Below are 57,671 nucleotides of genomic sequence, written 5' to 3' on the forward strand. Positions count from 1 at the left end.
TTACAATAAGAATATCCGTGGCGCCGGCGCCAGATATAAACATCTTGCCGCCGTTAACAATGTATTTGTCACCCTGCTTTTTAGCGGTAGATTTGAGTGACGCGGCATCCGAACCGGCATTGGGCTCCGTTAAACAGTATGACGCCAAGCTTTTCCCACTAATAAGCGCTTCGGCCCAGATTTTTTTGAGGGAATCGCAACCCCAGCTGCAAAGCATCCAAGTGGCCATATTATGAATGGATATAAATGCCGCCGTGGAAGTACAACCAGCGGCGAGCTCCTCCAAAATAATGGTGGTGTCCAACCGCGACAAACCTAAACCACCCTGCTCTTCGGGCACGTACATGCCACAGAATCCCAACTCCCCGGCAGCAGCTATCACTTCTTTTGGAAATATTTTTTCTTCGTCCCAGCGTGCCGCATGTGGAGCCATCTCGCCTTGAGCAAATGAACGAGCCGCTTCTCGGTAGGCTAATTGATCATCAGATAGGTGTAAGCTCATTGTTATTATCCTTTTAGGCAAACTGAAGACGGGACTTAAATACTATGGCCAGAAGCCTGGCCATAGTGCCACTTAAGCTACTTTGAGGGTTACTTTAAGTGGATGGACATATTAGGGCCAGTAGCCGCCACGTCATCCTCAAACCAGCGCGCGGTAACGGTTTGAGTTTTGGTGTAGAAACGCACGGCTTGTTTACCGTAGGCATGGTGATCACCAAAGAACGAATTACGCCAACCGGTGAACGAGAAGAACGGCAGTGGTACAGGGATTGGGATATTAATGCCAACCATGCCAACTTCGATTTCGTGCTGATAAGTGCGGGCTGCACCACCGGACGAGGTAAATATAGAGGTGCCGTTACCGAACGGACAGTCATTAACCAGTTTGATGGCATCAGCCAGGGTATCAACTTCTACCAGGCACAACACTGGACCGAAGATCTCGTCCTTGTACACGTCCATATCTGGTGTAACTTTTCCAAATACGGTTGGGCCAACCCAGTTGCCGTCAGGGTAACCGGCTACGGTGCAGTCACTGCCGTCCAGCAAACACTCGGCCCCCTGCTCCTTACCTTTGGCGATAGCGCTTAAAATACGCTGCTTAGACGCTGGGCTGATCTGAGGGCCATAGGCAGACTCAGAATCCCTCCAGTGGCCAGGGCGTACCTTTTTGAAAGCTTCTACAATGTCTTGCTTCCACTCACGCGCTTCTCCCACCAATACAGCCACGGAAATGGCCATACAACGCTGGCCGGCAGCGCCAGCGGCTGCACCCAGCAAGTTGTTGATGACCTGCTGCTTTTGCGCATCGGGCATAACGACCATGTGGTTCTTGGCACCGGCCATGGCTTGCACACGCTTCATGGCGCCGGTTCCAGTGCTGTAAATGTGCTTGGCAACAGGCACCGAGCCCACAAATGAGATGGCAGCGGTATCTGGGTGTGTTAGCAGTTGATCCACCTGGTGACGACCGCCGTGCAACAATTGCACAACACCTTTGGGCGCGCCGGCTTCTTCAAATAATTGAATAAGGCGCATGGGCGTAATTGGATCTTGCTCTGAGGGCTTAAGAATAAACGTGTTACCGCAAGCAATGGCCAGTGGGAACATCCACAGAGGAATCATGGCTGGGAAGTTAAACGGCGTAATACCGACGCACACACCAACCGGATGGGTGTAGCTGTAGGTATCGATCTTGTTGGCCACATTAGCGACGGTTTCACCCATCAAATTAGAGGAAATGTTGGCTGCCTGCTCCACAACCTCAATGCCTCGCCAAACATCACCCTTAGCATCCTCGAAGGTTTTTCCCAGCTCCTGGGAAATAATGGTGGCCAGTTCATCCTGGTGTTCTTTTAACAGATCTTGGTATTTGAGCATGATACGGGCGCGCGTTGGCACCGGTACATCCTTCCAAGACTGAAAAGTCTCCCTGGCACTGGCAACAGCGGCGTTGACCTCTGCCTCGGTGGCGAAAGGCGCTTTGGTCAGCACCTTTTGGGTGGCGGGATCAGTGACTTCTAAGGTCTCTGTGGCTGTGCTCTTCACCCATTCTCCGCCAATAAACAGCGGTAGCGTTTCGGGGAATTTTCCTGCTTCGGCGTCTATAAAGGTCAACTCAGACATTGTGACTTCCTCGTAATTTCTTATACGTATTGTGTATTACGCTTAATGGAGACCATTAAAGCACAGCAACCTGTCCGTAGAAATTGACTAAATTGCCCAATACATGGATTATATTGCTACTTGTGACTAAAGTAGTACTCTCTTAGCTATGACCAGAGATTCCGACTCTTTCAGTATCGACGATAAACTCACTTCGCACTGGCCGTTGCCGGACAACGGAGCGCGTCAGATTACGCCAAAACCCCTGTTAAAACAATTATCCAGCCATATTCTGGCAAAAGATCTGCATCCTCTCGGGGTGGGTTTTTACCCCAAAGCCACTGGTCACAAAATGCTCAGAAGCGAGCATACTAACTATTTATTGATCTATTGCAGTGCCGGCAATGGACGAATTCGCATAGGCGAAAACACCGAGAGAATCACCATAGGTGACCTTATATTGCTGCCACCCAGCATATTGCACGAATACCAAGCTGATGACCAATTACCTTGGAGTATTTACTGGCTGCATTTCGATGGAGAGCTGGCAGAAGAATACGCCAGCACCATTAGAACAGAAGGCTACCGCGCCAATATCGGCCTGCAGCACGCGCTGATAGAGCACTTTGAAAGGCTGTTTAATATGAGGGAACGAGGCATTTCGGTGAGCACCTACCTTACGATCTGTGCCCAGGTGAAACTGCTGTTGCTAACGGCCTCTATTTTGTCGAAGCGCCCGGAGGTTGAACAGACCTCCCACAACAGCCTGCACGATGCCATTGACTATATGCGCAACCATGTAGACGAAGATCTTCACTTAGAGCAATTAGCGTCGCTGTGTAACCTTTCCAAGTTTCATTTTGTGCGCAAATTTAAAACCTTTACCGGTCACACGCCAATCCAATACTTCATCCAACTAAAAATTGAAAAGGCCTGCCGTCTGCTGGATAACACCCAGCTTTCAATCAAGGAAATCTCAGCACAGCTCGGATACCCAGACTCCCTGTATTTCTCCCGATTATTTAAGCGGGTTCTGGGTGTCTCGCCCAAGAATTATCGCCAATTACACTCAGCGTGATTCTTTTTCCCGGGCAGCGGCTGGTGTGTCTATAAACGGCATAGCCAGCATTTTATCGACCCGTGTTGCCTGTTGCAGTGATGAATATTCTGCCAAACCGATTTTCATATCAACGTGCCCTAACCCTGGTTGAGCTTGATAGCTGCAGAATAGGTAATCCCACCAAGAAATGAAAAAGCCAAAATTACGATTGGATTCTTTAGGGCTTTGTGAGTGATGTAGGCGATGGAAATCCGGCGTCACCACTACCCTTCTCAGCGTTTTATCCAAAGCCGATGGCAGCGCAAAATTCGCATGACTAAATAAAGCGCCGCCGTTTAGCACAATTTCAAAGACAATAACCGCCAGTGCAGGCGCACCGATTAACACCACCGCGGCCAATTTGAATGCCAAAGAAATCACAATCTCCACGGGGTGGAAGCGCAGCGCAGAGGTAACGTCTAGGTTACCGTCGGCATGATGAACGCGATGAATACGCCACAATAGGGGAATGCGGTGAAATAATCTGTGCTGCCAATAGACCAAACAATCCAGCGCCAAGAAAGTCATAACGCATTGTGCAAACAGGCTTATATTTACGTGATTGAATAACCCAAGAGACCGATCCTGAGCCCAAATTGCCGCTGCGGCAGGTAGCAGAGGTACAAGCGCCCGTATAAGCAATATTCCCACAAAAAACAACGCAGCGTTATTAGACCAGCGAAAGGCGGTACTTTGGCTTTTCGCGCGCCTTGGTTTTAAAACCTCTAGGCTTGCAAAAAAACAAAAAAGCACTGTAAAACAGGCTAACCGTATGGCAGGTTCGTGGGATACAAAAAAGTCCGACATTGTGCCCCCGACGTAAATTGAGTGTGCTTTATTCCGGAAACATTCTGGCGATAAGATTCTCGGCGGTATCGGCCACCAAAAGCTCATCCACCACACTTTGACGGACGAAGCCCTGGTCTACACCATGGGATAAAAAAGCTTGTAGGCCTTGATAATAATCTAGGGTATTAATTAAACCGCAGCGCTTTTTATGAATTCCCAGCTGTAACCACGTGAGCGCCTCGAAGAGCTCTTCAAAGGTGCCAATGCCGCCGGGCAAAGCCGCAAATGCATCGGCTAGGGCCATCATTTTGGCTTTACGCTGGTGCATGTCAGCCACTTCAATAAGTTGGGTGAGCCCAGTGTGGGTGACTTCTCGCTCGCCAATGATCGTGGGCATAACGCCGATAACCTCACCACCATTAGCCAGCACTTCATCCGCAAGAATTCCCATAATGCCGATTCCGGCACCGCCGTAAACTAGCGTAATACTGCGCTTAGCTAACACTCTGCCGAGTTCTCTAGCCGCTGCTGCATACTCTTCGAAGGCACCCGGACTAGAACCACAATATACGCATAAGGATTTTTCATTCTTCAAAAATTTCTCCCCAAAGTGAACCACTGTCAATGTTGCTTTACAGCACCACTAAATGGTTGGGTAATTCGTCTTTTTCTTGCGTTGCTGGGCAATGCCGCTCAAGGTACTCTCCACATTGCTGAATACAGCGTACAAAACCTTCTGCGGTATCGCCCTCCTTCACAGATTTAACGAAACGCTGGATGATCTCGCTCCAGCGATCGTTAGGTACGTGCTGGCTAATTCCTCTGTCTGCAATAATTTCAATGTAGTGTTCGAGTTCGGAAACAAATATCAATACGCCGACACCGTTTTCGGTGTGGTGCAAATTATTTTCCAAAAACTGTCGACGGGCCATATTCTCAGCCCGATAGGCTTTGACTCTGGGAGGAATAAGCCACCGTACAATACCAGGAATGCGAAACACCAAAGCCAGCACAATAAATACGAACCACTGCAGCACTAATATCTCGCCGCTACTCAGCCATGGTGGTAACCACTGCAACACTAATGGCGATAACAAAGCCAATACTGCCGCGATCAATGTGGGGATATAAAGATAATTGTCAGATCGAGGCGCCAGCACCGTAACCAATTCGGCATCGGTTTTACGCTCAACGTCGTGAATGGCCCTTGCCACTTTTTGCATTTCAGCGTCTGATAACAACGCCATCACCAACCTCCTGAGGCACCACCGCCACCAAAACTTCCACCGCCACCACTGAAACCGCCGCCGCCAAAGCCGCCCGAACGGTAACCGCCACCGGAGTAACCCCCGTAGCCTGGGATATGACGCCTACTGCGACCACCACGGCCACCGCCGTTACCCAGAGAGCTGAAGACAATAACCAACATTATTATCAAAATGACATAGGCCAAAGCCTTTTTCTTTTTATCGCCATCTTGGTTGGGTTTAACCGGTTGATAATCGCCCTGCAAAAGCTGGCCAATTGCGGTTACGCCTTTAATAAAGCCTTCATCAAACCGGCCTCGTTTGAATTCAGGCGTGATTAATTGGTGAATAATATTGGCCGTTAGAGCATCGGTTAGCATTCCCTCTAAACCGTAACCGACTTCAATCCGCACCCGGCGCTCCTGCTTAGCCGCAATCAACAGCACACCATTATTGGCAGCCTTAGTGCCTATACCCCAGTGTCGGCCCAGTTGGTAGCCGTAGCTTTCGATCGTTAGGCCGTTTAGTGATGGTGCCGTAACCACCACCAATTGCACCGTAGTGTCTTTCTCTAACAGCGCCAGCTGCTGATCGATACGCTGTTCCGCTTGGGCGGAGATCATGCCCGCCTGATCCACAACGCGGCCGGTTAACGGCGGAAAATCAATCTCCGCAAGCGCTTTACTACACAGCGATAGAACAAAAACAAACAGTAAGCAGCCGCGCATTGCAGCGATGCCATTCATTCAAAGTCGACCTCTGGGGCTTGGTCTGCGTTGCTACTGGTGGCCTGGTAGGTTTCTCTGATTTGCAGATCACTGTACAAGACGCCGTGCCACAGGCGGCCTGGGAAGGTGCGAATTTCAGTGTTGTAGTTGTTCACAGCTTGAATGAAATCTCTGCGGGCCACGGAAATCCTATTTTCTGTGCCTTCTAACTGTGACTGCAACGCTAAAAAGTTTTGGTTGGCTTTTAGATCTGGGTAGCGCTCTGCCACCACCATCAAGCGGTGCAAGGTTCGCGATAACTCCCCCTGGGCCTGTTCGAATTGCTGCAAAGCTTCAGGGTTATCGAGGATATCCTGACCTATTTGCATGCTCCCCACTTTGGCCCTTGCCTGGGTTACCGCTTCCAGGGTTTCTTTTTCATGGGCAGCGTAGGCTTTCACCGTTTTCACCAAGTTAGGAATTAAGTCCGCCCGCCGTTGATACTGGTTTTCGACTTGTGCCCAATCGGCCTTAACTTGCTCATCCAACGTTGGAATGTTGTTAATGCCGCATCCACTTAACAATAGACTGAAGGCAACCAGCACTATGCCCAAACGATGTAACTTCATATTGTATCCCCCAAATACAAATAACCCGAGTTAACTGACTCGGGTTTCTCCTTTTAAAATGGCCGGCTTACTGAGACGCCCTAAAGCCTAGGCTGCTTTATCCTTTTATACTCTCGTATATTGGACCGAGTTCTTCTTGCCAGTTTTTCTGTGATATTAGGCCCACATGCTTGTAACGAATAACACCTGCAGCATCAACAAAATAGGTCTCTGGCGTACCAAAAACGCCCAAATCAATACCCAACTTACCGTCTTCATCAACAATATTCATTAAATAGGGGTTGCCCAAATTCGTTAACCAACCGTCGGCCTTGCTGGTATCGTCTCGATAATAAACACCGATAATATTGACGCCAGATTCGGCTAAATCCACCAAAAATGGGTGTTCGGCCTTACACGTAGGGCACCACGTCGCCCACACATTTAACAAGTAAGGCTGGCCCACCAACTCCGTGCTGGAGATAGTGCCTCTGTTTTGCTCCAGGGCAGGCAACTCAAACTGCGGCATGGGTTTGCCAACCAACGCACTTGGCATGGCGGTTGGATCCAAAGACAACCCCCGCCAGAAAAACGCGGCTAAAACAGCAAAAACAATAACAGGAACAAATAGCATCCATCGTTTCATGGAATCACCCTCAAAAATGTAATCAACCAACGGACGATTCAGTAGTACTAACACTGCTTTCGTCTCTATCAACCGCTGCGCGCTTCACTTTAACGGCACGGTAGCGCTTGTCTGTGACCGCTAGGCCCGCGCCAAAAGCCATTAATACTGCCCCCAACCAAATCCACAGTACGAATGGCTTGTAGTAAACCCGTACAGCCCAGGCACCACCTTCCAGCGGCTCACCCAAAGCGACGTACAAATCACGCATAAAGGTGGTATCGATCGCGGCCTCGGTCATCACATTGCCACCGGACATATAACGTCTTTTTTCCGGCATCAACACCGCCACAGGCTGGCCGTCGTGCGTGACGTTAATGGTCGCCATTTGCGACAGATAATTCGGCCCCTGCACCTGCTGTACACCTTCAAAAAGGTACTCATTGCCGCCTACTTCTACGTTAACACCGGGCGCCATCCGAACATCTTTTTGGTCACTATAAATCGAGTTTAGACCCATGCCGAGAACAGCCACACCCACGCCAATATGCGCAAGAATCATACCGTAGAAACTCAAGCTGAGCTTTCTAAGGCCCACTACTGTACTACTGGCATTACGGGTCTTGTGGAAAACGTCCGCAAGTGAAGTACAGATAACCCAACTACCCAGAACAGTGGTGAACATTGCAAAAATCGAAAAACCGTCGCCGTACATTAACGGTACTAGAGTGCCGATAACAACACTGACCGCCAATGGGTTGATCAGCAATTTACGCAAGTACTTGATTTGGGACTTTTTCCAAACTGACAAGGGCCCAACGCCCATCAGCAAGCACACGAGCGCCATCAAGGGCACAAAGAAGAGGTTGAAAAACGGCGGGCCAACCGATATCCGTCCCAGGCCTAGGGCGTCGGCAAACAGTGGGTAAAGTGTGCCCAGCAATACCGTGGCAGTGAGCACAACAAAAAGAATGTTGTTACCCAACAATAGCGACTCTCTCGACAGCCAATCGAAACGGGCTATGGATTTAACCTCCGGCGCGCGAAACGCATAGAGCGTTAGTGAGCCGCCCACCACAAACAATAGGAATCCTAGGATAAAAACACCGCGCGCCGGATCGTTAGCGAAGGCGTGCACCGAGGTGATCACTCCGGAACGAACCAAAAAGGTCCCCAACAAGCTCAGCGAGAAAGCCAATATGGCCAATAGGATTGTCCAACTCTTAAACACACCACGCTTTTCCGTTACTGCCAGGGAATGTATCAAAGCAGTACCCACCAACCAGGGCATAAAGGAGGCATTTTCTACAGGGTCCCAAAACCACCAGCCGCCCCAGCCCAATTCGTAATAGGCCCACCAGCTGCCCAATGCGATACCCAGGGTAAGAAAGGCCCAGGCAACAGTGCACCAGGGCCGCGACCAGCGAGCCCAAGCGCTGTCTAGTCGACCGCCAATTAACGCCGCAATGGCAAATGAAAATGCCACGGCAAAACCTACATAGCCCATATACAACATGGGGGGGTGAAAAATAAAACCGGGATCTTGCAACAGCGGGTTTAAGTCGCGCCCTTCAGCCGGACTATCGGGTAGCAATCGGTCAAAGGGATTAGAGGTGAGCAACATAAACGCTAGGAAGCCAACGCCAATCATGCCCATCACAGACAGCACCCGCGCTAACATTTCCAGCGGTAGGTTGCGGCTAAACAGACTAATGGCAAAGGTCCAACCAGCCAGCATCAGGGCCCAAAGTAACAGCGAGCCCTCATGCCCGCCCCATACGGCACAAGCTTTGTAGTAAACAGGCAGTAAGCGGTTGGAGTTGGTAGCGACATAGCGCACCGAAAAATCGTCTTGTAGGAATGCGGCTGTAAGGCAAGCGAAGGCCAAAGTAACAAATACAAAGAAGCCGGCGGCGATAGTACGCGCGGACTGCATCATTTGAGCGTGGCCTGTGAAACTGCCAACCAGTGGCACAGTGGCCAAAGCAAAACACAGCACAAGGGCCAAGATTAGGCTGAAATGTCCTAACTCAGGAATCATATGACATTACCTCACAAACCGCTTGGTGCTGAACACCGTCGCCGGCCATGTCGGCAATCTCTGGCGGCGTGTAGTTCTCATCGTGCTTAGCCAAGACTTGGGTTGCCTCGAACTGACCTGCTTCAGACAGAGTGCCAGAGACCACCGCAGCTTCACCCTCTGCAAATAAATCCGGCAAAATTCCGCTGTAAAACACCCTAAGCTCGGCCTGGCCATCAGTTAGCTTAAAGGCGACGTCCAGGCTGTCATTGGCTCGCTCAATCGTGCCCGGTAATACACAACCACCAGCACGAATGTGTTTGCCAATGGGGGCTTCTCCGGCGGCAATTTTCGCCGGCGGGTAAAATAGGTTAATGTTTTCGCGTAGCGCGAATACGATTAAACCGATGGCTATAGACGCAAAAGCCACAATAAATAACACCAAAAACAATCGCTGCTTGCGAACGGCGTGCATAACTACGTACTCTCTTTTTGCTCTGTCTCATTGCTGGACGACGACGCGCGCGGTTGTGCCTGCGCCAGACGCTCCTGCCGAGCCAAAGACTTCAAAAACTGACTTTTTGCCATCACAGGGGATATCAGAAGGTACCCCAATGCCACGGCGGTCACCAAATAACACACCCAAACATACGGGCCATGGCCTGCCATCAAGATAAAATCAGACAAGCTGTTAAATTGGAAATTCATATTCATTCGGTGCTTACACCCTTTCCGCTGCATTAGGTTGAAACGACGTACCTTAGTTACAGCTAACTATTTATAACTAGCTATTCCAATAATTTACGCCAGAGATACTATCGACACATCTGCGTGTCGGCTATTGCCCCAGTGCATACACCACATTCAGTCCCAGTATCTATTTAGGCTACCAGATCTCTAACCCAGCGCGACTTACGCTCGCGCCGCAATATCTCAGCACGAGTGTGAAGTATGAGCGATAATGCGTAAAAGCTGTAAAACCCCAGCACCATCATTAATAACGGGTACATCATGGACGGATCAATGGTGCTTGCTTCGGTAAACTTAATGGAAGCAGGCTGATGCAACGTAAACCACCAATCCACCGATTTATAAATGATTGGGATGTTTACCGTACCCACCAAGGCCAATATGGCAGCCGCTTTATTGCCAGAATCTTCGTGCTCAAAAGCGTTCTGTAGAGCCAAAACGCCCAAGTAGAGAAAGAACAAAATCAGCATAGATGTGATTCTCGCATCCCACACCCACCAAGTACCCCAGGTTGGCTTACCCCACACTGCACCAGTGAACAGGGAAACAAAGGTGAGCACCGCGCCAATAACCGCCGCAGAGCGCATTACCATGTTGGCCACTTTCATTTTCCAGATCAATCCAATAGCGCCGGCGAACGCAAGCACGTAGTACCCCGCCAGGGAAAGAAACGCAGCTGGCACATGAATATAGATGATGCGATAGCTGTTACCTTGCTTAGAGTCGATTGGGGCCAATGCCAGCCCCCAAACACTGCCTACCACTAATAAACCCAGGGTAAGCACGGTCAGCCATGGCAACCAAGCCTGGGTCTTTTGATAAAACCACCGAGGTGAACCCCATTGATGAAACCACGTCCAAGCCATAGTAAAACCGTTTTCTCTATCGGCACCAGCGCATTGTCCGCCAGCCCATCTATTTAAATCCAATACGTTAGGCCCAAGGGCTAAGTTTAACCGTTCGCGCTCACGCGCAATGCGCCTGCCGCGGCAAATGGCGCACCAATCATTGATATAGCCATAAAAGACCCCAATACCGCCACTTGACTGGTAGACGGCATCCCTTCAGTTGCACTGGCAACGGCACTGGCACCAAAAATGAGTACCGGTGCGTACAACGGCATAATAATCAAAGACAGCAAAAGCCCGCCTCTACGCAATCCCACCGTTAGTGCTGCGCCGATAGCGCCCACCAAACTTAGAGTTGCCGTGCCAAGCAGTAATGACAACATCAACGGCACAAAACCGGCGGCCGGCAGCGACAACATAACACCCAACACAGGTGCAAACAGCATCAGCGGTAACCCAGTCACCAACCAATGGACCACAACTTTAGCCAAAACTATGAGATAGAGAGGCTGCGGAGATATTAGGTACTGCTCCAAGGTCCCATCGTCAAAATCGCCTTTGAACAGGCCGTCCAGCGATAACAGGGTTGCCAGTAGAGCCACAACCCAAATCATACCGGGAGCTAATTTTGCCAGTTCGTTGGGGTCCGGGGTAATACCCAAAGGTACCATTGTGATGACAATAAGAAAGAACACCAATGGGTTAACCAACTCACCGCGATTGCGATAGGCCAACAACAGGTCACGCTGAAAGGTGGCGGCAAAGCCACCAAATAAAGAAGTGGACTGGTTCATTGCTGACAGTCCGGGGCTTGATAGTCTTGGAGTTGCTGCTTCTCAGGTTGCTGCTCCATAGGTTGATAGTCGCGTAAATTGATATGACTTGCATCAATACTGTGTAGGTCCTGGTGTGTAGTTAGGATGACAGTACCGCCAAGCGCAGCTTGATGGCTAATAGTCTGCTCCAACGCGCCGACTCCGGCCTTGTCGATTGCGGTAAATGGCTCATCCAGTATCCAGGTTTCCGGCTGATCGCTCATATACAGCCGCGCCAGAGCCACCCGCCTTTGTTGTCCTGCAGACAACTGAAAGCAAGGGACTTCTTCAAAACCGGCTAGGCCGACGTTATACAATGCAGTACCCACACGCCTGGCACTCTCCCCGCGGCTGTGGGCGTACCATCGTAGGTTCTCGGCAGGGGAAAGCGCTTTTTTCACTCCAGGCAGGTGGCCTAGATAGAGCAATTGTGACAGGTAGTCGTGCCGCTGTTTGCTGAGCGGCCGCCCTCGCCAAAGCAATTCTCCGGCGTAATCTTGGGACAAGGTAGTAAGAGTTCGCAGCAGCGTTGTTTTGCCGGAACCATTGGGGCCTTCTATTTGCACCACATGTCCGGGCTCAAATCGGTAGCTCAGGCCGCAGAACAACACGCGTTCGTCGCGTTCGCAGGCCATATCGACCAGCTCTAATTCAGTTGCCAAACCTTACTCCGTTATCGCAGCAGAATCTTCCCACTGGCAAAAATCACGATTATTCACGAACCGCGATTATACTCAGCTACACTTAGTTGTTAAGTTAATTGCTCTGTAATGGCTAAATAGCCTCGATAAATCATGAAGTTACCCTCCCCTTTGTCAGGCTCAACCCCGGGAACAGCCTCGTCCGCTGTGCGGCCAACCACTGGCAACTCAAATCTCACCACGACTAAGACCAATCCACTGCAACAACTGCCTAAGCAGCCAACCACAGCCGCAGCCATCAACACCACGCTAACAGAGACAGTACAGCGCCTCAGCGCCGAATCGGCCGCCATTGCCAAGGTAACTTCCACCCCGCAAACCACAACAGGCGGACAACAGGCTAATCAGGCTAGGAATCTGACCGGTAGAGTAGCCCCAGCCATCACTGAAGCGGTGCTAACCGATACTGGCAGCGTAACCCGACAGATTTCGACATCCGGCCGCCCGGTACTGGCCCAAGTTATTAGCAGTGTATTTGCCCCCGAGCAAAGCGTCACGGCAACCACCACCAAATCCGAGGTGCAGGCCGCGCCCCAGCAATCAAGGCAAGCCCCAGCGGATCAACTTAGCCCAACAACGCGCAACATCGTAAAACTGCTGCCTTTAATTAACGTGGAGCCTATGGTGCCGACGCCACAGAGCAACCATTCGCCGCGGCCAGCAAATGGCACCAGCACCCCACCGGTAAACGGCTTGAGCCAACCAACCTCGTCCAGCCTACCGGCAACTGGTCGCCCTATAATGGGTTCTTTTCAACCACCACCGGGAGAACCCAAAGTCGCCGGCGATTGGTTGACGACATTACGAGTCCAGATTTCAACCACCAAAAGCAGTGACATTTTGGTAAGGCTGAATCAAACCAGCAACGCCGGCTCGCAGCTCGTACTCACCGCCACCAGCTCCTCTCCCCAATCCATAAAAGCATCGACGATCACCACCCAAGCCGAGCTGACCTTACCGCAATCGGTACCGAATCCACTGCCAAAATCCAACGTCGCGGGCGTACCGGTTTTGGTACAGGTGGTCTCGGCGCATCCCGTAAGCAGCACCGACAACACCAGTGCTGCGGCAAACCGAGCCCAGATGACGTTGGCACCATCATCAGCAGGCATGCAACACCCCAAAAGCCAGACCGGCGCCAGCTTGCCCGCGCAGCAATTACCCAAACTGAACATAACTGAACAATTATCGACTTCGCCTAACACTACGGTTGCCACTAAAGTAGCCGGCCATAGCCAAGACCCACAGCCCGCCCTATGGCGCATTGAAATGACACTGCCGGCTAAAATAAGCTCGGGTAAATACAGTTTTTCCGTTCTCAGTAATCAACCATTAGCCCCGGGCACGCCAGTTGTTATTACTGCAACCCAGGACGAATCCGCACAGCAAAGCCATGCACTACAAAAGCTAATGCCCATGGTTAATGCCGGAATTCAGCTCGCTAGGACCGAGGGCCGCCCGATGGCCAATCTGGTACAGCTGGCACAGGCAATACAACAATCGCCAAGGAGCGAGTCCATACTGGGTAAGTCAAACCTTGAAGCACTGCAAGGCTTTGCAAGTTTTGGAATCACTAAACACAGTGAAATCAAAGACTTGATCGCGAAACTCGGAGTAGTTTCTGAGCAGTCATCACAGATGAAGACTTTAGCTTCTAGCACCCTTGCCGACCTTATCAATAACACTGCTGGGCGTGCCATGTCGCCAACACAAGGCTCCACAATGGTTACTCCCTCGCCGGTGGAGACTGCAGGCCAGGAATCTGAAGAAACCCACGATACGATTAAGCAGCAACTACTGTCGCTTTTGGTCAGCCTAGTAGCCAGCAACAAAAGCGACGGCACCGCTGATATTGAGCGAGCCGCAGCTAAAGATCCCCTAATGGCCCTGCTGTCTTTTTTGAACAAGCCAGTAACGGCATCCGAGGGTGACAACAGCCCGAAAGACGTAAAAGCGGCACGGGAACAGCTGATCTTGGTACTGCGGCAGGTACTGCTTGGTTTACAAGGGAACGGTTTGCAGAATTTAGCGGATAAGCAAGCCAAGAAGGACGCCGACAGTACGCCGACAACGCTGCTTACGGTAGATCTGCCAATACACTGGAGTCAATCCATTGGCAAGGCTACATTATCGATTCAGCAGCGCGAGCAGTATGGGCAGAGCGATGACGATGATGACCAAGGGGCTGTTAAATCTTGGCAATTCGAGCTCACCATGGACTTTCCTGGTGACCGAATATTGACCACTCGGTGCAATTTAGATGAGAGCCGCGTGCGGGTGCAGTTTTGGGCGAACACTGAAAGTTTCAAGAGAATGATAGACCAGCGTTTGAGCAAGCTAAAAAAAGCCATGGAGGTGGACGGTATATGCGTAGACTACTGCGGCTGCGTGGCGGGCATGGCCCCCCAGAACACTAGCCACACAGGACTGCAAACCATGATCAACACCAAGGTTTAGCGTAATGGACAAACCACCGCTACACAATAAAGCCGCGGCACTCTACTACGATGGCCAAGGAGCACCGCGACTCAGCGCAAAAGGAACTGATGCCACCGCAGAACAGATTATTGCCATCGCCGAAGAACATTGGCGACCTATTTTCGAAAATGATTTACTCGTCAATCTGCTGTGCCAACTTGAACTTGAGCAAGAAATTCCTGAAAACTTATTTAAGACAGTGGCTCATATCATAGCGTTCGCCCACGAACTGGAGGTATGCCTGCCGCCAGAACCGTAGTTGCGGTCCATGACCGGCTAAATTGGCGCAAGCTGCATACAAACTATAATTTCATGATATGACCATTTTTTTGATCTATATTTAGAAGACTATTTTTTGGTAATAAAGACTATGTACTCAACGTTAATATCCGCGCAGGAGTTAAACGCACTACCGCCTCATAGCGTGGTTATTTTTGATTGTCGATTTGATCTGCAGCGGCCAAATGCCGGACGCGAGCAATACGACAAGGGCCATATTCCCAAGGCTTTTTACCTAGACCTAAACTTGGATTTGTCCTCTTGGCCCTCAAAGGCCGAGGGTCGACACCCGCTGCCTAACTTCACTGAATTCAAAGAAATAATGTCGCAGTCCGGCGTGCTACCTGACAAACAGGTGGTTTGTTACGACGATAGCGGCGGTTGCTACGCGGCGCGCGCTTGGTGGCTGATAAAAGCACTGGGTGTAGAGAATGTTGCGGTGCTAAATGGCGGCTACAGTCACTGGCAGGAGCTAGGTTTTGACGCAGACAGGCGCTCGCCTCCGCCACAAACCGGCAAAATAAGCGCGGTTGAGTGGATGCTACCTATTGTGGCAGCACAGGAAGTCCACGCCATGATAAACAGCAGCGAGCGAGTATTGGTGGATGCCAGAGAGTCCGCACGTTTCGCAGGAGTAGCAGAACCAATCGATCCCTACGCCGGCCACATACCCTCGGCTTGCAACGTCTATTGGAAAGAAGGACTCAACGCCGAGGGCGGATTCGCAAGTCTGCAAGCACTGCAAAAGCGCTGGCAGGATTACAATCCAGATAACACCGTGCACTACTGCGGATCAGGCGTAACTGCTTGCTTTAATGTACTCAGCCATACCATCGCTAGCGGCAAAGTCCCGGCGCTCTACGTAGGTAGCTGGAGCCAATGGTGTGGACTTTATCCCGAGCAAATTGCCCAGTGCACTGAGCAAAGCGCGTAACATGCAGTCAGATCAACTCAACTGAACGAGAGTTTGGCTGTAACACTGACCTGCGCGACATACGCGCGGGTTTGAGTAGGCCAACGCAATTGGCTCCGTGACCATGAACTACCGGACGCCTGCAAAAAGCCAAATCAAGTCTGGCAGGCTAAGGTAGCAACAGCAGGCAAACACCAGCTCGTATGCAATCTGGCAGCCATTGTTGCCTATCCATGGTACGCTCGCCTAAGAGATCATCACACCCAAGAGACCGCCACAAATCGAGCGACCCATGAGGCTGTCTCCTCATAGGGACATCACTGTGCGCGACACTAGCCGATGCTGGTTCTAACCAACAGTGGTAGGAAACCTATAGTGGTAGGAACGCTCTGAAAGATAGCCGCAGGCCAACAGCCCAGAGGTTAACCATAACCAAAAGGTAGCGGTAAGGCGCGATGATTTAAGCCTCGCCCAGCCACAATGACTTGCGGTTGGCGCGTAAGAACCTAAAGCGGTGTAACGTTCTCAGCCTGCGGGCCTTTTTGCCCTTGAGTTACTTCCATAGTGACCTGCTGGCCTTCAACTAAGGTTTTGCGACCCTCGCCATTGATTGCGCTGAAGTGAACAAACACATCTTTGCCACTTTCTTGCGCAATAAAACCGTAGCCTTTTTCGTCGTTAAACCACTTAACCGTTCCAGAAATCAAACTAGACATAACTTTCTCTTTTGTACTGACTCTACGTTGAATGTAAAGAAATAATCTTTAAAGACGGCCACTGCCTGCCATAGCGCAACCGCCTTGCCTGCCCTGTCTGATTATTCAAAGACAGGTTATTCTCACTTGTCTATCCGTAAACACGTGAAATCCGTGAACGAGCCACTCGTGGCATCGTGCTTTCAATTTCGGTTATTGATACAGCAACCCTAAGCACTCACCTACGCTATTTCGTACTCGCTACCATAAAGCAACTCGTCATCCCAACAGCTGCTTTGACTTATCGTTATGCCGCCAATGTCTGGCGAGCCTTAATCTTGCGCGTTATGTCTTTAACTCAAGCGAGACCAGCGGGCGAAACCGTGGGAAACAGTCACTTGACCAAGCTTTGGAACAGTTTTTCTAGCGAACTTCGACTCGTGCCGATTTAATCTTTTGTGCGCCGCCTCTAGGACAGTGGCCAATGCGATCTTCCAAGCTATTTTACCAAAGAGCAACTGCACCTCGTACACAATTTGGCTTCTATGACACTTTATAAATAATACTTGATACTGAATTCAACTTTTAACCCGGTAAACTTTCGAGCTCTTACGTATTATCCGCAAGTCGCCTCTGATTCACCGCACAATCAGCCACCGCACAATCAGCCACCGCACAATCAGCGTTTCATTAAAATTAACACGCTGCGAACGACGCCGGGATACTTCTGAATGGTTAGACAGGTAATAATCCAAAGTCAAAAACCAACGATGGAACGACGGTTTTTTATAACCATTCGACCAGATTTTGCGTGAGTTTTAATAACTAGCGGAAGCTTAAATAGACCTATTTATTTACTCTTTGACTCATAGTCAGCGTAACTTACTCAACCTGCAAATTCTATGAATTTTTTTATCCAGCGAGATCCGTTTCCCACGGGAGCAGCCAAATTTATTACCTCTTTGCATTTTATTTACACTTGACGCCTGTACCCGCCAATCCACAGTAACCGTTGGGATTTTTATCCAGATATTGTTGATGGTAAGGCTCTGCATAGTAAAACGTTTTAAGTGGTTCAACCTCAGTAGTAATGTCGCCTCGGCCAGCATGACTTAATTCAGCCTGATACCTTTCAGCGGCCCGTTTGCAAACAGCGCCCTGAGCATCGTTGGTGTAGTAGATAGCTGAACGATACTGTGTTCCAAGATCATTACCCTGTCTAAATCCTTGGGTAGGATCATGTTCTTCCCAAAACGTTTTCAACAACTTTTCTAAGTTTATTTTATGAGGGTCATAAACCACTTTCACGACTTCTGTATGAGCGGTTCGGCCCGAACAAACTTCATCGTAGCTCGGGTTGGGCGTAACCCCGCCGGCGTAACCTACTGCCGTGCTGTAAACACCATCCATGCGCCAAAACAAACGCTCGGCACCCCAAAAACACCCCATACCGACCGTAATAGTGTCATAGCGATCGTCTTGTACCTTTAGTGGGGTCTTCAGCACCCGATGCTCGTCCGGCACAGGCATGGTTTCATCTCGCCCAGGCAAACACTCACTTTCAGCAGGAATTGAAATAACTTTGCGACCAAACATTTGACTTACCTTGTTCAATGACGGAATTAATGAGCATAAGAATTACACTCACACCGCCTGATAAGCAAGGCTATACGTCAAAGCTAGGCAAAGTGGTTGGATTAAAAATGAAACATTTCTACTTTCAAGCGCGAACCAATAGCGTTAATCGTGCACGAAAAATACCATTTTGAGAGTTCGCCTCTAAGCGTGACAGAAAACCTAAATATGGATCAAAACCGCCCAGCCTTAGGCGGGTAAATTGCCATTGAATGTTGAATGGTTGCGTAACGCGACTCTGCACGGCCCCAAGCCCTGGGTTTGCATGCGTTGGAGTGATATATCACAGGTTGCAAAACAAGCAAACCGCACCAACTTGAAGCCAACAGCTTTACGCACGCACCAACTTTGATTTTGACACTCACCGGGACAGGGCCTAATGTCGAGAGTAATACTGTGGTTGGGGCTTGCCCCGGCAAGGGTTATACTCGCGGCAAATAGACTTTGGACAGAACCGTGGTAAGTACCTCCTCCCCGCAAGACCATTCTCATTATTTCGTCGCTATCGATTTGGGCTCCAACAGCTTTCACATGCTTATTGTGCGTGAGAACCAAGGCGTTATCGAGGTCGTTGATAGGGTAAAGGATATGGTCCAAATCGCCCGAGGCCTCACCAACGGCATTCTGTCTGAGGACGCCCAAGTCCGCGCCCTGACTTGCCTATCGTGGTTTAAAGAGCGCATTCAGGAAATTCCAGCCGATCAGATTAGGGTGGTAGGAACCAAAGCGCTCAGAGCGGCCACTAATGCACAGGATTTTCTGCGCCAAGCAGAGCAGACGCTTGGCTTGCCTATACAGATTGTATCTGGGTATGAGGAAGCCCGGCTGGTGTACATCGGCGTGGCACAGACTATCTCCCACGACCACAGAAAGCGCCTGGTAGCCGATATCGGCGGTGCCAGTACCGAGTTTGTCATTGGGCAAGATTACAAACCCAAGATCTTAGAAAGCCTCACCATGGGCTGCGTGACCTATACCGACAAGTATTTGAGCGACGACTCCGGCCAGCTGACGATTAACAGCAAAAGCATGCGCAGAGCTTACCTGGCTGCCTGTGAGGAGATGCAAGGTATCCGCCGAAGATACTTAGATGAAGGCTGGGATATGACCTACGGTGCCTCAGGCACCATGAAAACCGTGGCCGAACTGATGCCAGAGGGCACCCCCACAGGTACTATTGATGCCGATGGCATCACTTGGCTATATGACAGCGTGGTGAGCAATGGCTTTGCACCGCAAGACAATATCCCCAAGGCCCGCAGACATGTCCTAGCGGCCGGTATTGCAATACTTAAAGCCATCTTTGACCAGATGCAAATTAGCCAATTGCATGTATCCAATGCGGCACTAAAAGAAGGCTTAATCTATGAAACCATAGGCCGACTTAAGCACCACGATATTCGTGATGAAACCGTCGAGCAAACCCAAACCAAATACCACGTTGATAAACATCAAGCTCAGAGGGTGTGTGACACTGCACTGGCGTTAGAAAAACAGTTGGCCATACCGGATAACGGAGTGTTCAACCAATCTAAGATACTAGGCTGGGCCGCGCAACTGCACGAGATAGGACTATCCATCAGCCACTCGGGTTACCACCACCACGGTAAGTACATACTGGCCAATTGCGATCTCGCCGGGTTCAACCGCTACGAACAATTTCTTCTGTCTGTTTTGGTGGGCATGCACCGAAGAAAAATCGACACCCAAGTGTTAGAAACATTGAACGATGGCCATCGCGAGAGCATTCTCAACATGGCGATCTGCCTTCGATTGGCGGCTGTGCTTAATCGCAAACGCGACAGTCTGGATTGCCAACCTGTACTGAGCCGAACTGAACAGGCCATTTCGCTGGCGTTTGAAGACAGCTGGCTAGACAACAACCCCCTCACCCAAACCTCGCTGGCCCAGGAATCAAATTACCTTTACCGAATTGGATTACAACTGGAGATACAATAGCGCACGGCTCAATTGGAGTATTATGATCACGCGTTTTCTACTTATCCTTGCCGTCATGGGCATTTGCTTTTACAGCATTAACTACATCCGCCGGCAACCGCCTGAAGAGCAAAAAAAACTGTGGTGGAAAGCCGGCCTGCTTGGTGGTGGCGCCACGCTGGCGCTGCTGGCGTTTACCGGCAAATTGCACTGGGTGGGGCTGTTGATCGCAGCCGTTGTCCCACTGTTTAAATCCTTGCTTAGCCTCGCCACCAGAACCATGCCGGTGATTCTGCCCTGGATGCAACAAAAGGCCCAGCAGAAGAATCAACAGGCGCGCTCAACCAACACTGAGCATCTTCAGTTTGTCGTTGATAAAAATGGCGACATGGGCGGCATGGTGTTAAAAGGTGCGCTCAGCGGCAAACAACTCAAAGACCTGACAGAACCTCAGCTGCTTGCATTTTTGCAGCAATGCCGGCCCTGCCGCGACAGCCACGATGTGTTAGTCGCCTACCTTAACCGCTACCACCCCCACCTACTGAAACGCAAGAACTCTGGCGCCACCCACACTGACCTAACCGAGTCTCAGGCGCTGCAAATACTGGGGCTTAGCACGGGTGCCAGCAAAGACGATATTGTTACAGCCCATCGCAGCCTTATTCAAAAGCTGCACCCTGATCGCGGCGGTAATGATTACCTTGCCGCCCAAATTAATGCTGCCAAAGACTTATTACTGACCAAGCGTTAGCTTTGTCTAGCAAGGGCGTACCAATGTAGCTATTTTGGCTTCTGCCAGAGCATATGCTGGTACCGGCCCAGCTCTCGGTAAGGCGACTGACTGGAGAACTGAAGTTCCAGCGCTTTGAGCTCCTCCGGTTGACGATTGCGATCTTCCTCATTAAGTACAAAATCGTGAAACACCCGAATTCCACTGTGGCAAACCGGCTCTAGGTTCAACGCTTGGCACCAAGTTTTCACATCGTCAATTTTGCGTGGGTAGGTAGGCGTAAGGCTACGTCTGCCACCACGATATTGGCCCTGATTCACTTTTTTAAAATTAGTGCGCAGCAGATTTTTAAAAATCAAGCCGTCGAGGTTATAAAACAGCAGCGACAGTACCCCCCCGGGCTTCAGCATGGTGTGGATGCTGTGCAATAGCGCCTGCGGGTCTTCTACCCACTCCAACACCGCATGGCAGAGGATGACGTCGAAACTTTGACCGGACCAAGCCTGCCTCTGATACTGTACTATGGTGCCATGGAACCAAGCCAACTTTTGCTCAGCTAAGGCCGTTGGCTCTACCTCGGCCAGGGCCAGTTTCAGCATTTCTACTGAGACATCCACCAAAGTAACCTTGTGGCCGAGCGATAACAGAGGCCCAGCAAATGGCGCCCTGCCACAGCCGGCATCCAAAATAACACCGCCGGGTTGCTGCAATTGTGGGCAGCGTTGTTCTAAATCTCGCTGGATGACGTCTAAACGAATCCGGCCCTTTAGCGTTTGGTAGACATTGCTGGCAAATCGATACGCCAAGTCATCGAAATTACGGTCGCCGGCCATCAACACTCCTATATACGTTGGTCCGCTTTAGTTTGCTGCGCGCTGCGTTGGGTATTGCAACGTAAACCGCTACAATGGGGCATGGCAGATACGACGGAAAAAAACTGGGTGGTGTATATCATAGAAACCACCAAAGGCAAGCTGTACACGGGCATTACCAATAACCTACCGCGTCGGACGCAACAGCACCATGTTGGTCGCGGCGCCAAATACTTTCGTATAGACCCACCAAAACATTTGCTGTGGCACGAACCCAACCACACCAAGGTTACAGCAGCGCGGCGTGAAATTGAGATTAAAAAGCTCACCCGACAACAAAAGCTATTCATTATTCAATCAGCTAAACAGCAACGATTACCCATACCTATAAGCCCACCCGCCAGCTGACCATGAGCGGTTTTTCGCAGCTCAGTAAAGGTGTACACTGACTCAACTGAAGGCCTACAAACACCGTTAGTAACAGCCCGAAATCGCTAACTGGGCCAACCCTTTGCACGACACAACCTGAGGAACCTATGCCGTCTAACGCTCACCCTGCTTTTGAGCTGCTACGCAGCCACACCATCGAATCTCTCGGTATTCAGGTTGAAGAATATCGCCATAGCAAAACCGGCGCCCAACATATCCACCTTGCGGCGGATAACCAAGAAAACGTGTTTTTGGTAGCACTGCGGACAGTCCCCATGGACTCCACCGGCGTAGCTCACATTCTGGAACATACCGCGCTGTGTGGCAGTGAGAAATTCCCGGTACGCGACCCCTTCTTTATGATGATTCGGCGTTCTCTCAACACCTTTATGAACGCTTTCACCAGCTCTGATTGGACCGCATACCCCTTTGCCAGCCAAAACAAAAAGGATTTCAACAATCTACTGGATGTTTATTTAGACGCCGTATTCTTCTCACGGCTAGACCCGTTGGATTTTGCCCAGGAGGGACACCGTGTCGAATTCGCCCAGGCCGACGACCCCAATTCTGAATTGGTTTATAAAGGTGTGGTGTACAACGAAATGAAAGGCGCCATGAGCTCCGTGCCGTCTCAGTTGTGGCAAGCCATCTGCAAGTATCTGTTCCCCACCACAACCTACCACTTCAATAGCGGTGGCGAGCCCGACGTTATTCCCAGCCTCAGTTACGAACAACTGCAGCGGTTTTATCGCACCCACTATCACCCCAGCAACGCCATCTTCATGACCTTTGGCGACATTCCTGTGGTGGAGCACCAAACCAAATTTGAAGAACAGGTATTAACTCGCTTTAAAAAGCTCGATTATCAAGTCAGTGTAGGCGATGAGCAGCGTTACCACGCCCCGGTGCGGGTGCAGGAATACTACCCACTGGACGACGATGAAGATCTTACGAGTAAAACACATTTGGTGATGGGTTGGCTGCTGGGTAAATCCACAGACCTAGACGCCGTACTGCAAGCGCAACTGCTCAACAACCTCCTACTAGACAACAGCGCGTCACCACTGCAAAAACTGTTAGAGACCACAGAACTGGGGTCGGCCCCCTCCCCCATGTGCGGTTTAGACGACTCTCAGAAAGAGTTGTCGTTTCTGTGCGGCATTGAGGGCAGCGAAGCAGAACATGCCGAAGCCTTTGAACAGGCCGTCTTGGCGGTGATCACCGACATTGCCGAAAACGGCGTCAGCGACAAACAATTACAAGCCAGTCTGCACCAGCTGGAATTAGCGCAACGCGAGATTGGAGGCGACTCCTATCCTTACGGCTTGCAGTTGATTCTGTCCGGCCTAACTTCAGCCACCCACAGAGGTGATGCCATTGCCTTGCTGGATGTAGAACCGGCGCTACAGAAATTACGCACCGCCGCCGGGGAACCCAATTTTGTCCAGAACCTCGCCAAGACTTTGCTGTTGGATAACCCACACCGAGTTCATCTAACCATGGTGCCGGATGGCTCTATCAGCCAGCACAAGGTTGCAGCCGAGCAACAGCGCCTGGCGGAGTTAAAATCAGGACTTAGCGAAGAGCAAAAGCAAAGTGTGGTGGCACTGGCGCAACAGCTTAAACAACGCCAGGAACAAGCGGACGACGAAAGTGTGCTGCCCAAAGTCACCGTGGCCGATGTTCCGGCCAACATGCACCGTGCGGTAGGCGAAGAATACAAAGTTGGCGACAGCGCTTTAAGTGTTTACCACGCTGGGACTAACGGCCTGGCCTATCAGCAGGTTGTTATGGACCTGCCCCAGCTCGACGATGAGCTGCTAGCCGTACTGCCCATTTACACCCTGTGCTTAACAGAGCTGGGACTCGGCGATCAAGACTACCTGGCCATTCAGCAACGCCAAGCTCAAGTAACGGGTGGCCTAAACGCCTTTAGCAGTATGCGCGGTGACATAGACAACGCCCAAAACCTAACCAGTTTTGTAACCGTTTCCGGTAAGGCACTGGCGCGCAACCAACAGCAGCTCACTGAACTTATGGATCAAACCCTAACTTCAGTGCGATTTGATGAACACGCCCGCATGAAAGAGCTTATCTCACAAGTGCGCGCCCGACGCGAGATGAGCGTGACTGGCTCTGGCCACGCGCTGGCGATGTCCGCGGCTGCCAGTGGTTTAAGCAGTGGTGCCAATATCAATCATCGATTATCCGGCCTAGCTGGTATTAAGTCGCTCAAAGCCCTGGATAAGTCGCTGGCAGAGCCCGCCGCCTTGGCAGCCTTGGCCGACAAGTTGAGCCGTATACACAAGGCGGTAACCAATAACCAACGGCGTTACTTCCTGGCCGCTGATGCCGAGCATACCGTGGAATGCATTGCCAATATTGAGCAGCAATGGGGCCAGTATTCCGCCGGCATTAGTTCGCATTTTAGCGCGCCGCCAGTGAGCACAAATTCGTTGCAAGCGTGGATTGCCAATACCCAGGTAAACTTCTGTGCTAAGGCGTACCCCACGGTAACCATGAACCATCCAGATTCGCCGGTGCTTACGGTACTCTCCGGCTTTTTGCGCAATGGTTATTTACACCGCACTATCCGCGAGCAGGGTGGCGCTTATGGTGGCGGAGCCAGCCAAGATTCCAACAGCGCAAGCTTTCGCTTTTATTCCTATCGTGACCCTCGCTTATCCGAAACCCTGGCCGATTTCGACCGTGCAATCGACTGGTTGCACAGCGCAACGCACAGCGACCAATCGGTGGAAGAAGCTATTTTGGGCGTGGTAGCCTCACTGGATAAACCTAGCTCTCCGGCGGGTGAAGCTAAACAAGCATTCCACGCGCAACTGGCTGGGCGCAGTCAAAGCGTGAGGGAATTGTTTCGCCAGCGCGTACTGGAGGTAACCGCGGGCGACATGCAGCGAGTGGCCGAAACCTATTTACAGGCCGACAAAGCCAGTACTGCGGTTATCACCCACAATGGCAGCAGTGAAGAAACCGCTAAACTGGGGTTAGAGAGCTTCGTTTTGTAGCCCTTCAAAGCAGCCACACACTACTTGTAAACCGAGGTAACGTGTGGTTGTAAAACCTGGTTTGTTTTCAGTCTAGCCCCCCACCCCTGGTCGTTTTTACTTTGTTTATCTCAGCAGGGGGGGGTATTTATCTCAATTGTGAGTTCTCTCATCCTTGATATCTCACAAACGAAATCTCAACCTACTCAGCTCGCCCGTGTACTCGCCCCTGTGAATAATTAACTACGCCCACGAGGATATTGCGAGATGCTGTTCGGCCCTAAGGCAAAATTAGAACCAGCTCGCCGCCGGGAAGGCGTCCTGCATTGAGCAGCTCTAGGCGACCTGTAATGTCGTTCCGTTTGTGTCGTTTTGCAATTTGAGAAGCGAAGTAAAGGCCCAAATTAGTACGATGACGGTCAAATTCCTGAGCTTCATAGTCTGCTGTTTGCGCCCCGAGCATGGCGCGCGGGAAACCGGGCCCGTTGTCAGAAATCCGTACCTCCAGGCATTGGTCCGTAATCTGCGCGGAGACCAATATCTTATCCTTGGTGTAACGCGATGCATTGACCAAGGCATCGTTGATTACCGCTGCTACCATCTCGCCGTCAAAGTACCAAACCAAATCCTCAGCGCAGTCCAAATGCACTGTAATACCCTGCATCGTAAACAGTGTTTCATTACGTGTTATTTGGTCTTCCAATAATTCAATCACATACTGTTCATCGATGGTTACCGGTAGCCGCTGTTTTTGCATACGATAAACCGATAACAACTGCACCAGCTCCGCGCTGATGCGAGAAGCCTCGTATTGCAACGTCGTGAATTGCTTGGCCTGGCGCTGATTGGCTGGGTCCATCTCGGAAATTACCTCATCCAAAGAACCCAACAGCATCCCCAGTGAGTTTTTCATGTCGTGCACGCTGGCGGCAAGAATCAGAGAAAAATCATCATTGGCGTTTTCGGAAGACATAGCCCAGTCCTTTTAGTGGCTTAGCGCACATTTTTGGCGTTTCTCTTTCAATTGAATGTAGCGTCGGTATTGGCCATCGGTTGGATGAATTTTTTGACTCACAAAATCCAACGCCTCATCCACCTGTGCAATCAGACCCGGTTCTACGTCGTCGGCTTCACACTGCGCCAAAAGGACTTGTAGCAGGTTTAAACGCACACCTACATGGGAGGGAAACAACGCTTGTGCATGTGCAAAAGCTTCCGCCGCTTGAGTAAAAGCGTGCCGCTGATAATGTCGTATGCCATCACTGTTAAAGCGAGCAATCAAGCTTTTATTTTTTGTACTTTTAGGTTCGTCTAATAACAGGTCTAATTGTTCCAGTTTTTCTTGGTCATTTTTGTGCTGCTCGCACAACGCCTGCAAAAGCTCCTCTGCTTCTTGTTGCTTGCCAAAACAGCGTTGTGCTTTGATCGTCTCAAACGCCACCTCAAAGGGCAAAGCACACAAGGGTGTTTGCTGTACCTGAGCACAGGCTTCATGAAACATCTGCTCGCCGCGAACAACGTCCTGGGACCGCAACATGAGCTGTGCCTGCAGTAATTTACTTTGGAGTGCGATAGACTGCTCAAGGCTAGGCGCCTCCAAAAATTTCAATTTGGATACTGCATCCTTGAGCGCTTCGGGAGAAGGCAGCTGTTCGTTCAGGCTAAGGGCAGAGCGGGCATAATTTAAATTCTGCTGGGGGGTTTTATAGACCGAATGTTCGGCCAACCGAATCACCCGACGTAAAGCCTTTACTGCAACTGCAAAATCTTGGTTACGCACCGCCGTATCGGCCAATCGCTCCTGGCGCAGTAACGCTAGAGGCGAAATAGACACAGCACTTTGCAGTGTCGCCTGTACCTGCCTGCCATCGTTGTTGCTAGCCAAGACATCGGCCAGACCATCATAGGCTTTTAGATTTAGCGGGTTTACGGTAATGAGATCCTGAAACCAGCGCTTGGCCATGTCTAGATCGCCCTGCAAATGCCGGATCTTGGCCATGCCCAGTCGGGCCCATTCCAGTGGTCTTACTTGCAATACCGAGCGATAGACTTGCTCGGCTGCACCGAGATCGCCGGCTTCCAACAGCAAATTCGCCAAGTATTTTTGGCAGAACCCACTTTGATAACCACGCCGGCGAATGTGATCCCGGCAGGCGGAAATAGCCGCAGCAGTATCATGGTTATCCATCGCAGTTAATAAAGGCTGCAACTGCTGGTACATAACTAAAATTCGGTCTAGGCGCTGCTGTAATGTTTTCGCTGTGATCGGTTTAGAGAGATAGGCGTCCGGTTCCACATCGGAGGCCGCCAGTACAATCTCTTTGCTGTTTTCAGCTGACACTAAAACGAATATTTGTCTGCTGTCCAGCCGGCGGTGAAAGCGCAATGATTCCAGTAACTGCAACCCAGTGGCACCGTTACCAAGATTGTAATCGGATAATATAGCGTCGTAGCGCCATTGCTCGCACAGCGTTTGAGCATCTTCGGCATTGCTGGCGCCATCAACCTTGGCGACACCAAAGTCCTCCAACATGCGGGCCACAGTAGATCGAAAGCCATCGAAATCATCCAATATTAGGATGCGCAGTTTGTGATACTCCCTAAACGCCATAGCTGTGGTTTAAACTCTTCCTCTGGAACACCTTGGGCATTGTTCGCCCTACCTGTAAAGTTTAGGTCATAGACAATAACTTGAGCAGATATAGGCCCAACGGTGGCTTCCCCTTCCCCAGCGTCAGCTATTTGCATAAAATCAGCGCCCATTTGATCAACCGAGCCTCGTCATGCCCATCGATAAACCCAATGCAGATAAGCTGTTCTCTGAGCCAATGAAGCAAATCGACCAGTTTACCTTCAACAAATCTGTGGTAGACGTGTTCCCAGATATGATCAAACGTTCAGTACCAGGCTACACCACAATCATTGGCATGATTGGCGATTTGGCCGAGCGTTTCACCCAGCCCAATACCCGCTGTTACGATCTCGGATGCTCCCTAGGAGCAGCCACTTTAGCCATGCGCAGAAGGATTGGCGTGGACGGCTGCGAGATAGTAGCCATCGATAATTCTCAGGCAATGATCGACCAATGCTCTAAGCTGATTGCCCGGGATCATGGAGCAACCCACGTTGACGTAAACTGCCAAGATGTCTTGGATGTCCACATTAGCAATGCCTCCATCGTCGTATTGAATTTCACCCTTCAATTTATTGCCCAAGAACATCGCCACACGATTTTGAAAAATATCTATCGAGGGTTAAACCCAGGTGGTGTTTTGATCATGTCAGAAAAGGTTGCCTTTGAAGATCAAAGCCACCACGAATTGATGATCGATCTTTATCACAGCTTTAAAAAGGTCAATGGCTACAGCGATTTAGAGATATCACAAAAACGGGAAGCCCTGGAAAACGTATTAATACCTGAAACACTGACCCAGCATAGACAGCGGCTAAAAGCCTGCGGTTTTGCCGATGCCGACGTTTGGTTTCAGTGTTTTAATTTTGCCTCAATAATTGCTCAGAAGCCGTTATGATTGAATATTATCAGGACTTAATCGAAAACCTAAAAGGTACTAACCTGGCTGCCTGGGCTGAGCGCATACCGGCTCAAATTAGTGACGGCCTATCAACCAAACGCTTCGGTGATCTGCCCGCGTGGATTTCCGCCCTGGAGCAACTACCCGCGCCCGTGACTAAGACCATAGAACTCAAGGACCGCGTGGAAATTGGAGCGCCCGGCGATGCCTCGGTGGCCACACTGAAATCGATGGAAGACGCATTACGTGCGCTCATCCCCTGGCGCAAGGGCCCCTATACCGTCCACGGTATTCACATCGATACCGAATGGCGATCAGACTGGAAATGGCACCGGCTGATCGACCACATAGCCCCACTGCACGACCGCACTGTACTTGATGTCGGTTGTGGTAATGGCTATCACTGTTGGCGGGCGTTAGGCGCCGGTGCTAAACGCGTCATCGGCATCGACCCATCGCCTCGGTTTATCGTGCAGTTTGCCATGATGAAAAAGCTTATTGGAGCCGCACCGGTGCACGTCTTACCGGTGACAATGGAACAGGTGCCGGCCAACCTGCAAGCTTTTGATACCACCTTCAGTATGGGTGTTCTGTATCATCGCCGATCGCCTTTCGATCACCTAAAAGAACTCAAAGAGACTTTAACACTCGGCGGCGAGTTGGTGCTCGAAACCCTAGTCGTAGACGGCCCCGAGGGCCATGTACTGGTGCCCAAAAAGCGCTATGCCATGATGAATAACGTATGGTTTTTACCCAGCTGCGCAACCCTTCACATTTGGCTAGAGAAGATCGGTTTTAAGAAGGTGAAGCTGATTGATGTTAATGAAACCACTTTGGAAGAACAGCGCTCTACGCAATGGATGAAGTTCCATTCACTGGAGCAGTTTTTAGACCCCAACGACAGAGGCAAAACCATTGAGGGATATCCCAGGCCAAAACGAGCCGTGTTTACCGCCGAGGCCTAAAAGTAATCTAGGGGCGAATAAGGTGAAAACATTGGCAGGCTAGTCTTCCAGCAGCGTGATGTCGATGTCCAGATCAAACTCGGCACACACCTGCTGGCACCACTGATTGATTCGCGTGTTGGTTAATTCTTCCTGCTGATCTTCATCAATGGCCAAACCAACAAAACAGTTTTGATCGGCAAGTAGAGCTTTAGAGGCATCAAACTCGTAGCCGTCCACCGGCCAAAAGCCGACCACGCTGGCTGCAGTTTTTAACACTACCTGATACAACTCGCCCATGGCATCAAGGAAAAAATCACCGTAGCCAAATTGATCACCCAGGCCGAACATGGCCACCGTTTTACCGCTAAAATCCAGGTTTTCTAGATCTGGCCAAAATTCTTCCCAATCGGATTGTATTTGACCAAAGTCCCATGTCGGAATGCCAAGAATAATACGATCATACTGATCAAATTCTAATTGGGTTACGTCGGCAATGTCGAATATATCGATATTTTCAGGGCCCAAGCAGGCCTGAATTTTTTCTGCCACTGATTCCGTATTGCCCTCATCGCTACCAAAGAATAAGCCAATATTCGCCATGCATGCCTCTGTGTTTATTCCTGCGAGTCGCCAGCACGCCTCACTTAGGCCAAGTAAAATTACTAAAGTGCATAACGACATTAAAATGGTGCGCAATTATAGGTAAACTGTGGCCGATACTCTAGCCTTTGGCGCGGCCGAGCCCACAGCGATCAACAACCAAACCTAGCGCTCAAAACGCAATCAAAGGTATTGAATAGTCGTTACACTACCGTTTATTCTGTAAAAGTTAAATTTTGTCAAGAATGTGTGCGAAATTGGTATAAATCTTTGCACCAGTAGTACAGAATGTCGCAAAGGAATTATGGAAAGGACCGTAGGATTGCTCTATGACCAATGTCTTGCTGGTAGACGATGACAAGGAACTGTGTGCCCTGTTAAACGATTACTTAACCCAAGAAGGGTTTAACGTAAACGCGATTCACCACGGTGGCGAAGCCCTCGCTTTTTTAAAACAATCTCAACCCGATGTAGTGGTTCTCGACGTGGTTCTGCCAGTTTACAACGGCTACGAACTGCTGGGTAAAATCCGGGAATTCTCCCAGGTCCCCATCATTATGTTGACGGGCAAAAGTGATTCTATCGACCGTATTGTGGGGCTCGACCTAGGCGCCGACGACTATCTACCAAAGCCGTGTAACCCACGCGAACTAGTCGCTAGAATCAACGCCGTTAGACGCCGCATCGGTAGCGCTCAGGTGGCCCCCAGCGCAGAAGTATTAAATGTGAACGGCATCACGCTTAATCGCGGCAATCGCAGTTGTGTCTTCAATGGCAACAGCCTGAATATTACCGGTGCCGAATTCTCAATACTCGACCAATTAATGTCTAAAGCCGGCAACATTTTAAGTAAAGAAATACTCACCGAAAAAGCACTCAGCAGAAAACTTACGCCCTACGACAGGAGCATTGACGTGCACGTGAGTAACATTCGTAAAAAGCTGGCTTCCATCGGCGTTGATAAGGACCAAATTATTAATGTTCGCGGTGCCGGCTATATGTTTACTGTCACCAGTACTGCGGAATGAATCGCCTACATATAAAAATGTTTGCGGTATTCTGGCTTGTAGCGGGAACCATTTCGCTCATTGCGCTTAGCTATGATAAAAATCGTACTAATCGTTCTGTGGCCATCATAACGCCTGCGCCTATGCCTAACTCTGTGTCACAGCGCTTGGCAGACGACCTCCTCTCTTCAATAATCGCCCACGATCTGGTTTCGCTCACTACGGCCTTCGCCGAGGGCGATGAGGACTTTAACCAATACGTCTATATTCTCGACCCAAGTAACGAAGACTTACTACACCGCACCCTGCCCGAGAGCCTACAACCACTGGCAGCTCAGCTAAACAGCGAAAACCGTAATGCTCAGCTTGGCAAGCACATTGGTCGCTTAGTTACCCTCAGTGACGGTACCGAAGTTAAAGCGCTCACCTTTGTCAAAAGCCCAGTGGATGTTTACATGGCTGTGTATGCACCACACCTCTTTGCCTGGATTTTGTTTGGCTTGGTAACCAGTCTGGTAGCGTGCCTTTGGCTGGGGCATTGGATTGCCAATGATTTACGCCAATTAAAATCCGCCAGCAAAAAGATCGCTCAAGGACAACTGTCCTCCCGTGTGCTCCCCAATAGTCACTTTGAGTGCGCGGAGCTGGCCGACCTAGGCAAAAACTTTGATTTTATGGCCGAAGGTATTGAACACGCCCTGCTAGCCCAGCAGCGGGTGACCAAGGAAGTCTCACACGAATTGCGCGCGCCCATTGCCAGAATTGCGGTAGCCGTTGAATTGGCAAAACGCCAAATGCAAGGCCGTGGCGAACGCGAGCTCAACGTCATCGAGGAAGCCACAGAGTCCTTGCAGCATACCATCACCAATATTTTGGCCATGCCTCGAGACGATCAAGAATCCTTTGAGCTACCGGATATTATTGACCTAGTACCTCTGTTGAAAAGCACTTTGAGGCAAAACAGAGCGGCAGCCAAACAGAAAGGCGTTCGCCTACTAACGTTGTTCAAATGCGAAGAGGTTCTTCTCAACACCAGGAGCTCAGTTTTGGTGGGTGTGTTTGATAACGTTCTGCGCAACGCCATAAAATACACCAACCCCAATTCATCGGTATTTTTATCGCTTGGATTAATAAACAAAGGCTCCGCAGTTCAGGTGGTGATTGGCGATGAGGGCCCGGGCGTAGAGGGCTCGGATATCAACAAAATATTCCAGCCCTTCTACCGTGGCAATGTTGCGGCTCAGAGTAACGACGACGGCTGCGGCCTAGGCTTGGCCATCGCGCACCGCACGGTGGCTTTACATCAAGGCAACATCACCGCTGAAAACCGCCCCAACGGCGGACTTGTGGTCTTTATTACGCTTCCCACCGCCGCCGATCCCTCACTGGGAGAGGCTCACGCCAACGTCGTAACTGCCTAGGCTTCATCCCCCTTACCCGTCCGACCCTTACCTATCAGATAAATAACGTTCGTCATCGTAGTTTTTAACCAACTCTGGCCACAATACCGTGATGGTTGTGAGCACCGCCCCACCCATAAAGCCCTCAGGAAACATGGATACCGCAAACAGCCAGAGGTTATCTTGCAGCACTACCCTCAAGCTCCACACATCCAGCGCCCAAAACAACGCCAGTATTGTTAGCGCCGAGGCCGCTGTGGTGGCCATGGAACCAAAGAATCCACCGCCCAACAGGTAAACGAAGAGGTTATTCACCGGTAAAGCAAGCACCAATCGGCGCACCCCGTAGGCAATGGAGGCTGGTATCAACACTGCCAGTAACATCTGGGAGCTCAGCGTATACCACGGCATGGGCTCTAGCAGCTGATTGACCACGACTGCCATGGCACCCAGGATAACGGTAAGTGGCCAGCCAAATATAAACACGGCGGCGGTTAAGCCGCATAAATGCACGCTGAAGGATTGCGCTGCGGGAATGCGTAATAGCCAGATAAAACTGATGACAATCCAATAGCCTATCCAGAGCAAGCTGCGTTCTCGCACAGAAAAAAACGCGCGCCACGGCGCCTGGTACAACGCCAATGCCGACCCGACGCAGCAAGCAGCGAAAGATACCCAAAGGAATAAATCGCCAGGATAGATGCTGACTAGCAAGACAGAGCCCCACCACGGCGTCCGCGCACAGTGCTAATAAATTGCATTAAAAATGCCAAGAGATTGACGCGCTCACTCAGCCCCAAGAAAAATACCTTGTAAGCTATTGGTTTAAATACGTTTTTCAGAAAAAAAATAAATGGCACGATCTTAGCTTAATGACGTTAAAGTGGGAATTGTTGGTTATTTACTGTTAAGTCCTTGACTACGCTGCCGACAAACCTGTTTGAAGCACCCGATGGCTAAGCGCCTTTACGGGTATTACTGACTTAGGACGAACTTATGCTTTCTCCAACAGGCACACGTGATCGATTCAGCAAACGCGCAGCGCTGGTAACCCAAAAATCGCCGGTTCCAGACTTGGGCGATACGCTCACCTTCGTACAAAGCTTACAGTCTAGCCTTGAACTCGAGGTGATACTGCCACTGTTATTGGAACGCTTGTGTCTGTTTATACCCGGCAGCCGAATGAGCTACCGACATGAGTCTCTGGGTATTGAACTTGAGTTTGGCGGACCTAAGCTCAAGCACCAGTTTTACTACCAACTTAAAACAGAGCATCAAGAGCTGGGTGAAATACGTATCAGTAACTCAAAAAGACTCAACGAGGGCCACTTAAAAGCCATCGAAGAGAATTTATCACACCTATTGTTTCCCCTGCGTAACGCTATGCTGTACCAAGAGGCCATTCGTAGTGCACGGGTGGACGCTCTAACAGGGGTTGGCAATCGCTTTGCCTTCAGCCGGTCGTTCGAGCGTGAGCACGCCTTGGCAATGCGTCACCAAAATGATCTGTCTTTGCTGGTTTTGGATGTTGATTATTTCAAATCTATCAACGATCGCTACGGACACTTGGTGGGTGACCAAGTGTTGCGTGAGGTGGCCCAAGCGATACAAAATGCTATGCGGCAAACGGATATGGTATTTCGCTATGGCGGCGAGGAATTTACCGCCATATTGACCAAGACAGACGCAGAAGGTGCGGCAGTCATTGCTGACCGCGTCCGTAAGCACGTGGCCGATTTGTATATCCGCCATGAAGGCCAGCGTATCGCGGTCACCATAAGCATCGGCGCTAGCAGCTCGTCGGATTCCGTTGATGGCAGAGCCATGTTCGAGCAAGCCGACAATAACCTTTACCGAGCAAAGCGTAACGGTCGTAACCAAGTCTGCAGCGGGTAACCACGCTACAAATAAGTTAGGATTTCTCTCGCTTAGGAACGTTTATGCCCACGAGAGCGCAGCTTTTTCTCTCTTCGCTCTCGGGCTTGTTTCTCACTGGGGCTTACGGCTTTGTATTTTGGCGGTGTAATGCCCGCCGTAAGGCAAAGGTCAGACACCTCTCTGGGCATTAGCTCCACCCACTGGCCCACGCGCACATGGGAAGGAATAAAGATATTGCCGTATCGCACACGTTTTAACCGGCTAACTTTTACCCCCTGGGACTCCCACAAGCGCCTTACTTCACGATTACGACCTTCCATTACCACACAATAGAACCAGCGGTTTTTCCCCTCACCCGCCCCGTCTACGATATCGGTGAACTTGGCAACGCCATCATCGAGCAATACACCTTCTATAAGCCGCTTTTTCATATCCTCGTCAACCGTGCCCTGGATCCTAACCAAGTACTCGCGATCAATCACCGACGACGGGTGCATAAGCTTATGAGCCAATTCCCCGTCGTTGGTGAATAGCAGCAAACCACTAGTGTTGAAATCCAGTCGGCCCACGGATATCCAGCGCCCATTGTTCAGCTTGGGCAGCCGGTCGTAGACCGTGCGCCGCCCTTCCGGATCAGAGCGCGAGCAAATCTCACCCTCTGGTTTGTTATACAGCAGAACACGCTGGCGCTCACTTTCGGGCTGGTCACTGACCTTTTTTCCGCGAAAGGTTAATTTATCATCTGCGGTTACCCGGTCACCGAGGCTTGCCACCTGCCCGTTGACCATCACTTCGCCTTGCGCGATAGCGCGCTCCATTTCACGTCGCGAGCCTAAACCGGCGCGCGCCAGTACTTTTTGTAATTTTTCGTCTTCGGCCATAATGTGTTTACTGCGTTGTGTTAAGACCGATCAAATAACGACGTGGATGAACTCGTAATCTCGTCGGTGGTTTGTTCGTCTTTTGGCGTTGCGCTATCTTCTAGTGATTCTGGCGCATCAGCCTCTAAGGGTTCATCCGAGTCGGAGGCCAAGTCGGAACTTGGGTCATCGGTGCTTGGTTGTGGCTGCGGGTCTGACGACAGCGACCGGCCTGGTTCAGCAGATTCATCTGGCTCAGGTTGGTCCGAGGCAGCTGACGGCGTTGGCGATTCGGAATCGAACGCCGTCGGCTCATCCTCACTGCCAGATACCGTATCCTCGTCGTCCTCTGCCTGTTCAACGTTGCTTTCAGTGGCAAACGAGGCTTGTTCGTCATCACTGTCATCTGCCGGTACTTGAGACGCTGGTGTTTCCAACTCGCCTGCCTCCGATTCAGCTTGGTCAGGGTCGGCGGCAATCTCAGAGCTGGCTTCGGCATCGCCGTCGGTGCCACCGACCAGCGCTTTCTGGTTGTCTTGATGGGCTTCGTCGGCGCTGTCAGAGTCATTCGGCTGGGATTGAACATCACCTTGGTCGTTACTGGGCTCCAAATTCAGCTCCGAGTTTAGCTGATCCAAGTCCGCCAACTCGCCTAACGAAGGTAATTCTTCCAAACTGTTTAAGTTAAAGTAGTCCAGAAAGGTGCGCGTGGTAGCGTAGAGCGAGGGGCGACCCGGCACATCGCGATGGCCAACCACTTTAACCCAATCACGCTCTGCCAGGGTTTTAATGATGTGCGAACTTACCGCTACGCCACGAATCTCTTCGATGTCACCACGAGTAATGGGCTGCCGATAGGCGATGAGCGCCAGGGTTTCTAGCATGGCACGGGAGTACCTTTGCGGCTTTTCTTCCCACAATCTGTTAACCCACTGAGCGGTTTCGCTGCGCACTTGAAAGCGCCAGCCACTGCTAACTTCTCGCAACTCGAAGCCGCGTCCTTCGCAGTCTGCAACGATGGCTTGCAAAGCGGCCTGAACATCTTCACGAGTGATTTCAGTCTCGTCCTCGAGCAGTGAATCCTCTGGGGTAAACAATTCTAACAGGCGCTTGACATCCATTGGCTGCCCGGCGGCCAATAATGCGCCCTCAATGATTTGTTTTAATTGGTTGTGTGCAATCGTCATTGTGCTCGCGACTTTACGTGAATTGGACCAAAGGGCTCGTTCTGTATGATTTCCACCAACGATTCCTTTATCAGCTCCATAACAGCCAAAAAGGTCACCACGACGCCAAGGCGCCCTTCAGATACCCGAAATAAGCTCACAAACGGCGTGAATTGTCCGTGGGACAGTTTATCCAATACCTGGCCCATACGCTCCCGAGTGGACAGCTTTTCTTTCTCTACCTGGTGACTGGTGAACATATCGGCGCGACGCAACACTTCGGACAAGGCCAGCAGGAGTTCTTTCATGTCGACCTCAGGCTCCGGCCGTGTCAAATTTCGATCCGGCCCCTGGGCATACGCCGGGTGAATATCCCTGCCCACCCGAGGCAGTGCGTCAATATCTTCCGCCGCTTGCTTAAAGCGTTCGTATTCCTGCAGCCGCCGAATCAACATTGCCCGCGGATCCTCTTCTTCTTCATCTTCAGAAGGGGCTCTGGGTAGTAGCATGCGTGATTTGATCTCCGCCAGCATGGCCGCCATCACCAAGTACTCTGCCGCCAGTTCAAACTGCAGTGCGTTCATCATTTCGACGTAATTGATGTACTGCCGAGTGATGTCGGATACATTGATTTCTAAAATATCGATGTTTTGCTTGCGGATCAGATACAGCAATAAATCTAACGGCCCCTCAAACACCTCGAGGATGATCTCCAGCGCATCGGGTGGTATGTACAGATCCTTGGGGACTTCCGTGAGGGCTTTGCCTGCCACGATAGCAAACGGCATTTCACCCTGAGCCGGGGCGCTAGGCTCCTCACCAGCACTGCCCGAGGCTTCGGGTGCTGGCGGGGTTGTGGCCACGGCCTCGCTCTGGGGTTGCTGTTCGACGATGTCTGTATCTTCGGTTTCTTGGCTCACAAGCAGTTCTTTTCGTTGATGATTGGGCGCCGAAGCCGCCTAAAAACCTGCACAGCCAGACTCCGCTACACCGTGGGGCGGCGATTATAGCGGCTAAGCCATAGACTTCCTAGGTGGCTGTCAGCTTTATTCCTCGAGTTCAAAACCGTCAATGGGACCCAGCCCCTGCCGAACCAAACGAGCTGCATTATCAGTGAAATCGATGACGGTGGTGGCCTCCATTCCGCAGTAGCCGCCATCGATCACCAACTCCAGCTGGTGTTCTAGTACGTCACGGATGTCGTAGGGGTCCGTCATGGGCAACTCTTCGTTGGGCAATATCAAGGTACTGCTCATTAACGGTTCGCCAAGCTCTTCCATCAGGGCCAACGCAATTGGGTTGGCAGGCACACGCATTCCAATGGTTTTACGCTTAGGGTGCATCAATCGCCTGGGCACTTCCGAGGTTGCCGGCAAAATGAAGGTATAGGGTCCGGGCGTGTGTGCTTTGATTGCTCTAAAGACTTGGTTATCCACTTTGGCGTAGGTCGCCAACTCCGAGAGGTCTCGGCACATCAGGGTAAAGTTATGCTCCTTTCCCAACTGACGCACCATACGGATTCTCTCCAGCGCCATTTTGTCGCCAATTTGACAACCCAATGCGTATGCGGAGTCTGTAGGATACACAACCAAACCGCCCCTGCGGATGATATCGACAGCCTGCTTAATCAACCGTGCCTGAGGGTTTTCCGGATGTATTTGAAAAAATTGAGACACCATTACTCCTTATCTGAATACTGCCGCTGGTTTTGGTCACTGGCTCTAATCACCAACCACCACTGCCCAATCGGCCCATACCGGCTCAACACCGGCTGGTAGCTGGCCACTGCTTCCCAGCGCTTGCCAAGGCACATCCGGGGCATGAAAATCACTGCCAACTGAACCCTGCAACTGGGTTTTTTGACAGATTTTGACCATATCTTTGGTTTGCTGCGGCTTTTGATCAGCACCGCTTATGACTTCAATACCTCGACCACCCGCGGCTTGAAAATCCTGGCAAAGCTGTAACAGCTTGGTTCTGGTCAACTGGTACTTCAGCGGATGGGCAACTACTGCGGTACCGCCCGCCTGGTTGATCCACTCTACCACGACCTCGATCTCCGGCCACTGCTGCTTAACATCGCCGATTTTACCTGCTCCCAAGTAACGCTTAAACGCCTGGGCGATATTTTTCACAGCGCCGACATCGACCAAGTGCTGAGCAAAATGCGGCCTGCCAACCTGCGCCCCACCAGCCAATGCCTCGGCACCGGCAAGAGTACCGTGGAGGCCAACTTTAGCCAGCTGGCGAGCGATCTCTTGGGCTCTGGCCTGCCGCTGCTTGCCCATATATTCGGTTGCTTGCAACAGCGCCGGATTACTAGCGTCAAAGTGCAAACCTACCACATGGATGCCGCGCCGAGCCCAAACACAGGAGAACTCAATACCGGATATGCAGTCTATGCCGACGCTAGCAGCATGTGCTTGCGCCCTGGTTAGGCCTGCGATGGAGTCGTGGTCGGTTAACGCTAAATGGGTCACACCAGCGTTTGCAGCTCGCTCGACCAACTGCTCGGGGCTCAAAACGCCATCAGAGCAGTTGGAATGGCAATGTAAATCAAAAACGCTCAATAAATAGCCTTACCGAATTTATGTGAAGTAACGCAAAGATAGATAAAGGCGCGCAAACCATCATTATCTCCCGCATTTGCGATCCAGGGTGTCGCATTAACACCTTTCGCTTTGAAAGCTTTGGTTCTAACACGTTACACTACGCGCGCCTAAAGGCGCGGCCCTGGCCGATAGATTAACACAGACAAGACCACGTAATAGAGTGCATCTCACCTTAGGCTGAAACGAAGCTTCAGCCATCACTCACCAATGAAAAGACCTGAATGAACAACCCAACCGAGCCCACCAAACCGAAAAAAGAAAACCTGCTTGTAAACCTTCTGCTCAATATCATTGTGCCAACCTTGGTGCTCACTAAATTGAGCAGTGAAGAATACCTGGGTCCTACCGTAGCTTTGATTGTCGCCCTGGCCTTCCCCATCGCCTACGGCCTTTGGGACTACCGAGAGAGAAAAAAGTGGAACCTGTTTTCCATCCTCGGCTTGATCAGTGTTCTGCTAACCGGGGGCATCAGCCTTTTGCAACTGGATCCCAAATACATTGCCATCAAAGAAGCAGCTATCCCAGCGATTTTAGGCATAGCGACCTTACTGTCGACGCGCACGCGTTATCCGCTGGTAAAAACCATTTTACTTAACGACAGTGTTTTGGATGTCGACAAAATAAATCAGGCCCTGGAGCAACAAAATCATAAAGCTTCGTTCAACAAAGTTTTGATGAACGCATCCTACTTAGTGGCGCTGTCTTTCGCCTTATCCGCGATATTGAACTATGTTTTAGCTAAAATTGTCGTGGTGAGCAGCCCCGGCAGCGTCGAATACACCCAGCAGCTGGGCAAATTAACGGCTCTAAGCTACCCCGTTATCGTGGTGCCGGTCACCATCGTAATGATTTTTGCCATGTTTTATTTGTTTCGCAATATCACTCGCCTGACAGAACTGTCTTTGGAAGACATTCTGGTGCAGCAGTAACAGCCATTGGCGACACATAAAAAGTAAGAGGAAAAATCATGTGGTATAGCATCGTCGGCAAAGACGCCCCCGGCACACTCAAACTTCGACTACAGACTCGCGCTGATCATCTAACCCGATTGCAAGCTCTGCAAAACGAAGGCCGCTTGCTGGTGGCAGGCCCTAACCCAGCCATAGACTCCGCGCAACCTGGTGACGCGGGCTTCGTCGGCAGCCTCATCATTGCCGAATTTCCGGATCTCGCAAGTGCGCAAGCCTGGGCCGATAACGACCCCTATGTCCACGCCGGCGTGTACGAGTCTGTCACCGTGAACCCATTTATCAAAGTATTGCCATAACCCCGTAAGACACGCCAAGACAACAGCGACTAATTATGCGAATTTCAACATTCATTTCAGTAATCCTAGGTAGCCTTCTTATCGGCCTGGCAGGCAGCGCAGTGGCTCAAAGTCAGACAGGGTATGTCTCCGATTCTTATTTCGTCCCACTGAGACGCGGTAAAGGTACCGAATACAAAATCATCCGAGGCGCGGTTAAAACCGGCACTAAATTGGAGATTGTGGCAGAGGACGGCGAGTGGTCAGAGGTGATTTTATCCGGCGGCACCCAGGGTTGGATGCGCTCCCAGTATATTGTTAAACAGCCCATCGCCCGTATGCAGCTCGATAGCGCCAAGGCCGAATTGCAAAAAGCCCGCGAATCGCAACAGGTTCTACAAGAGCGCAACGACGCCTTAACAGCAGAGAACCAGCAACTGAAAGCCCAGATGACTGAGCAGGGAGCGACTCTAGAAGACACCTCCACCGAATTGGACGAGATTCGTCGGATTGCCGCCAGCTCTGTGGATTTGAACAAGCGCCACGAAGAATTACTGAACTCCCACCAATTGCTGCAAACTAGGATCGATGTTTTAAAGGCAGAAAATAGCCGCTACCAAAATGACAACCGACAAAAATGGTTCTTTTACGGTGCGGCTTCGGTGTTACTTGGCGTCATTATCACCCTGGTCGTGCCTTTATTTAAGCGGCAAAAGCGCCATTCGGAATGGTTAAACTAGCGGGTATTGCAATGAAACGGATGCAAAGTTTTATTTTACTGGGCTGCCTGCTGCTGGCCTCCCTGGCCCAGGCTCAGATGGTTCGGCTAGAAACCGACCTGGGCAACATTGATATTGAGCTGTACAGTGAACAGGCACCCCTGAGCAGTGAAAACTTTTTGGCCTACGTTGATTCCCACTTCTACGATGGCACAATTTTTCATCGGGTGATCCCCAATTTCATGGCCCAGGCCGGCGGTATGACCTATGACTTCACTCAAAAAGAAACCCGCGACCCTGTGCCCAATGAGAGCAGCAATGGTTTGCGTAACACCTACGCCAGCGTTGCCATGGCGCGGTTTTCTGACCCGCACAGCGCAACGTCACAGTTCTACATCAATTTGAATAATAACGCCCACCTAGACCCGACTAAAAATGGCCCCGGCTACACGGTTTTTGGTACAGTCACCCAGGGGATGGATGTGGTAGCCGATATCGCCGCTCAACCCCAAGGCATGTACCGCGCCCATCCCAACGCTCCCAATATGGCAATTCGTATTCTGAAAGCCTACCGCATCACTGAAGCAACTGAATCCGATAGCTCAACTTCAAAAGACCAATAGTTATGGCCATAGCGTTAAGTGTTAACCTCAACAAGATTGCTCTGCTGAGAAACTCCAGAGAAGGAGATTTCCCCAGCGTAATTGAACACGCCAACCTATGCATCGCCGCTGGCGCCCAGGGCATCACCGTGCACCCAAGGCCAGATCAACGCCACATACGGCCCCACGACTGTGAACAGCTTGCGGTTTTGATAGAAGACTTACCCATGGTTGAATTCAATATTGAAGGCAATCCATTGGAATCGGCACTGGCCGATTACCCAGGCTTTATACCATTGGTACTTGCTCGAAAGCCCGATCAGGCCACTTTGGTACCGGACTCCAGCCAACAAAAAACCTCTGACCACGGCTTTGACCTGACCACCAGCGGTGACACCCTAGCGCCCATCATCGCCCAGCTTAAAGCCGCTGGAATACGTGTTAGCTTGTTTATGGATCCCGACTTAGAACAAATTAAGTTGGCCCAGCAAGTGGGTGCCGACCGAATCGAGCTGTACACCGGCCCCTTTGCCCACCACTACAACAACGGCCAGCCGATAGCCGAATTTCAGCGCCATATCGCCGCTGCAGAATTAGCCTGCGAGCTTGGCCTAGGGGTTAATGCCGGCCACGACCTTAATCTTCAAAATATGATGCTGTACCGCCACCTGCCGGGTCTGTTGGAGGTATCCATCGGCCACGCTCTGACAGTGGACTCCTTACATATGGGTATGACAAACGCGGTTCGGCAATACCTAGCGCTGTGTGACGTTTAAATGCAGCCATGGAATTGAATATTGTTGGTTGTGGCCACCTGGGCCAAACAGTGGCCAAACTTTGGCAGCGTAACGCGACCTTTTCCATTGGCCAGGTGCTCAACCGCAGCATTAGCAGTGCCCAGCGCGCGCTGGATTGGATTGGCGCGGGACGCGTATGCGACAGTCACAGTGAACTTACACCGGCGGACGTTTGGCTCATCGCCACCCCTGACAGCGCCATCGCCGAGGCCGCAGCCCTGCTGGCAGAACTCGACTTAAATTGGCACCATTCTACCGTACTGCACTGCTCTGGAGCCCACAGCGCAGCCCTATTACAGCCCCTGGCCCAGCGCGGCGCGCAGTGTGCCGCGGTCCACCCCATCCACAGTTTCGCCAACCCAGAGGCCAGCCTAAAAAAATTAGCAGGGTGTTACTGCGCCGCTGAGGGCGACCCAGCAGCACTGCACACGCTAAAGCCTGCGTTTGAACAGCTTGGCCTACAATGGTTGACCATCAGTGCCGCGCAGAAGTCGGTGTATCACGCCGCCAGTGTGTTCGCTTGTAATTATCTAACCACACTGCTGGCCGCCGCTGAGCAGTGCCTAAAAGCAACCGACATTGGCGCAAGCACCGAGCACCCGCTACCCGTTTTAATGCCGCTCATTCAGCAGACGCTGGTTAATATCGACAATCTCGGTCCGCAACGCTCGTTAAGTGGGCCCATTAAACGTGGTGACAGTGAGCTGGTAACAGCCCAGGCCAAAGCCTTGGCCACCATCGACCCAGATTTGGGTAAGCTGTACCTTGCCCTGGCCGAAGCCACCGTTAAGCTGGCCCAGTTACCGGCCGATAAACATCAGCTACTTGGCCTTGCCCTGGACGATCTCAAGCGGCAGATACCTAACCCACGGCAATAAACACCGAAATTAATAGACACACACCTTAATAGGCACCGACATCGTGGCCAAAGCAAATTCTGACTCCTCCGAATACCTAAAGAGACGGGCTTTTTTTCGCAGTCTCCTGACTGTGTACGGCAGAAAACCCGTACTGGAAGCCCTGCAAACCGCAGGTGTAAAAGCCTTTCGTTTGCACCTAGCGCAAACCAACAAACAAGCCGCAATTTTGGAGCAAATCGAGGCGTTGGCTAGCCAACAAGGCGCAGAAATTTGCTACCACAGCCGGGCCGAGTTAAGCCGTATTTCGAAAAATAGCAAACAAGATCAAGGGGTTTGCGCGGATATGGTTTGCCCGGGGTTTGCCGACCTTGATCACTTTATTGAACACAACCAGAACCGAGCTTTTGAGCTAATAGCGTTGGACAAAATCACCAACCCACAGAACCTCGGCATGATCATCCGATCCGTTGCGGCAGGGTTTTGCGATGGACTATTGTTACCAGAAAAAGGCAGCGCCCAGATTGACCCACTGGTTATCAAAGCCAGTGCCGGCACGGTGTTTAAAGCCAAAATACTGCGCTGCCCGGATTTGCCAAATGCCCTGGCAAAACTGCAGAGCATCGGCGCGAAGGTGGCCTGTTTGGCCGGCGACGGCGACCCAACTTTCGCCAATATCGATGCCCACAAGCAGCGAGTGTTTGTGCTAGGCAACGAAACCGACGGTGTCAGCGCCGAAACCAACAAGGCCAGCGATTACCGAGTGGCAATTCCCATGAATAACGGCGTGGAGTCTTTAAATGTTGCGGTTACTGCATCCTTACTAGCCTACCGCAAACATTTGCAATAAGCGTTATGCTGTCGCCCGGCGTTGCCACCAATGGGTAACCAACAGGCCTGCCACCAAGCCCCAAAACGCGCTATTAATGCCGAATAAGGTTACACCGGAGGCCGTTACTAAAAACGTAATGGTCGCCGCCTCTTTGCTTGCTTCATCGCCTAAGGCACTGGTTAAGCTATTGCCAATGGTTGCGAGCAGTGCAAGGCCGGCAATGGCGGCCACCAATGCCGTTGGTAACGCCAGAAACAAAGCCACCACAGAGGCCGCAAACACCCCCGCCACCGCGGTAAAAAGGCCTGCCCAAACCGCAGCCCAATAACGCTGTTTAGGATCGGGATCGGCGTCTTCTCCCATACAAATGGCGGCTGTAATAGCGGCCAAGTTATAAGCAAAGCCACCGAACGGCGCCATTAGCAGGCCGGTTGCGCCAGTGACACTGACAATGGGCGAGGCCGGCACCGAATACCCGTGGGCGCGCAATACGGCAAGCCCCGGAAGATTCTGCGACGCCATGGTTACCAAATACAGTGGGATAGCAACGCCAATTAATGCCGATAGGCTGAATTCTGGCGTAACCCAAACGGGTTTTGCCATTTGCCAGGATATTTCACCCAGTTGAGTCTGACCCAAAACGCTGGCGACGACTAAACCCACCAGCAAAGCAATAGGTATCGCATACCTAGCCAACAGCGGTTTAACAACAAAATAAGCCGCCAACATTGCCCCCACCAGCAGCGTGTGATCGGTCAGCTGGGCAAACACCTGCAAGCCAAATTGCAATAAAATCCCGGCTAACATTGCCGCCGCCAACGGCCCTGGAATAAAAGACATTATTTTGTCAAATGCGCCGGTTAATCCGGTAATTAAAATCATCAAAGAACTGGCTAGAAAAACCCCGGCTGCTTGGCCCACCGTCAAACCTTCCACCCCTGTCACCAGTAACGCTGCTCCTGGTGTGGACCAAACAATCACCACCGGCGTTTTGTAGTACAGAGATAGGCCAATGGTTGTGGCTGCCATACCGATACCCAGCGCCCAAAACCAGGAGGCGATGGCGCCGTCCTCAAGGCCTAAATTGTGAGCCGCCTGAAAAATAATCGCCGCCGCGCTGGTGTATCCCACTAAAACAGCAACAAATCCCGCACTCATTCTGCCAAAATTCAATAAATTCACGTACTTCTCAATAACCGATTTTTATCCTGAAATGGCATCCAGCCGCTTCCCATAAACGCACTAGTGATATTTTCCATTACTCGTAAATTCTATCGCACAGCTTTCAGCTGTGGTGACAAATTTCTAAAAGCGGGTCCTAGCACTCGCGATTGCCCACCCCACAAGCACCCGTTGGCTTAGCTTTGTGATGTGGTTCGCTCGGTGATAACCGTCATAACTTACACTAACCAACACACAAGCCAAAGGTTTACGCGTTGGGGCAGCGACCTAGAGCGACTTGGTTTACCGGCTACCCCAATAAAAGCTCTAGGCTTGGATGGCAACCGACTAGATATCCCAGAGATCCCAGAGATCATCCCAGAGATCATCAGAGCCATCGACAGTGAAACGTTTAACGCCGTTAAAAACTCAAGTGCAACGTTTCTCGTCAGACAAGATCGAACCGCAGCCCTCAGAGTACACGCTGTGTTTCAGCGCCCCTTGCGCCCACGCTTAACAACAAAGGACACATCATGACCCGAAAGAAGCACACCGCAATGGCCATTTTATTAAGCGCAGCATCGCTGGCGTTAACCGCACACATGCCTGCTGTAGCGGCGTCGAATTTATCTGACACCATTCAATCGGATTACGACAGTCATCTTGGCTCATTATTTAAACACTTTCACGCCAACCCAGAATTGAGTTTGGTTGAAAATAAAACCGCCAAACGCATTGCCGAAGAACTCAAACAAGCCGGTTTTACCGTGACAGAAGGTGTGGGTGGCACAGGGTTGGTGGCCATTATGGAAAACGGTAATGGCCCTCTGGTGATGATGCGCGCCGATATGGACGGCCTGCCCGTGGAAGAGAAATCTGGCTTACCCTATGCCTCCAACGCTCGCCAGGTAAGCCCTATTACCGGCAAGGAAGTACCCGTAATGCACGCCTGTGGCCACGATATGCACATCACCAGTTTGATCGGCACCGCCCGACGCATGCAAGCTATGAAGGATCAATGGTCCGGCACGTTAATGCTGGTGGGTCAACCCGCTGAAGAACGCATTATGGGGGCCAGAGCCATGATGGAAGACAACTTATGGCAGCGTTTTGGCAAGCCCGACTTTGCCTTGGCACTGCACGTATCGTCGGCGCTAGAGGCCGGTAAGGTCAACGTTGTAACCGGTAGCCCCTACGCCGGCTCGGATTCCGTGGACATCATCGTACATGGTGTCGGTGCACACGGCGCCAGCCCTCACATGGGTAAAGACCCAATTGTGCTAGGGTCCCAAATCGTTATGGCTCTGCAAACCTTGGTAGCGAGAGAGTTATCGCCGCGCCAGGCAGGCGTGGTTACGGTGGGGTCTTTTCATTCTGGCACTAAACACAACATCATCTCAGACCAAGCCCATCTACAGTTAACTGTCCGTAATACCAACCCCCACACGCGGCAGGTGTTGCTCGACGGTATAAAGCGGATAGCGGTAAACCTTGGTCGCGCCGCTGGTTTGCCCGAGGACAAGTTGCCCGAGGTGATCTACTCCAAAGAAAGTGTTCCTCCTACCCTCAACAGTCCCGAGCTGGCAACGCGCCTAAAGACTGTTTGGGAAGCCAAAATGGGAGCAGAAAAGGTAAGCAGCGAGGAGCCCACTGGTATGGGTGCGGAAGATTTCCCTATGTTTACCACAGAACCGTTTATTCCCAGTGTTTATTTCAGCATTGGCGGCACGCCTGCCCAAGACTTCGAACAAATGGCGGCCGGCGGACCACCTGTGCCCAGCCACCACTCGCCATTGTTTAAGATATCACCAGAACCATCGGTAACCGCGGGCGTTGAAGCAACCGTACTGGCTCTTCTGGAGTTAATGCCAGCAAAAGAGTAACCTTGTTGCTGCCGGTAATTCTCACCACAGGCGCTTAGGTGGCACTGGGTTGTGCCACCGTGGTGAATGGCATAATCTCCATCAAAATGGAGGTGCTACTTATCACCGCAACCTAACTTGTAGAGATTTGCTGTCTCATCTATGGCTCTTTAATATGGCTATTTAACTCTATTTATCGCTTTTTTCTAGGTAATTATACCGCCGTTTTACAAGAGCTTTTTAATACGTGGGCAAAGTCATCGGCCGGTATGGCCTGGCCGAAATAAAATCCTTGGTATTCATCGCAGCCAAATTCTTTTATTAACGTAAGTTGCTCTTGCTCTTCTACGCCTTCTGCAACTACAGTTAAACCCAAATGCCGGCCCATAGAAGCCATGGTTTCCACTAACACCTTATCGTTGCGATCCACTCGAATATCGCGCACAAAACTTTTGTCTATCTTCAAAGTGGACACCGGTAACCGCTTTAAATAGCTGATAGACGAATAGCCCGTGCCGAAATCATCCAGGGAGAAACTGAGCCCAGCATCACAAAGCTCGTGCATAATCGAAACAGTCTCATCAATATTGCCAATAACAACGCTCTCTGTTATCTCCATGTCTAAGGCGCCTTTTAAGTAAGGTTTGTTCCGCAATGTGGTTTTAACATCATCAACAAATTCTGTGCGGCGGAACTGGCGAGGGCTGATATTCACGCTCAACCGCATGCCGGTATGCCACAGGCCAAGCTTTTGCCATAGGGTGAGTTTTTGACAAGCCTCTTCTAAAATCCACTGTCCTAAATCAACGATCAAACCGGAGGACTCCAATGCGCCAATAAATAACGCTGGGCTCACCAAGCCCCGCTCTGGGTGATGCCAACGCAGGAGCGCCTCAGCGCCGGTCAAAGTACCCGTTTGTACATCAACTTTTGGTTGATACATCAACTCAAATTGCTTCTCTTCTACCGCACGGTGCAACTCTCCTTCTAACACCAGTTGATTTTTAACGGCGTAAGCCATATTTTCATTGAAAAATGCGATGGCGTTTCGGCCACTTTCTTTCACTTGATACATAGCGGTATCGGCAAACCTTAATAATTCGTGTACGCTGATACCATCCGCAGGGAAGAGCACTGCACCAATACTACACGTCACGCGCAGCTCAATATTATCGTGATGAATAGGCTCACACAGGCATTTGCGAATTTTCTCGCCTACTTCGGCGGCCTTATCCTTGGCCTCTTGGTGTTGGGTATCCAACACCGTTAGCACCAATACAAATTCATCGCCCCCCAAGCGAGCTACCAGATCTTCATCGCGGATGGATTCCTCTAGACGCCGGGCAATTTCGATGAGCATAACATCACCAACAGGATGCCCCAGGGAGTCGTTTATATTTTTAAACTGGTCCAAATCGATAAACAGCACAGCACCGTAGTAACCGTGACGCTGGGCTCGGTGTAACTCGTTCTCCAACCGTTCCACTAATTGTATTCTGTTGGGTAGCTTGGTGAGCGAATCGTGATAGGCCATAAAGGCGATGTCGGCCTCGGATTTTTTTCGATCGCTGATGTCAGTGGACACCGACAACACTACGCACTCATCGTGAAAATTCAGCAGTGTGTAGTGACTTTGCCAAAACAATTGATTGTTATTCCTATCGCGCCAGCGCTCTTCAGCCACAAAGATGTCTTGTTTGGTTTCCAGCACCTGCTGGTCATAGGCCAACACATCTTCTATTTTAACTTGGTCACCATTTACCACATCCTCAAAGTTAACGTATCGCAGCTGAGCAGGGGTTAAGCCGAATACAGAAGCCCAGGCTTTGTTAACAAAAACGATGTACCCGTCTTTGTTACGGGCTGCGATAAAAACCGGTAAACGATCAATCAATTGCCGTAAATGTTCCTCACTGTTGCGCAAGGCTATTTCCACCGACCGCTGAGAATCCAACGCCAGCTCGACGGATTCCAACAACCGATTGCCGTTATCTACTAACTGTCCTAGCTCGTCGTTACGTCTGGACGAGCGAGTGAAGCGCCGAGAGCCGGGCTGGTAGAAATTAATGCTTTGCATCTCTTCCGCCAGACGCAATACCGGCCGGGTAAAGAAATAAAAGAACACGAAATACAGCACACCAATCAAAGCAAAGCTTTGGAACAAATCGGTCATTAAATAGGTAACTGAGCGCTGATAAAAACTGTTGTACACCACATTTTGGTCCACCGTATAACTTACCTTACCAGCCAAGTATTGCTCGTAATTCGGCAGAGTTAAATCAGCGGAGAATTCCTCATACCGGTCGCCAATAAATTGCTGGTACCAATGACCATTGGCGCTGTCGCTGGGTAGTTTCTCTGCTTCGGCTAGGATGTTACCCGCTTCATCTTCGATTTTGGCGGCACTAATGAAATCGTAGTGCAATAACCCGTTGATTACTTCCCCCGCTAATTCGTTATCCAAGACGTGCACGGCTCTGGTAGCCGAAGGGGCAATCAAGCCAATGATATTTTGGTTGGTTTTGGCAAATTCGTTATTGTGGTTGTGAAAATCTGCCAATATTTGCACCACTGCCAAAACCAGGCCCACAGAGAATGTGATGCCCAGACCTAACAGCGCTAATCGTTGCGACATACCCATAGTGAATGCGTAGCTCCTATGATCGCGACTTAGTAATACAGTCGTGCCTAATTATTGCGTTGTTCACCACCATGGTGACCTTTTATTGTTGTGATCTATTGAATTCGGTTGCACTATGAGACAGCGATGGATTCCCATCATTTATTAAATAGCATTTTTACCCTATCTGCGTTTAAAAACACGCCAAACTGGTGACGACAAGCGAAAATGCAGGGAATTTTTGGCAAAAAAAAGAGCCGGCTAGGCTCTTTATTTCGATAACACTGAAATCACGCTCATTTAAATAACGAATTAAGCGACAGATTATAAGAGGTCAATCTAATTTACAGTGATTGCCTCAATGAGTTTCACCATGGACTCATCGTGGCTTGAACTTACCGTCGCCTCTTCGAATTGGTACTCCTTTTTGTTTTCACTTCGGTCGATTGCCAGATGTTCGAAATCAAACAATGTTGTATCGGCCATTTGTGACGGCGAGATATTTTGTATGGCGGCAAATATGCTCTCAATGCGTGCGGGATGTTCTTTCTCCCAGGAGCGCAACATGGCTTTGACGTTCTGGCGCTGAAGGTTCTCCTGCGATCCACACAGATTGCAAGGAATAATCGGGTATTGTCGCTGTTGCGCAAAGGTGATCAGATCACTCTCTTTGCAGTAAGCCAGCGGGCGTATAACAATATTGCGCTTGTCATCGGACAACAGCTTAGGCGGCATAGCTTTGAGCCTGGAGCCAAAAAACATATTCAAAAACAGGGTTTCTACAATATCGTCTCGGTGATGCCCCAATGCAATTTTACTAGCGCCGATGGACTCTGCAAACGAGTATAAGGTGCCACGTCGCAAGCGAGAGCATAAACCGCAAGTGGTTTTACCTTCCGGAATTTTCGATTTAACCACGCTGTAGGTGTCTTTATCGAGGATGTAATACGGCACCCCCAAGCCAGACAAATATTCTGGCAATACATGCTCCGGAAACCCCGGTTGCTTCTGGTCAAGGTTTACCGCCACTACCTGGAAGTCTATGGGCGCTGTTTTCTGCATGTGCAACAGAATATCGAGCATGGCAAAGGAGTCCTTACCGCCCGATAAACAGGCCATTACAGTGTCGCCGGCTTCAATCATGTTGTAGTCGGCGATTGCCTTACCCACATTGCGCCGCAGACGTTTCTGTAGCTTGTTGAACTCTGTCTTTTGCTTAAGCGCGTCCATTACCTATGTACCACGGTGTGCAGGCCAAACCACATGCTTGGCATCTATTAGAAGGGGCGGCAGTGTACCAAAACAACGCGCCCAAGCGAATCCACATCTGACTAAAAACCAACCAATCTTGCATTGCATAGGCCCCACCGAGCAATGGTCAAACTACCCCTGCCGGCCATGGACGTTTACAATGCTCAAAAAGCCACCACAGGACACCTATGAACTCAGCCACCCTACCCCCAAACAGCCTTTTTGATGACCTTGTACAACAGGACCGTCAATACATATGGCACCCCTACTCGGCCGTCGATAGCCCCGCCCCCCTCTACCCCGTGGAAAGGGCTGAGGGCGCTAGGTTGCACCTCAGTGATGGTAGGGTGTTAATTGATGGAATGTCGTCCTGGTGGGCTGTGATTCACGGCTACAACCACCCGGAGCTTAACCAAGCATTGACTGAGCAGGTGGATCAGTTCGCCCATGTGATGTTCGGTGGCTTAACCCATAAACCTGCTGTGCGACTGGCGCAGTGGCTGGTAGAACACACACCGGATGGCCTGGCCAAGGTGTTTTTCAGCGACAGCGGATCGGTGGCGGTGGAAGTCGCCATAAAAATGGCGCTGCAATATTGGCAATCCAAGAGCCAAACCAGCAAGCATCAGCTGTTATCCCTGCGTCGCGGTTACCATGGCGACACGTTTTCGGCCATGTCTGTGTGTGATCCCACCACGGGCATGCATCATCTCTTTAACCAGGTTTTGAAACCGCAAATTTTTAGTCAATCGCCGCCATGCGGTTTCGATCAAACTTGGCAAGAACACTACATAGACGATTTTCGTCAACAAATTGAAACCCACCACGAGACACTGGCCGCGGTTATATTAGAGCCCATCGTGCAGGGTGCCGGTGGCATGAACTTCTACTCTCCTGTGTTTCTAAAACGAGTCCGAGAGCTGTGCGATGAGTATGACTGCCTTCTGATAGCCGATGAAATTGCCACCGGATTTGGCCGCACAGGTGAGCTATTCGCCTGCAATCACAGTGGGATTAGCCCCGACATAATGTGTGTTGGTAAAGCCCTCACCGGCGGCTATATGACGTTGGCGGCCACACTGTGCAGCGATAAGGTAGCCACGGCTATTTGCCAGGGGGAAGCGTCTGTTTTAATGCACGGACCGACGTTTATGGCCAATCCGTTAGCCTGCAGCGTGGCGCTGAAAAGCTGTCAACTGTTGGTTGAAAGCCCCTGGCAGGCGCGTGTAGCCAACCTGGCAGCCACCATGAAGCAATTACTTGCGCCCTGTGCGAGTATGAATCACGTTGCCGAAGTACGTGTACTCGGCGGGATTGGCGTAGTAGAGCTGAAAAACCCGGTGGAATTAGCTAAGGTACAAGATAAGTTTGTGCAGGCGGGCATTTGGGTGCGGCCATTCGGCAAGCTGGTCTATATAATGCCGCCATTTGTGATTGAACAGGCAGACTTAATCGAGCTATGCGAGCAATTAGTATCCGTCGTGGCTGCTATCCATGACTAGAGATCCATGAATAAACTGACATGACAAGACAGCTTACATATCATTAGGCGCTTTGGCGGTATTAATTTCCACTAACGTAATATCGTCGCGCTGTTCACAGCCCTTTTTGAAATCATCCAGGCGCACAAGAACGGTCTCAATGAGCGATTCCTCCTGCTCTTCGATGGCCTCTCGCAGCCGATCCTCACCAAACATTTCGCCTTCTGGGTCTTGGAATTCAATCACACCATCGGTGTAAGCAAATATACGCGCACCAGAGGCTAGGTCGTACTCTTTGCTGGTACTGTCAAATTCTTCGTTGGTGAGAATACCAATAGGCATGTGCTGAGACGGGATCACCTGGCTGGCCTTACTGGACGGCTCAACCATATAGATATCATTCATACCACCCACCCAGATGTCCAAGTGATCCATGGTTGCGTTGAACTTCATCAACACCATGCAGCAGAACATGTGGTCGGGCAGGATTTTGAGTAACTTACGATTAGCCTCAGCTACGATCTCTCCCACGGGCACGCTCTTGGCGGCCATGGCATAAAACAAATCAGCAAGTGGCATACAGCCGATGGCAGCGGACAAGCCATGGCCGGTAAAATCGCCCAGCAACACGTAGATATCGCCGGTATTATTGCGGTGGGCTAGGTACAAATCGCCATTAAACATGGAATACGGCGATAAATGCGTGCTAATAGACTCGCATTTCGTCATGGCGGGCTTGATGACGTTGTCAAATACGTGCTCTACCACCAAGTGTTCTCGCTCGGTTTCGCGTTGGTGGCGCAGTAATTCTTTATTACTCTCCTGTAAATTAGCGTGCATGCTAAACAGGCGTTGATGGGCATTTAGGCGGCTAAGCAACAAAGTGGGGTTAATCGGTCGAGACACGAAATCATCACCGCCCGCCTCGAAACACAACTCTAGTTTTTCTGCCTCATCGGCGGAGGTCACAAAAATAATTGGAATATGATTAGAGCCTAGGTGTGACCGGATCTCCCTTGTGGCGTCCAGGCCGTCTATGCCGGGCATGACGATGTCCATTAGCACCATGCAGATGTCAGTTTGATCCCGCACCACAGATAGCGCCTGCTCTCCACTGCCTGCCTGAACACAGGTATAGCCCGCCCCCTCTAACAGGCCTACCAGGCCCAGCCGGTTTATTTCCTGGTCATCTACAATCAGTACTTTCAAGTCAGGCCCCTCTCCAGGAAGGATGTGGAAACGTCTATCATTGGCGGCAATTTCGTCACTAGCACAACTCGGCATTATTCGGCCGACCTACGAGCACCAATTCCTATTGCATTGGCCGCAATACATTAAGTGCCATGTATTTTATTATTTCTGCTCATATAGCCTAGATCGCGAAACTCAATTTCGCCAATCGGTTGGTACGCCGTTAACAACCGTTTATAAGCAAGGGGTAAACCAAATGTAAAACTAGAAGCGCCGAGGCTAACCGTAAGCACTGACGGGAAGAAAGCACAACAAGAATGAGAAGTATTCAAAAGGAAAGATTGGGCAGTTGCCAACAGTGTGAGGCTACCGTCGCAAACAGCAGCGTGGATGATTTTTATAGAAACAAACCGCTATAAAAAAAATCGCCAAGCTCAACCGCTAAATACAGTGAGCTTGGCGGTCATTAAACCGGCGCTTTTAATTTAAAGCTTGAAACGACATAACCCTTTAACAGCAAAAACGCCGCCTCAAGAATAAAAAAGAAGCTTACTCGGTTAAGGCATCTACCACAGCTTGGCCCATGGCTTCGCAACCGATAAGCGTCATGCCGTCGCTGTAGATGTCTTTGGTGCGCAAACCCGCATCCAAGACACGTCCAACCGCCGCCTGGATTCGATCTGCGGAACTCGCTGCACCGATGGAATAACGCAGCAACATAGCGGCGGACATAATGGTTGCCAATGGATTGGCGATATCCTGCCCGGCGATGTCTGGCGCAGAACCGTGGCAAGGCTCGTAGAAGCCTTTGTTGTTCACATCTAAAGACGCCGACGGCAACATGCCTATGGAGCCGGTAATCATAGAGGCTTCGTCTGAAAGAATATCGCCAAACAGATTGCCGGTGACCAATACATCAAATTGTTTAGGGTTAATCACCAATTGCATGGCGGCGTTGTCGACGTACATGTGGCTCAGTTCTACATCGGGATAACCCTTAGCGACTTCTTCCATCACTTCGCGCCAAAGTACAGTCACCTCTAATACGTTGGCCTTATCTACGGAACACACACGCTTATTGCGTTTTTGCGCCGCCTCGAATGCCACCTTGGCGATTCGACGAATTTCAGACTCTTTATAAACGTCGGTATTAAAGCCCTGCTTTTCACCATTCTCTAAAGTACGGATGCCTCTTGGCTGGCCAAAATAAATGCCACCGGTTAACTCTCGCACAATCATAATATCTAGCCCGCCAACCAACTCGGGCTTCAGCGGAGAAGCTGCCACCAGCTGCTCAAACGCAACCGCAGGCCGAAGATTGGCAAACAAACCTAAATCGGAACGGATATCGAGTAAGCCAGCTTCCGGACGCAGGTGTCGCTCGGTTTTACCGTCCCACTGGGGGCCGCCCAGGGCGCCAAATAAAATGGCATCCGCCGCCCGCGCTTTGGTTTGGGTGTCGTCTGGGTAGGGTTTGCCGTACTGGTCGTAGGCACGCCCACCCAACATGGCGGTGTCAAAGGTTAGGTTGAGATTATCAATCTCATTAACAGCTTTAAGCACTTTTTCGGCGGCGGCGATAATTTCTACACCAATGCCGTCGCCCTCAATAATTAATACGTTTTTACTCATATCTTTGCCTGTTTAAATGTTATACCACGCTGCCGAAAATCCACGGCGTGTTGGCTTTGGCTTTTTCTTCGTAGGCTTTAATAGCATCAGCTTCTTGTAAGGTTAAACCGATGTCATCTAAACCGTTCAATAAGCAATGTTTACGGAAAGCGTCTATTTCAAATTCGAAACTACGGCCTGCGGGCGTAGTGACTGTTTGCTTGGCCAAATCTACGCTCAATTGATAACCTTCTTCGGCGTACATTTCTTGAAACAGCTGATCAACAATCTCGGCCGATAAAATAATGGGCAATAAGCCATTTTTAAACGAGTTATTAAAAAAGATATCGGCGTAGCTGGGTGCAATAATGCAACGAAATCCGTAGTCGTCTAAGGCCCAAGGTGCGTGCTCACGGCTGGAACCACAACCAAAGTTCTCTCGTGCCAGTAACACCTGGGCGCCCTGGTAACGAGCAAAATTCAGCGGAAACTCAGTGTTTAGCGGCCGGCCAGTGCAATCTTGGTCGGGTTGACCTTCATCTAGATAGCGCAGCTCGTCGAATAAATTTTTTCCAAAACCGGTTCGCTTAATGGATTTTAAGAAGTTTTTAGGAATGATCATGTCGGTGTCGACATTGGCTCGATCCATGGGTGCGACCAAGCCAGTAATTTGAGTAAAGCTTTTCATATCGGCTCCTTAAAAGTCTCGCACATCAACAAAATGGCCAGCAATGGCAGCGGCGGCAGCCATCGCAGGGCTAACCAGATGGGTGCGGCCTCCATAGCCCTGGCGGCCTTCGAAGTTTCGGTTGGAGGTTGAAGCACAGTGCTCCCCTGCTCCCAATTTATCGGCGTTCATGGCCAAACACATTGAGCAGCCGGGCTCACGCCACTCAAAACCTGCAGCAGTCAGTATTTTATCCAAACCCTCGGATTCCGCTTGTGCCTTTACTAAGCCAGAGCCGGGTACCACCAAAGCGCGTTTAACGCTACTGGCTACTTGTCTGCCGTTGGCAACTTCTGCAGCGGCGCGAATGTCCTCGATACGAGAGTTGGTGCAGGAGCCAATAAACACTTGATCCACTTGAATATCGGTGATCTTTTGGCCCGCAGTTAACCCCATATATTCCAGCGCGCGGTTAATACCGGCCTGTTTGGTTGCATCGGCTTCCTGAGCAGGGTCGGGTACGCATTGGTTAACCGGCAATACCATTTCCGGCGAAGTACCCCAGCTAACCTGTGGCAAAATGGCACTGCCGTCCAGCTCCACTATTTTGTCGAAGACGGCATCTTCATCGCTGACCAGTGAGCGCCAATAGTCTTCGGCTTGCTGCCACTGCGCGTCTTTGGGCGAGTAAGGCCGGCCTTTAACGTAAGTCAGGGTGGTGTCATCCACAGCCACCATACCGGCGCGCGCACCGGCTTCAATGGCCATGTTACAGACCGTCATCCGGCCTTCCATGGACATATCCAAGAACACTTGGCCGCCAAATTCTATGGCGTAGCCGGTACCACCAGCGGTGCCGATTTCACCGATGATGGCTAATATCACGTCTTTTGAAGTGACACCCTTACCCAGTGTGCCGTTTACCTTCACCAGCATGCTTTTCATTTTCTTGGCCACCAAGCACTGGGTAGCCATAACATGCTCTACCTCACTGGTGCCGATACCATGGGCCAAGGCACCCAAGGCGCCGTTGGTGGCGGTATGGGAATCACCACAAACGATGGTCATACCAGGTAAGCAAGCACCGCTTTCTGGGCCGATGACGTGAACAATGCCCTGCCGAGTATCGTTGATTTGGTATTCCACAATACCGAATTCATCGCAGTTCTCGTCCAAGGTTTGCACCTGTATACGAGAGACGTTATCTTCAATACCAGCCACGCCTTGGGCTCGCTCTTCACCGGTGGTGGGTACATTGTGATCTGGTGTGGCCAGGATGCTATCCACCCGCCAAGGCTTACGCCCTGCCAAGCGCAGGCCTTCAAACGCCTGTGGTGAAGTCACCTCATGCACAATGTGGCGATCGATATAAATTAACGAAGAGCCGTCGTCACGTTCTTGCACCAAGTGGGCATCCCACAATTTGTCGTATAGGGTTTTACCGCCCATTACCATCTCCCATCGTTGTCTAATTCACGGTAGTTGCAGTGTATGCAAAGCCATTCGATAAACCAAATTCATTATTTTCATGTTTTTGATAAC

55 protein-coding genes (1 of these 55 cut by a window edge) are annotated in these 57,671 nt (G+C 50.7%); 22 read left to right on the forward strand and 33 right to left on the reverse strand.

What is annotated here, in order from left to right:
• Positions 1-502, reverse strand: partial view of an acyl-CoA dehydrogenase family protein gene (locus ACGHM3_RS13775; protein WP_345415426.1) — the 5' end (the start) only. 665 nt of this gene lie to the left of the window's left edge; the window shows 502 of its 1,167 coding nt (coding positions 1-502); it begins with the start codon at positions 500-502; the stop codon falls past the left edge of the window.
• 89 nt (positions 503-591) lie between these two features.
• Complete coding sequence (locus tag ACGHM3_RS13780; RefSeq protein ID WP_345415423.1) at positions 592-2,127, reverse strand: CoA-acylating methylmalonate-semialdehyde dehydrogenase; 1,536 nt, start codon at positions 2,125-2,127, stop codon at positions 592-594.
• 148 nt (positions 2,128-2,275) lie between these two features.
• On the opposite strand from ACGHM3_RS13780, the gene ACGHM3_RS13785 reads away from it, so the two are divergent.
• Positions 2,276-3,184, forward strand: coding sequence for an AraC family transcriptional regulator (locus ACGHM3_RS13785; protein WP_345415420.1), 909 nt, complete (start codon positions 2,276-2,278; stop codon positions 3,182-3,184).
• Here the strand turns inward: ACGHM3_RS13785 and ACGHM3_RS13790 are convergent.
• The 12 genes from ACGHM3_RS13790 to ccmA all read right to left on the reverse strand — a co-directional run bounded on the left by ACGHM3_RS13790 (position 3,176) and on the right by ccmA (position 12,276).
• Positions 3,176-3,733 (reverse strand): sterol desaturase family protein, encoded by a 558-nt coding sequence (locus ACGHM3_RS13790; RefSeq protein ID WP_345415418.1) that lies wholly within the window; start codon positions 3,731-3,733, stop codon positions 3,176-3,178. The two genes, ACGHM3_RS13785 and ACGHM3_RS13790, sit on opposite strands and share 9 nt — an antisense overlap.
• A 307-nt stretch (positions 3,734-4,040) precedes the next feature.
• Positions 4,041-4,589 (reverse strand): TIGR00730 family Rossman fold protein, encoded by a 549-nt coding sequence (locus ACGHM3_RS13795; RefSeq protein WP_345415415.1) that lies wholly within the window; start codon positions 4,587-4,589, stop codon positions 4,041-4,043.
• Positions 4,590-4,626: 37 nt separating this feature from the next.
• Entirely contained in the window at positions 4,627-5,241 is a 615-nt protein-coding gene (locus tag ACGHM3_RS13800; protein WP_345415413.1) for a TPM domain-containing protein, read from the reverse strand.
• Positions 5,241-5,987, reverse strand: a complete 747-nt coding sequence (locus tag ACGHM3_RS13805; protein ID WP_345415410.1) for a TPM domain-containing protein — start codon at positions 5,985-5,987, stop codon at positions 5,241-5,243. Before ACGHM3_RS13805 ends, ACGHM3_RS13800 begins: the two co-directional genes overlap by 1 nt.
• Positions 5,984-6,577, reverse strand: coding sequence for a LemA family protein (locus ACGHM3_RS13810; RefSeq protein ID WP_345415407.1), 594 nt, complete (start codon positions 6,575-6,577; stop codon positions 5,984-5,986). Before ACGHM3_RS13810 ends, ACGHM3_RS13805 begins: the two co-directional genes overlap by 4 nt.
• 97 nt (positions 6,578-6,674) lie before the next feature.
• Complete coding sequence (locus ACGHM3_RS13815; protein WP_345415405.1) at positions 6,675-7,202, reverse strand: DsbE family thiol:disulfide interchange protein; 528 nt, start codon at positions 7,200-7,202, stop codon at positions 6,675-6,677.
• A 22-nt stretch (positions 7,203-7,224) separates the two neighbouring features.
• Positions 7,225-9,222, reverse strand: coding sequence for a heme lyase CcmF/NrfE family subunit (locus tag ACGHM3_RS13820; RefSeq protein ID WP_345415403.1), 1,998 nt, complete (start codon positions 9,220-9,222; stop codon positions 7,225-7,227).
• Complete coding sequence (ccmE, locus tag ACGHM3_RS13825; protein WP_345415401.1) at positions 9,212-9,676, reverse strand: cytochrome c maturation protein CcmE; 465 nt, start codon at positions 9,674-9,676, stop codon at positions 9,212-9,214. The genes ACGHM3_RS13820 and ccmE overlap by 11 nt, the downstream gene beginning before the upstream one ends.
• Positions 9,677-9,678: 2 nt before the next feature.
• The gene (ccmD, locus tag ACGHM3_RS13830) at positions 9,679-9,915 is read right to left on the reverse strand and encodes a heme exporter protein CcmD (protein WP_345415398.1); all 237 of its coding nucleotides are present in this window, start codon (positions 9,913-9,915) and stop codon (positions 9,679-9,681) included.
• Between the two features lie 167 nt (positions 9,916-10,082).
• On the reverse strand, positions 10,083-10,817 hold the full coding sequence (locus ACGHM3_RS13835; RefSeq protein WP_345415396.1) for a heme ABC transporter permease: 735 nt from the start codon (positions 10,815-10,817) through the stop codon (positions 10,083-10,085).
• A gap of 86 nt (positions 10,818-10,903) precedes the next feature.
• A complete protein-coding gene (ccmB, locus tag ACGHM3_RS13840; protein WP_345415393.1) occupies positions 10,904-11,593 on the reverse strand; it encodes a heme exporter protein CcmB in 690 nt (229 codons plus the stop codon).
• Positions 11,590-12,276, reverse strand: a complete 687-nt coding sequence (ccmA, locus tag ACGHM3_RS13845) for a cytochrome c biogenesis heme-transporting ATPase CcmA (protein ID WP_345415390.1) — start codon at positions 12,274-12,276, stop codon at positions 11,590-11,592. Before ccmA ends, ccmB begins: the two co-directional genes overlap by 4 nt.
• A 132-nt stretch (positions 12,277-12,408) precedes the next feature.
• Between ccmA and ACGHM3_RS13850 the strand changes: the two genes are divergently transcribed.
• From ACGHM3_RS13850 to ACGHM3_RS13860, 3 genes are all read left to right on the forward strand, one after another.
• Entirely contained in the window at positions 12,409-14,772 is a 2,364-nt protein-coding gene (locus tag ACGHM3_RS13850; RefSeq protein WP_345415386.1) for a hypothetical protein, read from the forward strand.
• A gap of 4 nt (positions 14,773-14,776) precedes the next feature.
• Positions 14,777-15,052 (forward strand): EscU/YscU/HrcU family type III secretion system export apparatus switch protein, encoded by a 276-nt coding sequence (locus tag ACGHM3_RS13855; protein ID WP_345415383.1) that lies wholly within the window; start codon positions 14,777-14,779, stop codon positions 15,050-15,052.
• A gap of 111 nt (positions 15,053-15,163) precedes the next feature.
• Complete coding sequence (locus ACGHM3_RS13860) at positions 15,164-16,006, forward strand: sulfurtransferase (protein WP_345415380.1); 843 nt, start codon at positions 15,164-15,166, stop codon at positions 16,004-16,006.
• Between the two features lie 485 nt (positions 16,007-16,491).
• Here the strand turns inward: ACGHM3_RS13860 and ACGHM3_RS13865 are convergent, their stop codons facing one another.
• Complete coding sequence (locus ACGHM3_RS13865) at positions 16,492-16,701, reverse strand: cold-shock protein (protein ID WP_345415376.1); 210 nt, start codon at positions 16,699-16,701, stop codon at positions 16,492-16,494.
• Between the two features lie 948 nt (positions 16,702-17,649).
• The gene (gene msrA / locus ACGHM3_RS13870) at positions 17,650-18,276 is read right to left on the reverse strand and encodes a peptide-methionine (S)-S-oxide reductase MsrA (RefSeq protein WP_345415373.1); all 627 of its coding nucleotides are present in this window, start codon (positions 18,274-18,276) and stop codon (positions 17,650-17,652) included.
• Between the two features lie 495 nt (positions 18,277-18,771).
• Here msrA and ACGHM3_RS13875 point away from each other — a divergent pair, with 495 nt between their 5' ends.
• Both ACGHM3_RS13875 and ACGHM3_RS13880 read left to right on the forward strand, forming a co-directional pair.
• Positions 18,772-20,274, forward strand: a complete 1,503-nt coding sequence (locus ACGHM3_RS13875; RefSeq protein WP_345415370.1) for a Ppx/GppA phosphatase family protein — start codon at positions 18,772-18,774, stop codon at positions 20,272-20,274.
• Between the two features lie 22 nt (positions 20,275-20,296).
• The gene (locus ACGHM3_RS13880; protein ID WP_345415367.1) at positions 20,297-21,004 is read left to right on the forward strand and encodes a hypothetical protein; all 708 of its coding nucleotides are present in this window, start codon (positions 20,297-20,299) and stop codon (positions 21,002-21,004) included.
• Positions 21,005-21,033: 29 nt separating this feature from the next.
• Here ACGHM3_RS13880 and ACGHM3_RS13885 read toward each other — a convergent pair whose 3' ends face one another.
• On the reverse strand, positions 21,034-21,816 hold the full coding sequence (locus ACGHM3_RS13885; protein WP_345415364.1) for a methyltransferase domain-containing protein: 783 nt from the start codon (positions 21,814-21,816) through the stop codon (positions 21,034-21,036).
• Positions 21,817-21,897: 81 nt separating this feature from the next.
• Here ACGHM3_RS13885 and ACGHM3_RS13890 point away from each other — a divergent pair, with 81 nt between their 5' ends.
• Both ACGHM3_RS13890 and ACGHM3_RS13895 read left to right on the forward strand, forming a co-directional pair.
• A complete protein-coding gene (locus ACGHM3_RS13890; protein ID WP_345415361.1) occupies positions 21,898-22,203 on the forward strand; it encodes a GIY-YIG nuclease family protein in 306 nt (101 codons plus the stop codon).
• Between the two features lie 128 nt (positions 22,204-22,331).
• Entirely contained in the window at positions 22,332-25,250 is a 2,919-nt protein-coding gene (locus ACGHM3_RS13895; RefSeq protein WP_345415358.1) for an insulinase family protein, read from the forward strand.
• 259 nt (positions 25,251-25,509) lie between these two features.
• Here the strand turns inward: ACGHM3_RS13895 and ACGHM3_RS13900 are convergent, their stop codons facing one another.
• Entirely contained in the window at positions 25,510-26,202 is a 693-nt protein-coding gene (locus ACGHM3_RS13900) for a HAMP domain-containing sensor histidine kinase (protein WP_345415355.1), read from the reverse strand.
• A 12-nt stretch (positions 26,203-26,214) separates the two neighbouring features.
• Positions 26,215-27,840, reverse strand: coding sequence for a response regulator (locus tag ACGHM3_RS13905; protein WP_345415352.1), 1,626 nt, complete (start codon positions 27,838-27,840; stop codon positions 26,215-26,217).
• A gap of 172 nt (positions 27,841-28,012) precedes the next feature.
• Here ACGHM3_RS13905 and cmoA point away from each other — a divergent pair, with 172 nt between their 5' ends.
• A complete protein-coding gene (gene cmoA, locus ACGHM3_RS13910; protein ID WP_345415349.1) occupies positions 28,013-28,759 on the forward strand; it encodes a carboxy-S-adenosyl-L-methionine synthase CmoA in 747 nt (248 codons plus the stop codon).
• Positions 28,759-29,727 (forward strand): tRNA 5-methoxyuridine(34)/uridine 5-oxyacetic acid(34) synthase CmoB, encoded by a 969-nt coding sequence (cmoB, locus tag ACGHM3_RS13915; protein ID WP_405002945.1) that lies wholly within the window; start codon positions 28,759-28,761, stop codon positions 29,725-29,727. The genes cmoA and cmoB overlap by 1 nt, the downstream gene beginning before the upstream one ends.
• A gap of 39 nt (positions 29,728-29,766) precedes the next feature.
• Here cmoB and fldB read toward each other — a convergent pair whose 3' ends face one another.
• Positions 29,767-30,309 (reverse strand): flavodoxin FldB, encoded by a 543-nt coding sequence (gene fldB / locus ACGHM3_RS13920; RefSeq protein ID WP_345415341.1) that lies wholly within the window; start codon positions 30,307-30,309, stop codon positions 29,767-29,769.
• A 329-nt stretch (positions 30,310-30,638) separates the two neighbouring features.
• Between fldB and ACGHM3_RS13925 the strand changes: the two genes are divergently transcribed.
• On the forward strand, positions 30,639-31,337 hold the full coding sequence (locus ACGHM3_RS13925; RefSeq protein WP_345415338.1) for a response regulator transcription factor: 699 nt from the start codon (positions 30,639-30,641) through the stop codon (positions 31,335-31,337).
• Positions 31,338-31,459: 122 nt separating this feature from the next.
• The gene (locus tag ACGHM3_RS13930) at positions 31,460-32,737 is read left to right on the forward strand and encodes an ATP-binding protein (RefSeq protein ID WP_345415335.1); all 1,278 of its coding nucleotides are present in this window, start codon (positions 31,460-31,462) and stop codon (positions 32,735-32,737) included.
• Positions 32,738-32,764: 27 nt separating this feature from the next.
• Here the strand turns inward: ACGHM3_RS13930 and ACGHM3_RS13935 are convergent, their stop codons facing one another.
• A complete protein-coding gene (locus ACGHM3_RS13935) occupies positions 32,765-33,430 on the reverse strand; it encodes an energy-coupling factor ABC transporter permease (protein ID WP_345415332.1) in 666 nt (221 codons plus the stop codon).
• 282 nt (positions 33,431-33,712) lie between these two features.
• Between ACGHM3_RS13935 and ACGHM3_RS13940 the strand changes: the two genes are divergently transcribed.
• Positions 33,713-34,612 (forward strand): GGDEF domain-containing protein, encoded by a 900-nt coding sequence (locus ACGHM3_RS13940; RefSeq protein ID WP_345415329.1) that lies wholly within the window; start codon positions 33,713-33,715, stop codon positions 34,610-34,612.
• A 32-nt stretch (positions 34,613-34,644) separates the two neighbouring features.
• Here the strand turns inward: ACGHM3_RS13940 and rluB are convergent, their stop codons facing one another.
• The 5 genes from rluB to ACGHM3_RS13965 form a co-directional block, all read right to left on the reverse strand.
• Positions 34,645-35,475 (reverse strand): 23S rRNA pseudouridine(2605) synthase RluB, encoded by an 831-nt coding sequence (rluB, locus tag ACGHM3_RS13945; protein ID WP_345415327.1) that lies wholly within the window; start codon positions 35,473-35,475, stop codon positions 34,645-34,647.
• Between the two features lie 20 nt (positions 35,476-35,495).
• A complete protein-coding gene (gene scpB / locus ACGHM3_RS13950) occupies positions 35,496-36,641 on the reverse strand; it encodes an SMC-Scp complex subunit ScpB (RefSeq protein ID WP_345415323.1) in 1,146 nt (381 codons plus the stop codon).
• Positions 36,638-37,540 carry a ScpA family protein gene (locus ACGHM3_RS13955; protein WP_345415320.1) on the reverse strand — a complete coding sequence of 301 codons (903 nt, stop codon included), beginning with the start codon at positions 37,538-37,540 and terminating at the stop codon, positions 36,638-36,640. Before ACGHM3_RS13955 ends, scpB begins: the two co-directional genes overlap by 4 nt.
• 126 nt (positions 37,541-37,666) lie before the next feature.
• Positions 37,667-38,296, reverse strand: a complete 630-nt coding sequence (locus ACGHM3_RS13960) for an L-threonylcarbamoyladenylate synthase (protein ID WP_345415317.1) — start codon at positions 38,294-38,296, stop codon at positions 37,667-37,669.
• 45 nt (positions 38,297-38,341) lie between these two features.
• Positions 38,342-39,190, reverse strand: coding sequence for a PHP domain-containing protein (locus ACGHM3_RS13965; RefSeq protein WP_345415314.1), 849 nt, complete (start codon positions 39,188-39,190; stop codon positions 38,342-38,344).
• Positions 39,191-39,453: 263 nt separating this feature from the next.
• Between ACGHM3_RS13965 and ACGHM3_RS13970 the strand changes: the two genes are divergently transcribed.
• The 7 genes from ACGHM3_RS13970 (at position 39,454) to ACGHM3_RS14000 (ending at position 44,303) form a co-directional block, all read left to right on the forward strand.
• Entirely contained in the window at positions 39,454-40,161 is a 708-nt protein-coding gene (locus ACGHM3_RS13970; RefSeq protein ID WP_345415311.1) for a VC0807 family protein, read from the forward strand.
• Between the two features lie 38 nt (positions 40,162-40,199).
• A complete protein-coding gene (locus tag ACGHM3_RS13975) occupies positions 40,200-40,499 on the forward strand; it encodes a YciI family protein (protein ID WP_345415308.1) in 300 nt (99 codons plus the stop codon).
• 35 nt (positions 40,500-40,534) lie between these two features.
• Entirely contained in the window at positions 40,535-41,218 is a 684-nt protein-coding gene (locus tag ACGHM3_RS13980; protein ID WP_345415306.1) for a TIGR04211 family SH3 domain-containing protein, read from the forward strand.
• Between the two features lie 77 nt (positions 41,219-41,295).
• Positions 41,296-41,820 (forward strand): peptidylprolyl isomerase, encoded by a 525-nt coding sequence (locus tag ACGHM3_RS13985; protein WP_390518253.1) that lies wholly within the window; start codon positions 41,296-41,298, stop codon positions 41,818-41,820.
• Positions 41,821-41,822: 2 nt separating this feature from the next.
• Positions 41,823-42,575 (forward strand): pyridoxine 5'-phosphate synthase, encoded by a 753-nt coding sequence (locus ACGHM3_RS13990; RefSeq protein WP_345415302.1) that lies wholly within the window; start codon positions 41,823-41,825, stop codon positions 42,573-42,575.
• 8 nt (positions 42,576-42,583) lie between these two features.
• Positions 42,584-43,474, forward strand: a complete 891-nt coding sequence (locus ACGHM3_RS13995; protein WP_345415299.1) for a Rossmann-like and DUF2520 domain-containing protein — start codon at positions 42,584-42,586, stop codon at positions 43,472-43,474.
• A 43-nt stretch (positions 43,475-43,517) separates the two neighbouring features.
• Positions 43,518-44,303, forward strand: coding sequence for an RNA methyltransferase (locus ACGHM3_RS14000; protein WP_345415296.1), 786 nt, complete (start codon positions 43,518-43,520; stop codon positions 44,301-44,303).
• A 3-nt stretch (positions 44,304-44,306) separates the two neighbouring features.
• Here ACGHM3_RS14000 and ACGHM3_RS14005 read toward each other — a convergent pair whose 3' ends face one another.
• Entirely contained in the window at positions 44,307-45,443 is a 1,137-nt protein-coding gene (locus ACGHM3_RS14005) for a benzoate/H(+) symporter BenE family transporter (RefSeq protein ID WP_345415893.1), read from the reverse strand.
• A gap of 536 nt (positions 45,444-45,979) precedes the next feature.
• Between ACGHM3_RS14005 and ACGHM3_RS14010 the strand changes: the two genes are divergently transcribed.
• On the forward strand, positions 45,980-47,329 hold the full coding sequence (locus tag ACGHM3_RS14010) for an amidohydrolase (RefSeq protein ID WP_345415290.1): 1,350 nt from the start codon (positions 45,980-45,982) through the stop codon (positions 47,327-47,329).
• Positions 47,330-47,522: 193 nt separating this feature from the next.
• Here the strand turns inward: ACGHM3_RS14010 and ACGHM3_RS14015 are convergent, their stop codons facing one another.
• Together ACGHM3_RS14015 and ttcA are read right to left on the reverse strand one after the other, a co-directional pair.
• The gene (locus ACGHM3_RS14015) at positions 47,523-49,949 is read right to left on the reverse strand and encodes an EAL domain-containing protein (protein WP_345415287.1); all 2,427 of its coding nucleotides are present in this window, start codon (positions 49,947-49,949) and stop codon (positions 47,523-47,525) included.
• Positions 49,950-50,267: 318 nt separating this feature from the next.
• Positions 50,268-51,158, reverse strand: a complete 891-nt coding sequence (ttcA, locus tag ACGHM3_RS14020; RefSeq protein ID WP_345415284.1) for a tRNA 2-thiocytidine(32) synthetase TtcA — start codon at positions 51,156-51,158, stop codon at positions 50,268-50,270.
• Positions 51,159-51,367: 209 nt separating this feature from the next.
• Here ttcA and bioA point away from each other — a divergent pair, with 209 nt between their 5' ends.
• Positions 51,368-52,681 carry an adenosylmethionine--8-amino-7-oxononanoate transaminase gene (bioA, locus tag ACGHM3_RS14025; protein WP_345415281.1) on the forward strand — a complete coding sequence of 438 codons (1,314 nt, stop codon included), beginning with the start codon at positions 51,368-51,370 and terminating at the stop codon, positions 52,679-52,681.
• A gap of 33 nt (positions 52,682-52,714) precedes the next feature.
• Here the strand turns inward: bioA and ACGHM3_RS14030 are convergent, their stop codons facing one another.
• From ACGHM3_RS14030 to leuC, 4 genes are all read right to left on the reverse strand, one after another.
• On the reverse strand, positions 52,715-53,869 hold the full coding sequence (locus ACGHM3_RS14030; protein ID WP_345415278.1) for a SpoIIE family protein phosphatase: 1,155 nt from the start codon (positions 53,867-53,869) through the stop codon (positions 52,715-52,717).
• Positions 53,870-54,400: 531 nt separating this feature from the next.
• A complete protein-coding gene (leuB, locus tag ACGHM3_RS14035) occupies positions 54,401-55,483 on the reverse strand; it encodes a 3-isopropylmalate dehydrogenase (protein ID WP_345415276.1) in 1,083 nt (360 codons plus the stop codon).
• A gap of 19 nt (positions 55,484-55,502) precedes the next feature.
• Positions 55,503-56,150, reverse strand: a complete 648-nt coding sequence (leuD, locus tag ACGHM3_RS14040) for a 3-isopropylmalate dehydratase small subunit (protein WP_345415273.1) — start codon at positions 56,148-56,150, stop codon at positions 55,503-55,505.
• A gap of 9 nt (positions 56,151-56,159) precedes the next feature.
• Positions 56,160-57,578, reverse strand: a complete 1,419-nt coding sequence (gene leuC, locus ACGHM3_RS14045) for a 3-isopropylmalate dehydratase large subunit (RefSeq protein ID WP_345415270.1) — start codon at positions 57,576-57,578, stop codon at positions 56,160-56,162.
• Positions 57,579-57,671 lie beyond the last annotated feature (93 nt).

Origin of the sequence: Halioxenophilus aromaticivorans, from assembly GCF_042850945.1 — a bacterium.
Classification (GTDB): domain Bacteria; phylum Pseudomonadota; class Gammaproteobacteria; order Pseudomonadales; family Cellvibrionaceae; genus Halioxenophilus; species Halioxenophilus aromaticivorans.

What these genes read in the sequence shown, in the direction of transcription:
- msrA (WP_345415373.1), bottom strand. Translation starts at nt 18,276, where the DNA reads ATGTTTGGTCGCAAAGTTATTTCAATTCCTGCTGAAAGTGAGTGTTTG.
- ACGHM3_RS13995 (WP_345415299.1), top strand. Translation starts at nt 42,584, where the DNA reads ATGGAATTGAATATTGTTGGTTGTGGCCACCTGGGCCAAACAGTGGCC.
- leuB (WP_345415276.1), bottom strand. Translation starts at nt 55,483, where the DNA reads ATGAGTAAAAACGTATTAATTATTGAGGGCGACGGCATTGGTGTAGAA.
- ACGHM3_RS13940 (WP_345415329.1), top strand. Translation starts at nt 33,713, where the DNA reads ATGCTTTCTCCAACAGGCACACGTGATCGATTCAGCAAACGCGCAGCG.
- rluB (WP_345415327.1), bottom strand. Translation starts at nt 35,475, where the DNA reads ATGGCCGAAGACGAAAAATTACAAAAAGTACTGGCGCGCGCCGGTTTA.
- fldB (WP_345415341.1), bottom strand. Translation starts at nt 30,309, where the DNA reads ATGGCGAATATTGGCTTATTCTTTGGTAGCGATGAGGGCAATACGGAA.
- ACGHM3_RS13980 (WP_345415306.1), top strand. Translation starts at nt 40,535, where the DNA reads ATGCGAATTTCAACATTCATTTCAGTAATCCTAGGTAGCCTTCTTATC.
- ccmB (WP_345415393.1), bottom strand. Translation starts at nt 11,593, where the DNA reads ATGAACCAGTCCACTTCTTTATTTGGTGGCTTTGCCGCCACCTTTCAG.
- ttcA (WP_345415284.1), bottom strand. Translation starts at nt 51,158, where the DNA reads ATGGACGCGCTTAAGCAAAAGACAGAGTTCAACAAGCTACAGAAACGT.
- ACGHM3_RS13860 (WP_345415380.1), top strand. Translation starts at nt 15,164, where the DNA reads ATGTACTCAACGTTAATATCCGCGCAGGAGTTAAACGCACTACCGCCT.
- ACGHM3_RS13990 (WP_345415302.1), top strand. Translation starts at nt 41,823, where the DNA reads ATGGCCATAGCGTTAAGTGTTAACCTCAACAAGATTGCTCTGCTGAGA.
- ACGHM3_RS13885 (WP_345415364.1), bottom strand. Translation starts at nt 21,816, where the DNA reads ATGGCCGGCGACCGTAATTTCGATGACTTGGCGTATCGATTTGCCAGC.
- ACGHM3_RS13785 (WP_345415420.1), top strand. Translation starts at nt 2,276, where the DNA reads ATGACCAGAGATTCCGACTCTTTCAGTATCGACGATAAACTCACTTCG.
- ACGHM3_RS13815 (WP_345415405.1), bottom strand. Translation starts at nt 7,202, where the DNA reads ATGAAACGATGGATGCTATTTGTTCCTGTTATTGTTTTTGCTGTTTTA.
- ACGHM3_RS13855 (WP_345415383.1), top strand. Translation starts at nt 14,777, where the DNA reads ATGGACAAACCACCGCTACACAATAAAGCCGCGGCACTCTACTACGAT.
- ACGHM3_RS13900 (WP_345415355.1), bottom strand. Translation starts at nt 26,202, where the DNA reads ATGTCTTCCGAAAACGCCAATGATGATTTTTCTCTGATTCTTGCCGCC.
- ccmD (WP_345415398.1), bottom strand. Translation starts at nt 9,915, where the DNA reads ATGAATATGAATTTCCAATTTAACAGCTTGTCTGATTTTATCTTGATG.
- ACGHM3_RS13780 (WP_345415423.1), bottom strand. Translation starts at nt 2,127, where the DNA reads ATGTCTGAGTTGACCTTTATAGACGCCGAAGCAGGAAAATTCCCCGAA.
- ACGHM3_RS13925 (WP_345415338.1), top strand. Translation starts at nt 30,639, where the DNA reads ATGACCAATGTCTTGCTGGTAGACGATGACAAGGAACTGTGTGCCCTG.
- ccmE (WP_345415401.1), bottom strand. Translation starts at nt 9,676, where the DNA reads ATGCACGCCGTTCGCAAGCAGCGATTGTTTTTGGTGTTATTTATTGTG.
- ACGHM3_RS14010 (WP_345415290.1), top strand. Translation starts at nt 45,980, where the DNA reads ATGACCCGAAAGAAGCACACCGCAATGGCCATTTTATTAAGCGCAGCA.
- ACGHM3_RS13835 (WP_345415396.1), bottom strand. Translation starts at nt 10,817, where the DNA reads ATGGCTTGGACGTGGTTTCATCAATGGGGTTCACCTCGGTGGTTTTAT.
- ACGHM3_RS13805 (WP_345415410.1), bottom strand. Translation starts at nt 5,987, where the DNA reads ATGAATGGCATCGCTGCAATGCGCGGCTGCTTACTGTTTGTTTTTGTT.
- ACGHM3_RS14005 (WP_345415893.1), bottom strand. Translation starts at nt 45,443, where the DNA reads ATGAGTGCGGGATTTGTTGCTGTTTTAGTGGGATACACCAGCGCGGCG.
- scpB (WP_345415323.1), bottom strand. Translation starts at nt 36,641, where the DNA reads ATGACGATTGCACACAACCAATTAAAACAAATCATTGAGGGCGCATTA.
- ACGHM3_RS13810 (WP_345415407.1), bottom strand. Translation starts at nt 6,577, where the DNA reads ATGAAGTTACATCGTTTGGGCATAGTGCTGGTTGCCTTCAGTCTATTG.
- ACGHM3_RS13975 (WP_345415308.1), top strand. Translation starts at nt 40,200, where the DNA reads ATGTGGTATAGCATCGTCGGCAAAGACGCCCCCGGCACACTCAAACTT.
- ACGHM3_RS13850 (WP_345415386.1), top strand. Translation starts at nt 12,409, where the DNA reads ATGAAGTTACCCTCCCCTTTGTCAGGCTCAACCCCGGGAACAGCCTCG.
- ACGHM3_RS13930 (WP_345415335.1), top strand. Translation starts at nt 31,460, where the DNA reads ATGCCTAACTCTGTGTCACAGCGCTTGGCAGACGACCTCCTCTCTTCA.
- ACGHM3_RS13800 (WP_345415413.1), bottom strand. Translation starts at nt 5,241, where the DNA reads ATGGCGTTGTTATCAGACGCTGAAATGCAAAAAGTGGCAAGGGCCATT.
- ACGHM3_RS13890 (WP_345415361.1), top strand. Translation starts at nt 21,898, where the DNA reads ATGGCAGATACGACGGAAAAAAACTGGGTGGTGTATATCATAGAAACC.
- ACGHM3_RS13820 (WP_345415403.1), bottom strand. Translation starts at nt 9,222, where the DNA reads ATGATTCCTGAGTTAGGACATTTCAGCCTAATCTTGGCCCTTGTGCTG.
- ACGHM3_RS13895 (WP_345415358.1), top strand. Translation starts at nt 22,332, where the DNA reads ATGCCGTCTAACGCTCACCCTGCTTTTGAGCTGCTACGCAGCCACACC.
- bioA (WP_345415281.1), top strand. Translation starts at nt 51,368, where the DNA reads ATGAACTCAGCCACCCTACCCCCAAACAGCCTTTTTGATGACCTTGTA.
- ACGHM3_RS13905 (WP_345415352.1), bottom strand. Translation starts at nt 27,840, where the DNA reads ATGGCGTTTAGGGAGTATCACAAACTGCGCATCCTAATATTGGATGAT.
- ACGHM3_RS13985 (WP_390518253.1), top strand. Translation starts at nt 41,296, where the DNA reads ATGGTTCGGCTAGAAACCGACCTGGGCAACATTGATATTGAGCTGTAC.
- ACGHM3_RS13865 (WP_345415376.1), bottom strand. Translation starts at nt 16,701, where the DNA reads ATGTCTAGTTTGATTTCTGGAACGGTTAAGTGGTTTAACGACGAAAAA.
- cmoA (WP_345415349.1), top strand. Translation starts at nt 28,013, where the DNA reads ATGCCCATCGATAAACCCAATGCAGATAAGCTGTTCTCTGAGCCAATG.
- ACGHM3_RS14015 (WP_345415287.1), bottom strand. Translation starts at nt 49,949, where the DNA reads ATGGGTATGTCGCAACGATTAGCGCTGTTAGGTCTGGGCATCACATTC.
- ACGHM3_RS13790 (WP_345415418.1), bottom strand. Translation starts at nt 3,733, where the DNA reads ATGACTTTCTTGGCGCTGGATTGTTTGGTCTATTGGCAGCACAGATTA.
- ACGHM3_RS13880 (WP_345415367.1), top strand. Translation starts at nt 20,297, where the DNA reads ATGATCACGCGTTTTCTACTTATCCTTGCCGTCATGGGCATTTGCTTT.
- leuD (WP_345415273.1), bottom strand. Translation starts at nt 56,150, where the DNA reads ATGAAAAGCTTTACTCAAATTACTGGCTTGGTCGCACCCATGGATCGA.
- ACGHM3_RS13970 (WP_345415311.1), top strand. Translation starts at nt 39,454, where the DNA reads ATGAACAACCCAACCGAGCCCACCAAACCGAAAAAAGAAAACCTGCTT.
- leuC (WP_345415270.1), bottom strand. Translation starts at nt 57,578, where the DNA reads ATGGGCGGTAAAACCCTATACGACAAATTGTGGGATGCCCACTTGGTG.